Below are 50,374 nucleotides of genomic sequence, written 5' to 3'. Positions count from 1 at the left end.
ACAACTTCTCCAATTAATGATCCATTCTTTGTATTCCAACAAAGAAATTTTCTTGCGCGAGCTGATTTCCAATGCCTCCGATGCGGCGGATAAACTCCGTTTCAAAGCCCTTTCCAATCCCGATTTATATGCCGGCGATGGCGAATTACGCGTGCGTATCAGCGCAGATGCGGAAAAAGGCACCTTGACTATCAGCGATAACGGCATCGGGATGACTCGTGAACAAGTGATCGATCATTTGGGTACGATTGCCAAATCCGGAACAAAAGAATTTTTGACCGCACTTGGGCAAGATCAAGCAAAAGATAGCCAGCTTATCGGCCAGTTCGGCGTGGGCTTTTATTCTGCTTTTATCGTTGCCGATAAAGTGACGGTGAAAACCCGTGCAGCAGGCGAGCCGGCTGATAAAGGCGTGCTTTGGGAATCTGCCGGCGAAGGTGAGTATTCCGTGGCGGATATTGAGAAAAAATCCCGTGGCACCGATGTGATCTTGCATTTGCGCGAAGAGGAAAAAGAATTCTTAAACGATTGGCGTTTGCGTGAAATTATCGGTAAATATTCCGATCATATCGGTTTGCCGGTGGAAATGCTGACCAAAGAATATGATGACGAAGGTAAAGAAACCGGCGAAAAATGGGAAAAAATCAATAAATCCGATGCCCTTTGGACACGTTCTAAAAACGACATTTCCGACGAGGAATACAAAGAATTTTATAAACACATCAGCCACGATTTTGCCGATCCACTTTTATGGGCACATAACAAAGTAGAAGGTAATCAGGAATATACCAGCCTGCTTTATGTGCCAAGTAAAGCCCCTTGGGATCTATTCAATCGCGAGCACAAGCACGGTTTAAAACTTTATGTGCAGCGCGTGTTTATCATGGATGATGCGGAACAATTTATGCCGAATTATCTGCGTTTTATGCGTGGTTTAATCGACAGCAATGATTTGCCGTTAAATGTATCCCGTGAAATTTTGCAGGATAATAAAGTGACAGCAGCATTGCGCAAAGCTTTAACCAAACGTTCGTTACAAATGCTGGAAAAACTGGCGAAAGAGGATGCGGAAAAATACCAACAATTCTGGAAAGAGTTCGGTTTAGTCTTGAAAGAAGGGCCGGCAGAAGATTTTGCTAACAAAGAAGCGATTGCGAAATTGTTGCGTTTTGCTTCAACCCACAATGACGGAGCCGAACAAACCGTATCTCTGGAAGACTACGTTTCCCGTATGAAAGAAGGGCAAAAAGCCATTTATTACATTACGGCAGACAGCTATGTGGCAGCAAAAAATAGCCCGCACTTGGAATTGTTCAACAAAAAAGGCATTGAAGTGTTGCTGCTTTCCGACCGCATTGACGAATGGATGTTAAGCTACTTAACGGAATTTGACGGCAAACCGTTGCAAAGTATCACCAAAGCGAACTTGGATTTAGGCGATTTGGCGGATAAAGAATCCGACGCGCAAAAAGAACAAGATGAAGCCTTTGGTAGCGTGATTGAACGCGTGAAAACCTTGCTTGGCGATCGTGTAAAAGACGTGCGCGTGACCCATAATTTAACGGATACGCCTGCCGTGGTATCCACCGACAACGACCAAATGACCACGCAAATGGCCAAACTTTTTGCCGCCGCAGGTCAACCGGTGCCGGAAGTGAAATATACGTTTGAATTAAATCCGGAACATCACTTGGTGAAAAAAGTCGCCGACATTGCCGATGAAGCGGAATTTGCCGATTGGGTGGAATTGTTGTTGGAACAAGCTATGCTTGCGGAGCGCGGTTCATTAGAAAATCCGGCGGCGTTTATTAAGCGTATCAATAAGTTATTGGGTTAATGATGTAAAAAACGCCTTAGTGTCAAGCTAAGGCGTTTTTTTATATTAAAAATCCAGTTGTTCCGCTTTAATACCCAACGCCGTCGCGACTTTAGTTCGCATTGTTTGGGTTAACTGCTCCGCATTTTCATGTTGTGAGTAAGCGGATTGGCTGATTCCCATTCGAGCAGCCACTTCTGATTGCGTCAATCCCAAATATTCACGCCATGCTCGTGCTGCAGAATAGTTATGATCAAAACTGAGATCGACGACTTCAGCCGGCACACCATCATCAAGGCTTAAATGAGGTTGCTCAAATTTCAGTTGAAATTCGTGGTAAGGGACGAGGACATAAGCCGGCATGCCTTGTAAGTCATTGATAATCTGATAATTAGTATGTGTTTTCATCTCGTTTTTTCACCTCTTCAATATGAATAACATAAACCTCACCATCGGCACCTGTATTAAAAAAGACACGATAATTGCCTACTCGCAGACGGTATTGGTACGGGTGGTTAGTAAGCGATTTTATATTTTGGCAATTGGGGAAAGCGGATAACCCACGGCATTTCTCACGGACTTGTGTGGCCTGTTCCCGTTGAATTTTTTTGAGTTGTTTAATTGCCTTTGTTTTATAAATCACTTGATACATTTAAGCGTCCTTGCTTTAAGATTATAAGTATTTTATAAGTTATTTATAATTAAAGATAGTGTTTTCAAGTTAAGATTTCGCTTGATTTACGCTACAATTTCTCAGCGATTAATTATTATTGAGGAAATTTTATGATCACCGTTTACGGCATTAAAAACTGCGACACTGTGAAGAAAGCCTTGAAGTGGCTTGCGGATCACAATATTGAACACAAATTGCATGATTACCGCGTGGATGGCTTAGAAGCGAGTTTTTTAGAAAAAGCCGAAGCACAATTCGGTTGGGAAAATTTGGTGAATAAACGCAGCACAACTTGGCGCAATCTCAATGAAGACGTGAAAAAAACGTTGTCAAAATCCACCGCACTTTCCGTGCTTGTCGAGAATCCTACACTGATTAAACGCCCGATTATTTTGCAAGAAGGGAAGGCATTGATTGGTTTTGACGAAAAAGAATATCAAGCTGTTTTTGCCTAAAGTGCGGTGATTTTTTTAGGAGTTTTTATGCAAGAAAAAGTGGTTTCTCTGGCGCAAGATTTAATCCGCTGTCCCTCTATTAGCCCGAATGACGAAGGCTGTCAGCAACTCATTGCCGAACGTTTAGAAAAATTAGGCTTTCAAATTGAATGGATGCCGTTTAACGACACCTTAAACTTGTGGGCAAAGCATGGTTCGGGGGAACCGGTGATTGCTTTTGCCGGGCATACGGATGTGGTGCCGACGGGCGACGAAAGCCAATGGACGTATCCGCCCTTTGAGGCAAAAATTGTGGACGATGTGCTTTACGGGCGTGGCGCAGCGGATATGAAAGGATCGCTGGCAGCGATGATTGTAGCGGAGGAAGACTATGTGAAAGCCAACCCGAATCATGCCGGCACAATCGCTTTGTTGATTACATCCGATGAAGAAGCGGCTGCGAAAGATGGCACGGTGCGTGTGGTGGACACCTTAATGGCGCGCGGTGAGAAAATCACGTATTGCATGGTGGGCGAGCCGTCCAGTTCGAAAACCTTGGGCGATGTGGTCAAAAATGGTCGTCGCGGTTCGATTACAGGCAACCTCTATATTCAAGGCGTTCAAGGCCATGTGGCATATCCGCATTTAGCGGAAAATCCGATTCATAAAGCGGCTCCCTTCCTACAAGAACTGACAACCTATCAATGGGACAACGGCAATGAATTTTTCCCGCCAACCAGCTTGCAAATCGCCAATATTCATGCTGGTACGGGCAGTAATAATGTGATTCCGGGTGAGCTTTACGTGCAGTTTAATTTGCGTTATTGCACGGAAGTGACGGATGAAATGATCAAACAAAAAGTCGCCGAAATGTTGGAAAAACACGGTTTGAAATATCGTATTGAATGGAATCTTTCCGGCAAACCATTTTTAACCAAACCGGGTAAATTATTGGATTCCGTCACGTCTGCTATTGAACAAATTACGGGTGTGACACCGCAAGCAGAAACAGGCGGTGGTACGTCGGATGGACGTTTCATTGCGCTGATGGGCGCGGAAGTGGTGGAGTTCGGCCCACTCAATGCCACCATTCATAAAGTGAATGAATGTGTGAGTGTCTCCGATCTTGGCAAGTGCGGTCAGATTTATCATCAAATGTTCGTGAATTTATTGGATAGCTAAAATGAAATTAACTCCAGAAATGCTCACCGGTAAATCGCGCACGCATTTAATCCATTTACCGACACCGCATTCGCCAAACCATTTTTTACAGGCGGAAGCGGCAAAAGCCTTTCAAGGCTTACAACAAAGTGCGGTTAAAAATGGCTTTAATTTACAGCCGGCGAGTAGCTTTCGTGATTTTGCGCGCCAACAACTTATTTGGAACGGTAAATTCAGCGGTGAGCGTAAAGTGCATGATGATTTCGGCACCGCATTGGAGTTAGGTCAGTTGGACGATTGGCAAAAATGCCTGGCGATTTTGCGTTGGTCTGCCTTGCCGGGGGCGAGCCGTCATCATTGGGGCACGGAAATTGATATTTTCGATCCCGATTTATTGCCGCAAGGACAGACGTTGCAACTTGAGCCTTGGGAATATGAAAAAGGCGGTTATTTTTTTGAATTGAGTGAATTTCTCACGGAGAATCTACCGCACTTTGATTTCGCACTGCCGTTTATGCAGATGCCGAAAAATAAAAAAATCGGGCGCGAGCCTTGGCATATTAGCTATTTGCCGTTGGCGGAACAGGCGGCTAAACAATTTTCGTCAGAGATTTTAACCTTGTCTTGGCAAAATGAAGAGATTGGCGGGAAAACAGCACTGCTAGAAAATCTTGAGCAGATTTTTGCCGAATATATCGTTTAATAAAAAAACATCCGACAATATCTAAGGCTTCAATGCGGTGCTAATTCGCACCTTCGTTGCAGATTTCCAATTATTGGCTTTCCTAATGAGGTGGTGGAAACCGCATTAGGCTTTGTGGAAGAAGCTTAGTCGAAGTATAAGCGTGATGCCAAAATAGCACCGCATTGGAACTGGCTCCAATGCGGTGCTGATTTCACTCTTCGTTGTGAGTCTTCAGTGTCGCTTTTGCGGCGAAGGCAAGAATAAATTAATTTGTTGATTTATAAGGGATTTAGCCTATTTTTTATTTTAGGCTTGTGTCTTATTTTTTTGCCGTTCAAGAGATTTATGCTGAATCTGTACGTTTTTCCCTTTAGCTTGAAAATATTCGCCGATTTGTTGGGCGATATACACGGAGCGGTGTTTGCCTCCGGTGCAACCAATCGCGATGGTTAAATAGCTGCGGTTATTTTTTTCCAACATCGGCAACCATGTTTCAATGTAGTTTCGGGTGAGATAAATAAATTCGTTCACTTCCGTATGGCTGTTCAAAAAATCTGCGACCGGTGCATCTAAGCCGGTCATCGGGCGAAGTGCCGGATCCCAGTGCGGGTTAGGTAAAAAACGCACATCAAACACATAGTCCGCATCAAGCGGAATACCATATTTGAAACCGAAAGATTCTATGATAATTTTGAGCTCTTTATCCGTGTTGCCACGTAAAAATTCGCGCAAGCGCTCTGCCAAAGTGTGGGTAGAAATATGCGTGGTATCAATAATCAAATTTGCGTGTTGAACCAGCAGTTCGAGTTGTTGATATTCGGCATCAATTGCAGCTTCAAGGGAAAGATCTTTACTGGAAAGCGGATGCAAACGGCGCGAATCGCTGTAACGACGGATCAGTGTACTACGGTCGGAATCTAAGAAAATAATTTTAGTGGCGTACTGTTGCTGAATATCATTTAGGATTTGATTCAGCGAATGAGTCGAATCGGGCAAATTGCGAATATCCAGACTGATAGCCACCGCACTTTGAGTTTTAGCGAGAATATCGGCAAGTTGCGGCAGTAAGTCTAGAGGGAGATTATCCACGCAGTAATAGCCCATATCCTCTAATGCGCGTAATGCCACAGATTTTCCGGCGCCGGAGCGGCCGCTGATAATGATAATTTCCATAAAAACCTCTCAAGATATGCGATTAAGCGGTTTGTTTCTCGTCGGAAACTGTCGATTTTTCAGTTTGATCGGCAATTTCAAAAATTTGCCAAATTTCGTCCGTATTTTGAGCCGAACGTAATTGTTTCAGAAAGTTTTTGTCGGCGAGTTTTTCCGTTAAATCGGAAAGCACGGGAATATAATTTTGGCATTGTTCTTCCGGCACCAGTATGGCGAAGATCAAATCTACCGGTTTACCGTCCGGCGCATCATAATCAATCGGTTGTGCCAATTGCATAAAAACAGCGATGGAGGCATTGGTGGTGCCGCTCGGCATTTTTGCTTTCGGCATGGCAACACCGTTGCCAAGGCCAGAATTGCCGAGTTTTTCACGGTTAAATAAACATTCAAAACAAGCTTGTTCGCCTTTGTCACAATGCATTTTTTCCGTTACGAAATTTGCAATGGATTCGAAAAGTCGTTTTTTGCTGGAAAAGCAAACGCCCTGACGGATATTTTCAGGGCGAAAGAGTTCGGTTAATTTCATCTTTATAATTTAAATTGTTCACCGAGATATACGCGTTTCACGTGTTCGTCATTCATCACTTCTTGCGGTGTACCGGTGGCAATAATTTTGCCTTCGCCTACAATATAAGCGCGTTCGCACACGTCTAGGGTTTCACGCACATTGTGGTCGGTGATTAATACGCCCAAACCGCGACTGCGTAAATCAGTGATGATTTTCTTAATGTCGGTGACAGAAATCGGATCAACGCCGGCGAAGGGCTCGTCTAACAAAATGAATTTTGGGTTTGCCGCCAGTGCGCGCGCGATTTCCACACGACGCCGTTCCCCGCCGGAAAGCGCTTGCCCAAGGCTGTCACGAATGTGACCGATATTAAATTCTTCGATTAACTCATCCGCTCTTTCTCGGCGTTGCTCAGGCGTAAGATCTTTACGGATTTCTAATACCGCCATTAAGTTATCGTAAACGCTTAAGCGACGAAAAATAGAGGCTTCTTGAGGTAGATAACCGATCCCACGTTGCGCGCGACTATGCATCGGAAGGAAACTAATATCTTCACCGTCAATGACGATTTTGCCTTCGTCTTGACGAACCAATCCCACAACCATATAGAAAGTAGTGGTTTTGCCTGCACCGTTCGGTCCGAGTAAGCCGACGATTTCATTGGAATGTACGGTCAGGCTGACATCGGAAACCACTTTGCGGCTTTTATAACTTTTCGCGAGAAATTCCGCATGTAAAACAGACATCGATTATTTCGTCCCTTTTTGTTGTAATTGGGCTGGAATCAGCAGTGTTTGTACGCGAGATTTACCGCCGTTAGCCTTTAACTGCTGTTTTTTCACATCATAAGTAATGCGTTCGCCGTTAATTTTGCTATCAAGCTGTTTTAACTCCGCATTGCCGGTTAGTGTTAAGAACTCGCTACCAAGATCGTAGTGCACTTTGTTCGCTTTACCATCCACCGGTTTGCCATCGTCCATGAGTTGGTGGAAGGTCACCGGATTGCCGAATGCTTCCACGGTTTCTTTGTTGCCGGAATTTGTTGCCGGACGGGTGATCACCACTTTATTGGCGTTAATTAAAATTGAACCTTGAGTAATCACTACATTATCGGTGAATGTTACTACGCTGCTTTCCATGTCTAGGGATTGATTATCCGACACGATATTAATTGGTTGATTGGAATCCTCTCTTAAGGCGAAAGCAGAAAGGGAAGTCATCATCAAAGTGGAAATGAGAAGAAGTTTACGGTTTGCTAATTTCATAATATGTTTTTACTTGTTCCTTTAAGGTTGCCGCTTGCTGGCGTAAATTTCCGACCATTTTTAAACCGGTGGAATTAAAATTTTGTCCATTAATTTTAACGGCTTCGTCCGATGTAATATCTTGTGTTTTTAAATTTACCGTCGCCGATTCAGTTTCAATACGTTGCAGACGGGAAGCCGGCGTCAAACTTTCCACTACCACATCGCCTGTTAGATAAAGCATCTCGTCTCTCGTGAGCACCGCATTCAGCGCGCTTAATTTCCAACTTTGCGTTTCCGGTAATTTAACCGACTCATTTTTTGGCACGGAATTATCGGCGGGAAAATCGAACAGATAAACCAACGGCGCAGTAAAGTTAGTTTTACCGTTTTGGCCGAAATGTTCCACTTTCTCGGAAAAGGCTAAATATTGTTTCTTACCTTCCGGTGAAAAAACGGTGGTTTCCATCTTATTACCGATATAATCCGGGCTGTCCGGCGTTTTAACCAAGCTTTGCAAATCGCTGTCGTCTTGATTAAGCGAATAATACCAACCTAGTAAACACAGCGAGGCGAGAGCAAGAACGCTATTCCAACGAATATTCATAAAAAATGTTTAAATCCTGTTCAAAAGAGTGACAAACCATATTTTTTACGGTTAAACCCAAAGATGCCCGGTCGGTAGGGTTAATCTGTCAGCATCAACGTTTTTAATATTTGATAAATTTCACGATAAGCTTTGGAAGGCTTGTTTTGCGCTTGTTCCTTTTGCGCGGCACGTATTAAATTACGTAGTTGTTGGCGATCTGCTTTCGGATAATCGTTCAATAAGTTGGTGAGTGCTGCATCGCCTTTTTCCACCAATTCGTCGCGTACTTTTTCCAATTTATGCAACATCGCTTGTTGTTGATTATGTTTGTTTTCAATTTTGGCAAGGGCTTCACGAATTGGCTCCACATCCATACCGCGTAATAATTTACCGATATACTGCAACTGGCGGCGGCGCGCTTCTTTTTGCAAGCGTTGAGCAAGTTCCACTGCATCCAGTAAAGAATCGTCAAGCGACATTTTAGTCAGATTGGCTTTGGTTAGGTTCACCAGTTTTTCACCGAGTTGTTTGAGTTCTTCCGCATCACGTTTGATTTCGCTTTTACTAACCCAAATGATTTCTTCTTGTTCTTCATCTTCCCAATCAAAAACGTCTTTCTTTTTGCCTTTTGCCATGTCATTCCTTTTTTGAAATTTGGCGCGCATTTTAGCATAAACTTTGGAAATAAGATAAAATGCGGCAAATTTTTACCGGGGTAAACTTATGAAAACAGTTGAAAATCAGACCGCACTTTTGAAGGCGCAACAACAAGATTTACGCGATGCGGTGAGTTTTGCTCTTGAGACTGCGCAAAAAGCGGGCGCAACGGCAGAAGTGAGCGTTACTAAAGTGAGCGGTTTGTCCGTTTCTACCCGTTTGCAGGAAATCGAAAACGTCGAATTTACCAATGATGGCGCGCTAGGTATTTCCGTTTATCTAGGACAACAAAAAGGCAATGCATCAACTTCTGATTTAAGCGAGCGCGCAATTAAAAATGCAATTGAAGCTGCATTGGCGATTGCCAAATATACTTCTCCTGACGACTGTGCGGGCTTAGCCGAAAAAGAATTGATGGCATTTGAGGCGCCAGATTTAGCACTGTATCATGCTGCCGAAGTGAACGTGGAACATGCTGCGGAACTGGCGAGACTCGCCGAGAGCACCGCATTGGAAGCAGATGAACGCATTGTGAACAGTAATGGCGCGAGCTTCAATTCGCACTGTGGCGTGCGTGTGTACGGCAATACGCACGGGATGCTGCAAAGTTATTTGTCTAGCCGTTATTCATTGTCTTGTTCTGTCATCGGCGGCATGCAAGATGCCTTAGAAAACGATTATGAATATACGGTCTCGCGCGAATTCGACAAATTGTGTTCGCCGATTTGGGTGGGTAAAAATTGTGCGGAAAAAGTACTGGCACGCTTAAATCCGCAAAAACTCACCACGCGTGAAGTGCCGGTGATTTTCTTAAATGATGTGGCGACCGGCCTTATTTCGCACTTTGCCGCAGCAATTAGTGGCGGCAGTTTGTACCGTAATTCGAGTTTTCTGTTAGATCAATTGGGCGAACGATTATTACCGAGTTGGTTTAACCTTAGCGAACGTCCGCATTTATTACGTCGCTTGGCATCGACGCCATTTGATAGTGAAGGCGTGCGCACACAAAATATGGAAATCGTACAAGATGGCGTGCTGCAAACCTATTTATTGACCCATTACAGCGGTAAAAAACTTGGTATGCAAAGTAACGGGCACGCCGGCGGTATTCATAACTGGTTGGTACAACCTAATTTAACTGGCGGATTAAGTGCTCTTTTGCGCGAAATGGGCAGCGGTTTGTTAGTCACTGATGTGATGGGGCAGGGGGTGAATATCGTAACCGGCGATTATTCCCGTGGTGCCTCCGGTTTTTGGGTAGAAAACGGTGAAATTCAATATCCTGTAGCAGAAATCACCATCGCCGGACGATTGCAAGATATGTTGAAAAATATGCTTGCTGTTGCCGACGATATTGAGCATCGCTCAAACATTCAAACCGGTTCGATTTTATTGGATAAAATGAAGATTTCGGGAAATTAATTTAAGATTGAGAATAATTCTTATTGACAATAAGTTCTTTTCTGTTAGTATGGCCACATCTGTTCAGTAGCGATTGCAGATTGCTCCGACAGGTAGAGTAGAAAGTAAATTCGTTAGGGTTAAAAAGGCTGAAAGTTTAAACTTCAGCCTTTTTTTTGTAAAATGCCCACCAGATGATTGCTCTCATTACCTAAAAAGGAAATAAAATGAAAAAACATCATGTTGATGTGTTGATTTCGGAAGAGGACGTAAAGTCACGTATTGTTGCATTAGGCGAAGAAATTACGGCTTTTTATCAAGCAAAACAAATTAATAAACTCATCGTGGTAGGATTACTACGCGGTTCGTTCATGTTTATGGCGGATCTGGTACGCGAACTGAAATTGCCCATTGAAATTGAATTTATGACGACATCAAGTTACGGTAGCGGAATGACGACCAATCATGATGTAAGAATTAGCAAAGATTTGGAAGGTGATATTCGTGGCGAACACGTACTTATTGTGGAAGATATTATCGACACCGGCTATACGTTGGAAAAAGTACGTGAAATTTTGAATTTACGCGAGCCGGCAAGTTTGGCTATTTGTACTTTACTGGATAAACCGTCGCGCCGTGAAGTGCAGGTGGCGGTGGAATGGGTAGGTTTTGAGATTCCCGATGAATTTGTGGTGGGCTACGGTATTGATTATGCACAATGTCATCGTCATCTTGGCTATATCGGCAAAGTTATTTTAGAAGAATAATGTGAAAATGGAGAATAAAAAATGCGCTTAAAAATTAAGCGCATTTTTGTTATTCAAATATCCTCATTCAGCCGCTTTTTTTCTTAAATAAGCATAAAGTTCGTCTTTAATCCGTAATTTCTCTTTTTTCAAAATCTCAATTTCTGTATGAGTTGCAAGTTGAATGTTTTCTTCTTTGCTTTTAATTTCATGATCCAATTCGTTATGTTTTTCAAATAAACGATCAAAATAGGCATCGGTATTTTTAAGTTTAGTGATTAAATCTCTAAATTCGGGAAACATGGGCAAGCTCCTGTGATAGTTAAAACTGGCTTCACTTTACTCCTTTTACAAAAAATTAACAGAATGAAATCTTAAAAGTTTGAACCGGATCACAAAATAAAGTGGCTTGATGGGGACAAGCAAAAATGATTAACGCATGCCATATATTTTATAGAATCCTTGTTATTAAAAGGCTTTTAACTGGTTTATTTTACCAATTCACGATAGAATAACCGCATTTTTATTTCAACGAAATGTAAGGAAAAATATCATGATCGATCCGAATTTACTTCGCAATAATTTAGCGGAAACGGCAGAAAAATTAAAAATCAAACGTAATTTCATTTTGGATACAGAAAAACTCATCGCTTTGGAAGAGCAACGTAAAGCGCTTCAAGTACAAACCGAAACTTTGCAGGCGGAGCGCAATACCCGTTCGAAAGCGATTGGGGCTGCCAAAGGGCGCGGCGAAGATATCGCGCCATTACTCGCTGAAGTGGACGATATGGGGAATCGATTAAATGAGGCGAAAACGCAATTGGATGCGGTGCTGTTAGAGATCAACAAAATTGCGTTAAGTATTCCGAATCTTCCGGCAGAGGAAGTGCCACTCGGTAAAGATGACACGGAAAACTTTGAAATTTTACGTTGGGGCGTGCCGCGTACCTTTAATTTTGAAATTAAAGATCACGTCACCTTGGGCGAACTGGCGGAAGGCTTGGATTTCGCTGCTGGCGCCAAATTAGCCGGTGCGCGTTTTGCCGTGATGAAAGGACAAATCGCCAAAATGCATCGTGCATTGGCGCAATTTATGTTGGATTTGCATACTGAACAACACGGCTATTTAGAAACTTATGTACCTTATTTGGTGAATCACGCGACCCTTTACGGCACAGGGCAATTACCGAAATTCGGCGAAGATTTGTTTCACACCAATGCACTTGAAGGCGAACAACCTTACGCACTGATTCCAACTGCCGAAGTGCCTGTTACCAATTTAGTGCGCGATGTGATTATCGATGAAGCGGAATTGCCAATCAAAATGACTGCTCACACTCCGTGTTTCCGTTCTGAAGCGGGTTCTTACGGACGCGATACGCGTGGTTTAATTCGTATGCATCAATTTGACAAAGTAGAAATGGTACAAATCGTCGATCCGGATAAATCCATGGAAGCTTTGGAAGAGCTTACCAGCCATGCAGAAAAAGTGTTGCAATTGTTAAATCTTCCATATCGTAAAGTGCTACTTTGCACTGGTGACATGGGGTTCGGTTCTTGTAAAACCTATGATTTAGAAGTATGGGTGCCGGCACAAAATACATATCGTGAAATTTCTTCTTGCTCTAACATGTGGGACTTCCAAGCGCGTCGTATGCAAGCGCGTTGCAAAGCCAAAGGTGATAAGAAAACCCGTTTGGTACACACTTTAAACGGCTCGGGTTTGGCGGTCGGTCGTACGTTAGTCGCTGTACTTGAAAATTATCAAAATGAAGACGGCTCAATTACCGTACCTGAAGTTCTGCGTCCGTATATGGGAGGCTTGGAAGTGATTGGCAAATAATTGCCGGTAAAATAAAAATGCGGTGAATTCTGATCTGCACTCCAAAAGTTGGATTCAACAACCAACAATTGAGGTGCAGATTTTTTATGGGTAAATATCACAGAACAGAATTTAAATTACAGGCTCTCCAACCTATTTTGAATGGAAAAATGAGTATCAGAGAAGCCACAGGTTTTTACAATATTCCTTCTAACACATATGTGGCAATGGAGCATTTGGAGGCAACTAAAGACGGAATGTTTATGGCAAGGAATTTAAAACAAAAGAGAAAATAGTAGAAGCAGTGAAGGATTATTTGGATTACTATAACCACCGACGAATTCAACTGAAATTAAAAGGACTGAGTCTGATACAATATCGTTGTCAGTCCTTGAATTAATCGTCCGGGTTTTTGAGGTCAGATCAAATTTGACCGCACTTTTGTATTTCTTACAGTTAATAAAAAACGGAGCACATTATTCTTACTTATATCAAAAATTTGTTCGGCAAAAAGAAAAAAGCCCAATCTCAACAAGCTCAAAAACAACCTAGCCAAACAAAAATGTCTTCTAGACGAGCCGAGCAAACATCAAAAGCACCATATGTCGATAAAAAATCGCCCAAACCAACTGCTCGTTTTGACAAGCACGTTATTAACGCCTCACATTTCAATATTCACCCGCAACGTTTTAGTCGCAATGCGCTGACCGTAGTGGATAAATTACAACGCCAAGGTTTTGAAGCCTATATTGTCGGCGGCTGTATTCGTGACATATTGCTCGGCAAACATCCGAAAGATTTCGACGTAGCGACCAACGCGCGTCCCGAACAAATTCAACAAATTTTCCAACGCAAATGTCGGTTGATAGGACGCCGTTTCCGCTTAGCGCATATTATGTTCGGCCGCGATATTATCGAAGTCGCGACCTTCCGCGCCAGTCACAGTGATGCACTAGGCGAACATCAAGCCAAACGAAATGATGACGGTATGTTGCTGCGCGATAACGTGTACGGCAACATCGAACAAGATGCCGAACGGCGCGATTTCACCGTCAACGCCCTTTATTATGACCCACAAAATAATACGCTGCGCGACTATTTCAACGGTATTGAAGATCTGAAAGCCGGCAAATTGCGCTTAATTGGTGATCCGGTAACCCGTTATCAAGAAGATCCTGTGCGAATGTTGCGTTCCATACGTTTTATGGCGAAACTCGATATGTTCCTTGAAAAACCAAGCGAACAACCGATTCGTGAACTGGCTTATTTACTGAAAAATATTCCGCCGGCGCGTTTATTTGATGAAAGTTTAAAATTATTACAAGCCGGTCAAGGTCTGAAAACCTATCGTTTATTGCGTCAATACGGATTGTTCGAACAACTCTTTCCGGCTCTCGTGCCTTATTTTACGGAAAAAGAAGACAGCTTCGCCGAACGTCTGATCAGCACCGCATTGACTTCCACTGACGAGCGCATTGCCGATAAATTACGCATTAATCCGGCATTTTTATTCGCCGCATTTTTCTGGTATCCACTACGCGAAAAAGTAGAAGTATTAAAAAATGAAGGGGGGCTAAACAATCACGACGCGCACGCACTAGCCGGTACAGAAACTTTAAATTTATTCTGTCGCACCCTTGCCGCACCGCGTCGCCACACCGCAACAATTCGTGAGATTTGGTTCTTACAATTGCAGTTGCAAAAACGCACCGGCGCCGCGCCAATGCGCACGATGGAAAATCCAAAATTCCGCGCGGCATTCGATTTACTTATGATGCGCGCCGATATTGAAGGCGGCGATACGGTGGAGCTGGCGAAATGGTGGCACGAATTTCAGCTCAGCAACGGCGAGCAACGTACTCAACTGGTCAAAGAACAACAACGTTTGCACCCACAGCCAAAGAAAAAATACTTTCGCCCGCGTAAACGCCCTAAACAGAAACCGACGGAATAACCTATGGCCATAGCTTATATCGCTCTCGGCAGCAATTTACATACGCCGCGTGAACAACTTAAACGCGCGCTCAACGCGCTGGCGCAATTGCCGCAAACCCAATTGATGGCGGTCAGTTCGTTCTATCGAAGTAAGCCGCTCGGCCCACAAGATCAACCCGATTATCTCAATGCGACAGTTGAAATCAGCACCGCATTGAGCCCGCTTGCCTTGCTGGACGAACTGCAACGAATTGAGAATGAACAAGGCCGCGTACGCTTACGGCGGTGGGGCGAACGCACGTTGGATTTGGATATTTTGCTTTACGGCGATGAAATCATTCAAACCGAACGACTCACCGTGCCGCATTATGATATGCATAATCGGGAATTTGTGATCGTACCATTGGCGGAAATTGCACCGAATCTGATTTTGCCTAACGGGCAAAAACTCGCCGAATTGGCCGATCGTTTCACTGTTCATCAAATGGAAAAATGCTAACTAAAAAAAACGACCGCATTGAAGCCCCGTTCCGCGGGGCTTCAATGTGAAGGTTGCAATGCCAAGACTTTAATGGAATGTTGTTTGCGCTCGCCACCTAAACTGCTTTCCCAAACTTAATCCAATTCCACCTCAACCCACAGTGGCGCATGATCAGACGAGTGCACTTTTTCAGTTTTAGCGGAAATCACCTTCAATCCTCGCACAAAAACATAATCTAACGGATGAGCTAAAAATCGCACCCGTTCATCGGGAGAAAACCTTACTTCTTGCAATCCCGCCGCCATTGCAAATTCATCGATAATCTGTTTTCGCTGCGCATTCCAGGCATTAAAATCACCCGCCAAAATAACGGTGCCTTGATGTTTTCGAATCAGCGTAAAAACTTGTTCCAACTGTCTCCGATAGTTCGTCGGGCGCCATTCAAAATTAATTAAATGCACATTAATCACTAATAATTCGCTGCCGTTTTTAAGCGGAAACGTCATCGCACCGACCGCTTTCGGAACACGGATCCACGGCTCGCGTTGGACAAAACCGCAGTAAGTTTGCGGTACAAAACGCGCAAAAGTTTTCACGCCGAAAAGCTGATCTTGATAAGTAAAACCCGACACCAAAAGTGTGGCGGGAAATCCCGCAATCACTTGCTCATGCGCAGCCTCTTGTAATAAAACGAGATCCTGCTCTTGCGAAAAGCGGGCTAAATCCGGTTGCCAACCTGCATCAGCGCCTTTATGAATATTCCAAGTCAGCATTCGGAAACGTTTCTGATCTAAAAATGGCACCGCATTGGAGCCGGTAAAACATTCCGTACCGTTCGCTTTAAATACATTTTGCAGCGGCATTTCCGTTTGAATTCGAGCGGGTACAAAAATCTGTAACTGGCTGAACGCATAAACGCCATAGGCAATGCCTGCCGTTAGCAAAATCGCCAAAATTTTATTGCGCTTTTTCATCACTTTATTGTTCTTAAATTTAATTTCTAAAATTTACTCTTTGTTCGGCGATAAAAAAGGCGGCCGAAAAACCCTTGTCTTCCGGCCGCGCAGTTATGTTATTTTGCCGCTACTTCTTCTCATCGCCCATTTGATATAAGCGATTTTTATATAAATAGCTGCCTAACAAAGCATACGCCAACGCTTCTTTTTTCATCGCGACCGGCACGTCTTTTTCAGTAAGATTTTCGCTCGCTTTGTCGTAATGATAGCCTTTGGCACCACCGCCTGCGGTTTGAATAACAACATCATAGTTGCCTTTCATTAACGCTTGTGTTTGGTCAAACTGCATTAACGCGCGATCCGGGTTGACATTTTGAGTCAAATCAAATCCCATCATCGGATAATTGCCGCTCACGCCCGCCAAAGAAAGTAAGGTGGTCGGCATATCAATTTGGCTGACCAAGCGATTGTCGCGACGTGGTTCGATACCACCGCCTAAAATTAAGGACGGAATATGAAAATGCTTAATCGGCATTAAAGAGGCACCCGCTACGCGTGAGTCATGGTCGGCAATCACCAAGAAAATGGTATCGTTCCAGTAATTAGATTTTTTCGCCAATTCAAAGAAATGCCCCACGGCGTAATCGGCATATTTTGCACTGTTGTTGCGGGTTGCTTTCGGTTGTTCGTACAGTTCGATTTTGCCGTCCGGAAATTCAAACGGATCGTGGTTGCTGGAACTGAATACCAAACTGAAAAACGGTTTGCCTTCATCATGTAATTTGTTGAAGGTTTCGTTGGCTTTGTCAAATAAATCCTCATCACTCACTCCCCAAGTGGCGGTGAATTTCGGATTTTGGTAGTCCTGTTGATCAATAATGGTTTGAAAACCGTTGCCGTAGAAGAAACTCGCCATATTGTCAAAATGCTTTTCGCCGCCGTAAATAAAAGACGTGTCGTAGCCTTGTTTAGCTAACAATTCCGCGATGGTAAAAAAGTTGCGTTGCGCGTTATTAAGCTTCACCACGGCACGTGCCGGCGTCGGCGTGAAACCTGCGGTTACGGCTTCAATACCGCGTACAGAGCGCGTTCCGGTCGCATAAAGGTTCTCAAATAACCAGCCTTCTTCAGCCAATTTATCAATATTCGGTGAAAGTGGTTTGCCGCCTAAAGTGCCGATAAATTGCGCACCGAGACTTTCTTGCAACAAAATTACGATATTTTTTGGCTTGCCTTGATAGGTCGCGTGATTTTTCGTTAAGGTTGGAAATTTGTCGGAAATGTAATCGCTTTGCGGACGGCCACGGCTTTCCTTCAGGATACGCAACATTTCGTCGTGATCCATTTTGCCGTACATTTCGGAGGATTTTTCTTCGTCTTTAAATTGTTGTGCGGCGTAAAGTACCGAATAACCGGAATTCAACACCAACGAATTGACCAATGCATCAGAGGAAAAAGCCACCATCGCCGGGTTAATGCCGCGATGTTGGAAACTGGAACGCGCACCGATAAACGCCACGGCGATTACCAATAAAGCAATAAACGGACGAACTTTCCAGCTCATCGTACGTAAATTTTTTACAGCCCAAGCGGATAATTTCCAATAAATTAGCGCCGCGATAACAGTACTGAGTAGGCTAAACAGCACCGCATTGAAGTGCCCTTCCATCAGCATATTGAACACTTCTTTCGGATAAATTAAGTATTCGATGAACAGACGATTTGGACGAAAATCGTAAGTTTCAATAAAAGCCGGCGTAGCAATTTCCATAAAAAGAATAAATACGCTGCCGGCGGTTAACCACACCCGAAGGATTTTTGTCCAAAGGCGGCTAGGATGAAACAGCACGCTAAACAATGCCGGTACGCCGAATAAATAGCAAAGCGCCACAATATCGATACGCAGGCCTTGCAGAAAAAGTTCCGCCCAGCCGTTGACGGCGGATACACGATCCGCTTGCCAAAGGGATAATCCGAGGCGGGATAAGGTAAAAATCAGTAAGTTGATCAACACGAAAATGAAGATCGGGAATAATGGGGAACGATTGCTTTTCATAGAGTTTGTTTCTTGTTAAAAATGGCGTCCTTTCGGTCGCCGACGACTTCCGCACGCATTAACGAAGACGGAATAAACGTTGCCGCGCAGTGGCTTTAATGCCTTCCGGCACATCTGCGGACACTAAAATTTCACGGTAAATCAACGAGGCGAGACGTTTATTGGCGGTCGTGCCAATCCCCTCGTCGTAGTAAATCGCCAAACGAAGCTTCCCTTCCGGATTATTTAAATCGGCGGCTTTTTTCACCCATTCGAAAGATTTGGCTTTGTCTTGTTGATTAAAATAAATTTCCGCCAACATCAACATCGCGTCTAAATCTTTCGCTTTGGCGCTGGTTTCGAATAATTTGATTGCTTGCGAAACATTTTTTTTCACATAACCACCGTTGTAATACATCACCGCCAAATTATTAATCGCACGAATGCTGCCGTGTTCGGCCGCCTCACTAAACCACCAATAGGCTTTTTCCTGATCTTTCGGCACACCGCGACCAAGATTGTAAAGCATACCGAGATTGCCTTGCGCCAACACGTTACCTTCTAAAGCGAGAGGTTGAATAATGTCAAACACGGATTTCCAATCTTGCTTGTTAGCAAAATCCTGCGCCAAACTCATGCGCTGTTGCTCCGTTAATTCCAATGCGGTGCTGTTTGAGCCGTTCAATGATGGCGTCTGCGCTGCAAGGGAAAGGCCGGAAACACTTAAAAGTACGCTACAAATAAAAGAAATTTTTTTCATATTTATAAGGTTTCGAGTAAAAGAAAAATAAAGAATACGGCGCTAACAGCAAATTCTGTGAGACCGACTTGCTTAACGGAAAGTTTCTTGCGCGGTAAATAAACGGCGCGTAACCAAGCGACAAAAAATGCCGCGGCCAGATAATATTGTGCGGTTGCTGCAAAATATGCGACGAGAAACGAATGAAAAACGATGGAGGCACGCAAATATTTCGGATTTTTACGTTCGCGCATCACAGATTTTACATAAAGCGTGGTACCAATAAAAAAGAGTGCGGGATAAACCGCAACCCACCAAATTTTGGTATCCAAAGCGCGCTCGGAAAAGTAATAAGCGCCCATGCCGGCAAGGGCAAAAATAACGATCCCCGCTAAATCATTTAATAAATTGCGTTCGTCTTTTTGTTTGGTGTAATAAATATTTACTGCGACAAACGGCAACATGGCAAACATAAAATACAAAATGCGCCAATTATAAAATAATGCGGGTAAAGCGAATATCAGCGTGGCAACGGCGTAGATTAACGTCCATTTACGATATTCCGCCAAATTTTTGCCTTTGAACAAACTTAAGAAAGGATAGGTCATCAAATAAAGGGAAAACCATGCCAGAAGCAGAAAGAAATGCGCCCAAACAGGGGTTGTTAAAAGCATACCGTAAAGAAAGGGTAACAATGCCATTACTATGGCGCCGTGTTGATTGGAAATAAGTAACTTCATATTAGCATTTGTTGAGAATAATTATCGCGCATTCTACTCTAGTAAAGTAAGATTTACAAAGACTTCACCGACTCTTAAAATGCGCTAAATTAACACTTGAAGGAGAAAATGATGTCAATTCGACATATTCGAGCAAGCGCCCGTTTTTGTGAAGTATCCGTTCATAACGGCGTCGCCTATTTTGCCGGACAAGTGCCGGAAACGACGGTCGAGCAAAATGCTTACGCGCAAACGAAAGAAGTACTTGAACTGATTGATAGCTTGTTAGCAGAAATTGGCTCGCATAAAAGTCGCATTTTAAATGCGCAAATTTTTTTGGCGAATATGCAGGATTATGCCGAACTGAATCAGGCTTGGGACGAATGGGTCGATTGCGCAAATCCGCCGAGTCGCGCCACAGTAGAAGCGAAACTTGCCGATCCGCGCTGGAAAGTGGAAATTGTGATTAGTGCTGCGGTTTAAATGTGAAATTTGTGATCCGCGGCAAAGAAAGAAATATTGAGTTGGCGTAAAATTCACCCGTACAAACAACCATAAGGAGTAAATTATGCAACTTTGGACAACCGAAATGTGGCAAGCAGCAAGTATCGGTTTAATCATCGGTATGCTTATCGGCTATTTAATCGTGCGCTTCACTAAAGGCTCGATTAAACATCAAATGCAAACCAAAACAGAGCTCAAAAACGTGAAAGCGCAACTTGAAGCGCAAAATGTACAACTTGAAAAACACTTCGCCGAAAGCGCCGAATTGTTCAAAACGCTCATCGGCGATTATCAAAAACTCTATCGCCACTACGCTCATTCTTCTGACACCCTGCTCGGCAAAAATCCAAAAGGCTTGTTTACCCAACAATTAGTTACGGCTGCCGATAAACCGCAAGAAGAACCGCCTCGCGATTATTCCGAAGGCTCTTCAGGCTTATTTAAACCGAACGAAGAAAAAGCATAACTTTTCACATAAAATTTAATCAGAGTGCGGTCGGGAAAAATGATTTCAATTCTGACCGTATTTTTTTATTGTTTCACTATTGTTTACGCCAAGTCGTTCCGTTCGGGCCATCCTCCAACACGATTCCCATTGCGCTAAGTGCATTCCGTGCGGCGTCTGCGGTTGCCCAATCTTTTGCAGTGCGGGCTTCATTACGCTGTTTAATTAAAGCTTCAATTTGGATGATTTCGACGTCGTTAGAACCAGCTTGTAAAAAGGTTTCCGGATCGCTTTCGAGCAAGCCTAAAATCTTGCCAAGTTGACATAAACGTGCAGCCAAACCGTTGGCTTTCGTTGCATCTTCAGTTTTTAGTTTGTTCAACTCACGTGCCATTTCAAATAACACAGAAAGCGCATTTGGCGTGTTGAAATCGTCATCCATCGCTTCACGGAAGTTCGCCACAAAATTTTCCCCGCCAAAAGGCAGCGCATTTTTATCGGTACCGCGCAATGCGGTGTATAAGCGTTCTAACGCTTGTTGTGCAAGATTTAAATTTTCTTCGCTGTAGTTGAGTTGGCTACGATAATGGGCGGTAAGCAAGAAATAACGCACGGTTTCTGCGTGATAATGACTTAACACATCACGAATAGTGAAGAAATTGCCAAGGGATTTTGACATTTTTTCCTTATTTACCATAATCATACCGGAGTGAATCCAATAGTTCACATATTTGCCGTCGTGCGCGCAACAAGATTGGGCGATTTCATTTTCGTGGTGCGGGAACATTAAATCCGAACCGCCACCGTGAATATCAAAATGATTGCCAAGCCATTTGCCATTCATCGCCGAACATTCAATGTGCCAACCCGGGCGGCCGGCTCCCCAAGGCGAAGGCCAACTCGGTTCATCCGGTTTGGACATTTTCCACAAAACGAAATCCATTGGATTTTTCTTGATTTCGTTGATTTCGATACGTGCGCCTGCTTGTAGTTGCTCTAAATCTTGGCGCGATAATTTGCCGTATTCTTTAAAGGATTCTACATCAAACATCACATCACCATTATCCGCCACATAAGCATGCCCACGTTTGATGAGTTGTTCTACGATATCAATAATTTCCGGAATATGATGCGTTGCGCGCGGTTCAAAATCCGGGCGAAGCATGTTCAATGCATCAAAATCTTTATGCATTTCAATTACCATGCGATTTACCAGTTCGTCGCAGGTTTCTTTATTTTCTAATGCGCGTTTAATAATTTTGTCATCTACGTCGGTAATGTTGCGTACGTAAGTCAGGTTATAGCCTAAATAGCGTAAATAACGGGCGATCACATCGAAAGACACGAAAGTACGTCCGTGGCCGATATGGCATAAATCGTAAACGGTGACGCCGCAGACATACATTCCAACGTGGTTTTCACAGATAGGTTTAAAAATTTCTTTTTCTCGGGTCAGGGTATTGAAAATTTTCAGCATGTTTAACTCGTTAGGAGATTGGAAAATGAACCGCGCTTTTATAGCACTTTTGGTGCGATTGTGGAATAATACGGCCCTTAATTTTTCAGAAGGAAAACAAAATGGTTACGTTACATACAAATTTTGGCGATATTAAAATTAAATTGGATTTTGACAATGCACCGATTACCGCAGAAAACTTTTTAAATTATTGTAAAGAAGGCTTTTATAATAACACGATTTTCCACCGCGTAATTGACGGCTTTATGATTCAAGGCGGCGGAATGGAGAGTGGAATGCGTGAAAAAGCCACCAAAGCGCCGATTAAAAACGAAGCGAATAATCGTTTAAGCAACAAGCGCGGTACCATTTCGATGGCGCGCACTTCTGATCCGCATTCGGCCAGTTCGCAATTCTTTATCAACGTGGCGGATAATAGTTTCTTGGATTACCGCTCAAAAGAAATGTTCGGTAAAGAAGTGGTGCAAGAATGGGGCTATGCGGTGTTCGGCGAAGTGGTTGATGGCATGGACGTGGTAGATAAAATCAAAGGCGTGAAAACCGGCAACCAAGGCTTTCATCAAGATGTGCCGAAAGATGATGTGGTGATTCAATCGGTTTCAGTTGAGTAATTTAGATTGCAAGGACGAATGACATTCGTCCTATATTTTTTTCAGTTTATAATTGATGGGCAAATGCGATTTGCTTTTACAATAAAAAATATTATGCCCTTTTTCGATACCCACACCCATCTTGATTATCTCCAACAATTCACCGGCGAACCGCTCGCTCAATTGGTTGAACACGCTAAACAAGCCGGCGTTGCGAAAATTCTCATTGTTGCGGTGCTTCAACGTGATTTCAAAATTATCCAGAAAATGACCGCACTTTTCCCGGAAAATTTGTATTATGGGCTGGGATTACATCCGCTTTACATTAAAGAACATACAGAAAATGATTTGGTTCTGTTGGAACAAGCCTTGGCAAACCGTGATAAAAATTGTACAGCAGTAGCGGAAATTGGCTTGGAGCATGCGATTCCTGAATTACTCACTGACAAGCTTTGGCAAAAACAATGCCACTTTTTTGAAAGCCAGCTTTATTTTGCGAAAAAATTTGATTTGCCGGTGAATATCCACAGCCGTAAAACCCATGATCAAATTTTTACTTTCTTAAAACGAATTTCTGTACCGAAACGTGGCGTGGTGCACGGTTTTGCCGGCAGTTATGATCAGGCAAAACGTTTTGTTGAACTCGGTTATAAAATCGGCGTGGGAGGAACGATCACTTATGAGCGTGCGAATAAGACCCGTCAAGCCATTGCTAAATTGCCATTGGATTCCCTCGTGCTGGAAACTGACAGCCCGGATATGCCGGTATTTGGTTTTCAAGGTCAGCTTAATCGACCTGAGCGTATTGCGGAAAGTTTTAAAGCGCTATGTTCGTTAAGAAACGAAACGCCGGAGTTGATCGAACGAATCACTTGGCAAAATGCTGTGGCATTATTTGCTTAAAGTTTAAATCGGTGAATCACCTGATTTGCTGAACCCCGCCAAACTAAACTCGGATCTGCTTGTTCCTGAATAAACTTGCCATCAATTAACACATCAATATAAGGCAACATTTTGCGTTGTTGTTCGTCAAGTTCGTCAAGTTTATAGCCTGTCCATACCCAAATATCTTTATCGGGGCATTCGCGCTTCACCCGTTGCACAAAAGGTAACAGGGTTTCTACATTGCGCGGGTGCAATGGATCACCGCCCGAAAGGGTTAAGCCTTGGCGTTTGATTCGCGTATCTTTCAAATCGTTGATAATTTGTTGTTCCATTGCCTGGTCAAATAATGCACCAGCGGAAAAAGACCAACTTTTTTGGTTATAGCAACCTTTACAACCATGAGTACAACCGCTGACAAAAAGCGTGCAGCGGGTGCCTTCGCCGTTAACGACATCGGTGGGATAGTATTGTAAATAATTCATTTCACTTTATTTAAAATAATCATATTGTGCAGAGGCCCCGCAGGGCGCGGCTCCAATGCGGTGCTAATTTTGAGGATTATTTTATTTCGTTGGACCTTTTCATTGTCGCTTTATAAACATTGTATGTGCAAGATAAAAATGATCGGTTTAAATTCTCGCCAAACCCATGGCATTTTACAATTAATCTTTGCAATGATGAGCCGATTCTTGCATAATAGCGCGCAATCGCATCAGCGATATCAATGGAAACCTTCTCGGTCTCTCGCAACGGTGTCCGGTTTACTCGGTCAGGTTCGGAAGAAAGCAGCCAAAGTCGGAATTGCTGTGTGCCGAGAATAAGCTGGGAAGGTTTCCGCCCAACCTCTTTTCTTTACAACCGTTCAATTAATCTTCTAAAAAATCCGTTTTCTTTCGTGATTAAACTTTCGTAATTGCCTTGCTCAATGAGTTTGCCTTCATCAATCACGCAAATTTTGTCGAATTGTTCAATGGCCGTTAAACGGTGTGTCACCATAATTAAGGTTTTATTTTCCGCGTGTTGCAAAATTAAGCGCAAAATTCGGCGTTCGGTTTCACGATCCAATCCTTCCGTTGGCTCGTCTAACAACAAAATTGGCGCATTATTAAGTAAAATACGCGCGAGTCCCAAGCGACGCTGTTCACCGCCGGAAAGCGGACGGCCGCCGTCACCAAGCCAAAGATTCAACCCTTGTTCTTGTTCGAGCAGTTTGCCTAAACCCACTTGATTTAGCACTTCCGTCATTTTTTCGTCAGAAATTTTTTCAAGGCGAGCAAATTGTAAGTTTTGACGAAGCGTGTCGCTAAACACGTGTACACGTTGAGTTAAAAAACACATTTGGTTGCGTAAGGTATTTTCTGAATAAGCGGAAATCGGTTTTTCGGCTAACAATAATTCGCCCTGATTCGTGTCGTAATTACGCACTAAAAGCTGAAGCAAAGTGGATTTCCCGCTGCCGGTTTTGCCAAGAATAGCGATTTTTTGTCCTTGATGTAAATCTAATGTGAGATTTTTTAAGACGGGATCTTCTTGCTCCGGGTAAGCAAAACTTAAATCTTTCGCTGAAATTAAGTTTACTTTTTCTTCAAATTTGGCATTGTCGTTAAATTCGACCAAGGGTTTTTGCTCAACAATCTCGGTTACACGATTTGCGGCCGCAATTACTTGACCGATATGCAAAAAAGCAGCGCCTAAAGGCATAATGATTTCAACGGCAGCTAATGCGGCGAAAGTGAAAAGGGCAATAAATGCCATGCGATATTCATCGTCACCAAAATCCGCTTGTGAACTAAACCACAGCATTCCACAGACCAATAAACCATTTAAGAACATCACAAGTGCGGTAGAAAACCCGCTTAGTTTTGCTTCTTTGTCTTGATCGGCCTGCCAATTTTTCTCTATTGTAACCATTTTTTCTTTTAACCGATCTTCTGCATTGAACAACAAAAGTTCAGCTTGTGTTTGGATAAATTCTAAAAATTGCGTGCGGTAAGCGGCGCGTGTCTGAATTAAACGTTCGCCGAATTGTTGTCCTAAACGATAAAAAATCGTTGGAATGGCAATAAGCAATAGCAATAAAAAGGTGCCCAAACCCAATGCGAGCGGAGCATTAATAAAACTTAAGCCGATGGTCATTGCCGTAATCACAAAAACAGCACTGAAGAAGGGCGCAAGTAAGCGTAAATAAAGGCTGTCTAGCGTGTCCACATCAGAAACCAAGCGGTTTAATAAATCGCTGTTGCGATAACGATTTAATACGGCCGGGCTAAGCGGAATGATTTTACTGAACACTTGCACGCGCAATTTGGCCAAAATGCGAAATGTCGCATCATGGGTAACCAGTTTTTCGAAATAACGCGCAACGGTGCGTCCGATTGCCAAACCGCGCACGCTGGCAGACGGATAGAAAAAGTTAAACAAAGTGCCGAGTCCGGCAATTGCAGTTGCCGCCAAGAACCAGCCTGAAACCGTGAGCAAAGCCATACTGGAGCCAAGCCCGAGTATCATCAGTAGCAATCCTAAAATCAGCGGTAATTTAGCGAATCTAAATAAACGTATAAAAGGCAGTAGGGCGCGCATTATTGAATATCCTGTTGTCGTTGTGCTAAAAGTTCGGCGAAAAAGCCTTCGTTTCGTAGGGTTGCAAAATAGCCTTGTTGCACGATTTCACCGTTTTGCATTACAAAAATTTGATCGCATTGTTTTAAATCTTCAATGCGGTGCGTAATCATGAGTGTAGTTTGACGACGACTCATTTCATTGAGCGCCTGAAGCACAAGATTTTCCGATTGTGCATCAAGGCTTGCTGTCGGTTCATCCAAAAGCAGCAGCTCCCCCTTGCGAAGTAACGCGCGTGCAATGGCAAGGCGTTGCGCTTGCCCTACGGAAACGCCCAATCCGCCGTCTTTAATTTTATACTCCAAGCCTAATTTATCGATGAAATCTTTAGCTTGCGAACGGGCTAAAGCGCGCTCAATTTCTTCATCGTTCGCTTGAATATCGCCAAGCAAAAGATTTTCTTTAATTGTGCCTTGCAACAACAACGGATTTTGTCCTACCCAAGCAATGTGTTTGCGCCAGTCGGCGAGATTGCTTTCATGTAATTCTTGTCCATTGATTTTGAGTGAACCTTCGTAAGCTAAAAAGCCTAAAATTGCATTCATTAAAGAGCTTTTGCCGGCACCGCTTTGACCGACTAACGCTACATTCTGATTCGCAGCAATATGAAAGGTTAATGGTTTAGTCAATGCGGTGCCGTGCGAGGAAAGCACGACCAAATTTTCTGCTGAAATTTCTATTGTGCGTTCTGACGCGGTTTTGATAGGAATTGTTTTTTCACTTTGTCGAACGGTTAAATAATCCGCTTCCAAGAAATCCACGATAGCATCTGCCGCACCAATACCGGCTGCGCGGTCGTGATAATAAGTGCCGAGATCGCGCAGTGGCTGGTAAAACTCGGGCGCGAGAATTAAGCAGAAAAAACCGCTGAATAGGGTAAGTGGCGCACCGTAGCTGCCGAAATCCAACTGTCCCAAATAGCTAAAGCCAAAATACACCGCCATCAGAGCAATAGAAACGGATGTGAAAAATTCCAATACGGCGGAAGATAGAAAGGCCAGTTTTAGCACGTCCATGGTGGTTTTGCGGAAATCTTCCGTGCTGTTTTCGATATGTTGGGTTTGTTCGGCGGTGCGGTTAAAAAGACGCAAGGTTTCAAGCCCGCGTAAGCGATCTAAAAATTGCGCGCTCAACCGAGCTAATGTATCCATATTTTTTTGGCTGCTGTCCGCCGCTGCAATGCCTACCAGAATCATAAAAATAGGCACAAGCGGAGCAGTGATCATTAAAATCAAACCGGCCGCCCAGTTTAACGGAAATACCGCAATTAAAATGACTATCGGTACAATGGCGGAAAGGCTTTGTTGCGGTAGAAAACGGGCATAGAAATTATGCAGGTTTTCAACTTGTTCCAGCATGATACTTGCCCAACTGCCCGCCGGTTTTTGATTAATCGTCGCCGGGCCGACAAGGTGAATTTTGTCGAGAATTTTTTGCCGAATATGACTACGTAATTTACGACCGCATTGGAAGCCGATTTTTTCCCGCGCCCATAGAATCACTGCACGTAAAGCAAATCCGGCAATTAACCCGAGAAAATAAGGAATGAGTTCATTACGTGGCACATTTTGCATAATCAGCTTATCAAGTAGCGTAGCCAGAAAATAGGTTTGTGCTACTAAAATCAGCGCGGAAAGCGTGGCAAGGGCGATATTCGCGCCCATGAGTTTTTTGATGGGTTTTTGTTGAGCACGAAGCCATTTTTGTAAGTATTTTTGGCGAAGTTTGTTCATGGGTTTTACTATTATAGGATTGGCGAGTATGTGAATTTGAAAAATCTACACACAAGAAATGGATAACAGGTGCATGAAACGTTGTTTCATACACCCTAAATTTTAATTACGCTTGAGCATCCAAAAATTTTTCTGCATCCAACGCCGCCATACAGCCCGTTCCGGCTGAAGTGATGGCTTGACGATAGTTATGATCCATCACATCACCGGCGGCGAATACGCCTTTCACGGAAGTGGCGGTGGCATTGCCGTTAAGGCCTGATTTCACCACGATATAACCATTGTTCAATTCCAATTGGCCTTGGAAAATTTCCGTATTCGGTGAATGACCGATTGCCACGAATAAACCATCCAGACTAAGTTCTTCTTTTTCACCGGTTTTAGTGTTTTCTAAACGCAAGCCGGTTACTCCCATATTGTCGCCCAACACTTCATCCAAAGTGCGCTCGGTGTGCAGCACGATTTTGCCTTCTTCCACTTTTTTGTATAAGCGGTCGATGAGAATTTTTTCTGCACGGAAGCTATCGCGACGGTGGATCAAATGTACGCAACTTGCGATGTTGGCTAAATAAAGCGCTTCTTCAACGGCCGTGTTACCGCCACCGATCACGGCGACCGGTTTGTTGCGATAAAAGAAACCGTCACAGGTCGCACAAGCGGAAACGCCGCGGCCTTTATAGTTCTCTTCGGAGGGAAGGCCAATATAACGCGCAGAAGCACCGGTTGCGATGATTAAAGCATCACAGGTGAAATTTTGTACATCGCCATAAAGTTTGAATGGACGGGAAGACAAATCCACACGATTAATGTGATCGAACAGGATTTCGGTGCCGAATTTTTCTGCATGTTGCAACATTCGTTGCATTAAGCTTGAGCCGGTTGTCATTTCAAAATCACCCGGCCAGTTTTCGATTTCGTCGGTGGTGGTAAGTTGACCGCCTTGTTGAAGGCCGGTAACGAGAACCGGTTTTAAATTAGCGCGCGCTGCATAAATCGCCGCCGTATAACCGGCAGGGCCGGAGCCCAAAATTAATAGTTTGGCGTGTTTGATATCTGACATAAAGTATCCTTGTTTATGATTTGATGATTAAATCTTCGGGCTCTTCATTGTGGTATGTCGAGCGCGTCTCAAAAAGGCGAATATAACGAAGTGCTGAATTAGCACCGCATTGAAACCGTTTGAAAATTGAAATCGTTTGGCGGCGCGTTTGATTGCTATTTTGCGCTTGACTAAAATGATATCGCGAATCAGCACCGCATTGAATTCCCGCCCTTTGTTTTTTGATACTCTCGGCACAAACGGAGCGAAAGCGAGGGGCGGATTATAAGCTTTTCTATTAATACAACAGTGAATAAAGCAATCGACGAAATTTATTCGTCAGCGGATCGCTGTTTCCCATGGCGCTTAAAATGGCTAAAAATTGTTGTTTCACTTCGCCGTTCAGGATATTTAAATCGGTTTTTAAAATACTGAACAGTAGCGTCAACGCTTCTTCATTTCTGCCTGCTTGGTGCAATTGTACGGCAAGTTTAACGGCGATTTCGGGTGTCGGATTGTTGGCGTAATCCGTTTGCAATTGTTGAATTTCGGGCGTATCGGCTGCTTGAATCAGTAATTCAATTTGCGCCTGCAAACCTTGCCAGCGACTGTCGCGATCTTGTAATGGAATTTGGTTCAAAATTTCTTGTGCCGGCTCGGTTTTCTTCATGGCGATATAGGTTTCGGCATAGAGCAGCGCCGCATCGCTATTTTTTTTATTGGACAATTCCCAAGCGTCTTTTAACAGTGGCAATGCCGCATCGTAGTTTTCTACCTGTAAGAAATCCAAGGCTTGTTGGAATTTTAACTCTTCTTCTTTTGGCAAAATTGTGCTTAAACGCTGAATTAATGTTGCTTCATCAAGCGTTCCCGGAAAGGCGTCTAAGGCTTGCGCTTCTTTGAATAAATAGGTGGTTGGTAACGCTTGAATACGGAATTGCGCGGCAAGCATTGGTTCTGTTTCACAGTTTACTTTACCCAAAATAAATTGGCCTTGATATTGCTCAGCCAGCCGTTCCAACAGACTTAAAAATTCTGTTGAAGACTGATGGCTCGGCGCATAGAAGTTGAGCACTAGCGCTTTTTCAAGGGATTGTTGCAGAATTTCGGTGAGATTTTGTTCGTTAATATCAACGATAAAAGAAAAATCAGCCATGTTTTATCCTTACGGCAAAAATAATGGCTGATTTTAGCAAAGTGTGGTCGATTTTAGAAATGGTTTAAGGTCGACAGCACTTCAAGGATTAAAGAATCACACTACCGATTAACGCGATAATAAAGCCCACCACACCGATAGAGGTTTCAAGAACGGTCCAAGTTTTTAATGTGGTTTTAGTGTCCATTTCAAGAAAGCGACTCATTAACCAGAAACCTGAGTCATTTACGTGAGAAAGCACGGTAGCACCTGATGCAATCGCAATGACGATAAAGCAAAGGTCAAATTGGCTTAAATCGGTCGCTGCGGCAACGGTCGGTGAAATTAAGGCGGCGGCAGTTGTTAATGCAACGGTGGCAGAGCCTTGCGCTACACGCATCACCATGGCAATAACAAAGGCGGCAACAATAATTGGCATTCCGGTATCAGACAGCATGGTAGAGAGTACGTCGCCGATACCGCTGGCGCGTAATACACCGCCGAACATTCCGCCGGCACCGGTCACTAACACGATGGAGCAAATTGGACCTAAGGCGTTATCGCAGATTTTTTCGATTTGTTCGTAGCTACGTTGATCTTTTAATAACAAAATCGCTACGATTAAGGTAATTAATAGTGCAATTGGCGTTTTACCGATTAAACGTAAGACTTCCACCCAAGTTTGTGAACCATCAATCACTTTCGCCACGCTTAATGTGTTTAAGCCGGTGTCGAATAAAATTAAGATAATTGGTAACAACAAAACGGTGATTACGCGCGCGAAACTCGGCGGATTCTGTACGGAGGTTTCGCTAATGGCAACCGCATTCAAGAAGGCTTTCGGTAAATCGACATGGATTTTCTTACTGATGTATGTACTAAATAAATAGGTACCGATATACCAAGTAGGAATTGCGCAAATTAAACCGACCACGACCAACAATCCCATATTTACACCAAGCAAATCGCCGGACGCCACCGGGCCAGGATGCGGTGGTAAAAAGGCATGCATCACGGCAAATGCACCGGCCACCGGGAAGGCATAACGTAATACAGAACCGCCGAAGCGTTTCGCTACGCTGAACACGATCGGTAACATCACCACAAGACCGGCATCAAAGAAAATCGGGAAACCAAAAAGTAACGCCGCCACGCCTAATGCGAAGGGGGCTTTTTGTTCGCCGAATTTGTTGATTAAGGTATCCGCCAGCACTTTAGCGCCACCGGTGATTTCCAGCAAACGCCCGATCATCGCACCTAAGCCCACTAATAAGGCGACAGCGGCCAATGTATTACCAAAACCGCCGAGCAATGTCGGCAGAATTTTTTCTACCGGAATGCCGGCGGCAAGCGCCGTGAGTAAGCTCACGATAATTAATGCCACAAAAGCGTGGACTTTGAATTTAATGATAAGTAAAAGCAGCAATAAAATTGCGGCAATCATAATAGCAATAAGCATAGGAAATCCCCTTGTTGAATTGTTACGGGTAACATACTCTTAATTCTTAGCTTGGTAAACGATTGCTTATTAAAATTGTGAGCTTGTTCACATTATTTTTACTCTCAAAAGTCGATTGATTTTTATAGAAAATTTATTTTGTGAGTATGATCACAAAATAAAATGTTACTGGTAACATTTTGATGTGAATTCCGGTATGGTAACGAAAACAATGAAGGAGTATCCGATGAGTGAACATGAGCAACAAGGCAAAAGTTTTATTTTAATGGGCGTTTCCAGTACCGGGAAAACTTCGGTAGGAACGGAAGTCGCGCATCGTTTGGGGATAAAATTAATCGACGGCGACGATTTGCATCCGCGCGCCAATATTATCAAAATGGGCGAAGGGCATCCGCTTAATGACGATGATCGCGCGCCTTGGTTAGAGCGTATTCGCGATGCGGCCTTTAGTTTGGAACGTAAAAGCGAAGTGGGGATTATCGTGTGTTCGGCGTTAAAGAAAAAGTATCGCGATTTGATTCGCGACGGCAATGAAAGCGTCAAGTTTTTGTTTTTGGAAGGTTCTTTTGATTTGGTGCTTGAGCGTATGAAACGACGCAAAGGGCATTATATGAAAACGGAAATGCTGAAAAGTCAATTCGATACTTTAGAAGTGCCGGGTGCAGACGAACCTGATGTGATTCATATTGATATTGATGGCAGTTTTGACGAAGTCGTGGAACGTTGCATTAATGCCTTGAAGCCGTTGATTTAATTTTGACTGCTGATTCGGCAGTTCAATGCGGTGCTAATTCGGCACTTCAATGCGGTGCTGATTCGGCAGTTCAATGCGGTGCTAGTTTGGCACTTCAATATAATTTTCATTAGTCGTTGCTCAGCATAAAAAGCCTGTGCAATATTACAGGCTTTCTCCTAAATGAATTTTAAATCCTAAATCAATCATTTCTTCTTTTAACGGTTCGCCGTTTAAGCGCGCGATTAATTCTTGTGCGGCCCGTTTGCCGATGTCCAAACGTGGTGTAATCACCGTGCCGAGCTTTGGCGTGACAGAAAAACCGACATCGTGTCCGTGGAACCCGGCAATGGCGATTTGCGTCGGCACCGCAATGCCGAGGCGCTGACATTCAAATAGCGCGCCGATGGCCAGATCGTCGTTGGTGCAAAAAATGCCGTCGGTTTGTGGCCGTTTGGTTAAAATTTCACGCAATTGTTTGCCGCCCAAGGTGAATGACGAGGCTTCTTCGGTAATTAGGCTATAAGGTTCCAGTCCGTATTTTTTCATGGCTTGTTCGTAGCCTTGCATTTTGAGTTGGGTGCGTTTATCCATGCGCGCAGTGAAATACACGATATTTTTATGTCCGCGCGAAATCATCGTTTCCACTATTGATTGCGCCGCCGCCACATTATCGAAACCGATCACTTGTTGAATGCCCGCTTGGCTACTGTCCATAATTTCGATCACCGGAATGTTTGCCACTTCAATCATTTTTAGCGTGCGCAACGAATGGTAATTTTCCGACAAGATCAGCCCGTCCACATTATAGGAAAGCAGGCTTTCGATGCGGTCCTCTTCCTTTTTGACGCTATAACCGTAGTGCGCCAGCATGGTCTGATAGCCCGCTTCGTCGGCGATCAGTTCAATGCCTTTCAACACGTCGGCAAAAACGTGATTGGTGAGCGATGGCAACAGTACGCCGATGGCTTTGCTTTTCGCGTTGGATAATATTTCCGGTGCACGATTGGGTATATAACCGAAGCGCTCGATAGCCGCAGCAATGCGGTGCCGGGTTTCTTGTGCGACGGCGTTCGGATTGCGCAAATAGCGGCTGACTGTCATTTTGGTGATGCCGAGATGTTCGGCGATGTCTTGCAGAGTCGGGCGTTTGTGTTTCATTGTTACAATAAGCAAAAATCGGTAAATTAAAATTTTCGCGGCAGTATAGCAAAAACGTTTGATTTTTTGACCGCACTTTCATCGCAAAAAAGGTATAATTCGCCATCCATTTATCACAAGGAATGCAGTATGACGGACGAAATTCGTTTAACTCAGTACAGCCATGGCGCGGGTTGAGGCTGTAAAATTTCGCCTAAGGTGTTAGGGACTATTTTACAAACGCAACTTGAAAATTTTGTCGATCCGAATTTATTGGTCGGTAATGACACAGCGGATGACGCGGCGGTTTACGATTTGGGCAACGGTAGCGCGATTATTAGTACTACGGATTTCTTTATGCCGATTGTGGACGACCCTTTTGATTTCGGACGCATCGCGGCAACCAATGCCATCAGCGATATTTTTGCCATGGGCGGTAAGCCGATTATGGCAATTGCGATTTTAGGTTTTCCGATTAATCAATTACCGGCGGAAATCGCACAAAAAATCGTCGATGGCGGACGTTTTGCTTGTCATCAAGCGGGCATTTCTCTTGCCGGAGGGCATTCTATTGATGCGCCGGAACCAATTTTTGGCTTGGCAGTAACGGGCGTGATCAATACGGAAAAAGTCAAACGTAATGCGTCGGCGCAAGTCGGTTGTAAGCTTTATTTAACCAAACCGCTTGGTATCGGCGTGCTGACTACCGCGGAGAAAAAAGGCAAGCTAAAAGCCGAACACCAAGGCTTAGCAACAAAAATGATGTGCCGGATGAATAGCATCGGTAGCCGATTTTCTGAAGTGGACGGCGTGACAGCAATGACGGATGTGACGGGGTTCGGTTTACTTGGACATTTGATTGAAGTCTGCGAAGGTGCGAATCTCAATGCGGTGCTATTTTTCGATCGCATTCATACGCTGGATGGCGTGCCGGAATATATTGCAGAAGGCTGCGTGCCGGGCGGTACGACGCGTAACTTTGACAGTTACGGAGATAAAGTCGGCGCTTTAACGGATTATCAAAAAGCGGTGTTGTGCGATCCGCAAACCTCAGGCGGTTTGCTGGTGGCGGTGAAACCGGAAAGTGAGCGACAACTTCTTGATATTGCACAGCAAGAGGGAATTGAGATTTATGAAATCGGCAAGCTGATCGCGCGTAAGCCGGAAGCGCGAATCTTGGTGGAAATTCGTTAAAACAATGAGAACGTAAAAAGCGCGGCATTGAACCCGCGCTTTTTTATGCGATTTTTATATGATTTTTTCTAAAATTAATTTTCCCATCATTGCAATGTGCGCGGGCACCGCATTCAAGGCCGGAATATATTGATAAGACTCGCCGCCATGCGTTAAGAAATACTCGCGGTTTTCTTCATCAATTTCTTCAATGGTTTCCAAGCAATCTGCAGCAAAACCGGGACAAATTACCGCAATTTTGTTAATCCCTTGCGCACTTGCATTTTGCAAAAACTTATCGGTGTAAGGCTGTAACCATTCTTCGCGACCAAAACGCGATTGGAAGCTCATCGCCCATTGGTTTTTCGTTAAACCAAGCTTTTCCGCCACTGCGATAGTGGTTTGTTTGCAATGTTCGCGATAATAATCGCCCATATTTTCATAACGCAGCGGGATGCCATGATAAGAGAATAACAAAAACTCGTCAGCTTTTAAGCGCGCTTGAACGGATTGTGCCAAGGCATTAATGTAGTTTTCATTTAAATGATAGGAATGGATAAAATCAAAAGGCACAAAACCGCGTTCTTGTTTCAGCGCATTGGCAAAAGCATCAAGCAAAGCGCCCGTAGTGGTACTGGAATATTGCGGATAAAGCGGCAAAACGATAATTTTTTCCACCTGACTTTTAAGCAAATTTTTGACCGCACTTCGCATTGACGGATTGCCGTAAGTCATGGCGATTTCAACTTGCACATCAATTCCTTGTGCGCTCAAATAAGTTTGCAATGCCTGTTGTTGCTGTTTGGTAATGGCGAATAAAGGCGACCCTTGTGTTGTCCAAATGGCTTGATAATTTTTCGCGATGCGTTTGGAACGTAGCGGTAAAATAATCGCTTTTAGTAACGGAAACCACTTCCAGCGCGGTAAATCCACCACGCGCGGATCCGTTAAAAACTCCCATAAATAGCGGGAAATGGCGGAAGATGTCGGTTCGTCAGGCGTGCCTAAATTGGCTAAAATGACTCCAAATTTTTTTGTTATTGTCATAGCGTGATAATAGAAAGCGTTAATCGTGCAAGGCAGCAAAGTTTATCTTCTTCCGTGCGGATGTCAATTTGCCAAACATGGGTATTGGGGCTTAAATTAATTGGCGTCGCTTTGGCCGTGACTTTGCCTTGTCTCACCGGGCGAAGATGATTAGCGCTGATCTCTGCTCCGAGCACCGCATTGCCTTCCTCCACAGCAAGAAAACCTGCCAGCGATCCGACGGTTTCCGCCAGCGCTACCGAAACGCCGCCGTGCAGTAAACCGAAAGGCTGTGTCGTGCGATGATCTACCGGCATGCTTGCTTCCAACCAATTGTCGCCGAATGCTGAGATTTCGATGCCGAGATGTCCCACTGCACAGTTTTTTCCCATTTCGTTAAGTTGCGGCAGTGTAAATGTTTTTTTCCAGATCATTAATTTTCCTAGATGATTTATTTTCAACATTATTCGTTATTAACGAAGTTGATTTTAGTTAAACATACTGAATTGGTTTAGGATAACCAATTTCAATGTCTAACGAACGATCCGAGCTTATCAGATTTTCTCTTTCTGCGATAAAGAAGCGTGACGTCATCGATTTCTCACCGTTATTTATGAAAATCTCCACAATTGAGCGATCAAAGAAAATTTCTACCAAATGCAATTCTTCCACTTCGCAATAACGCTGCGTTCCGAATTTTTTCATTAACTCGGTTTGCTCGGATTGACTACGATCCAAACAAATCAAACTATTTTCGTAAGATAAGCTTAAATACTCGCCTTTTTCATTGGCAAAGAAATTCAATTTAAATGGTTTATTGCCCGCATCAAATTTTAAATAAGCACGATCTAAATCGGCGACGTGCATTTTCCCTTGCAAGGTGAAGGTTGAAACTGCGGTCAGATTTTCATAGATTTTTGCAATCGGATGTTGATATAACCGATTGTTTTCTAAATGAATTTCGCGAGGTAATGTGAGGGCAGAATGCCATTTGAATTTATCTGTTGGATAAGTGAGATCCGGTAAGCCGATCCAACCGAACATCAGGGTGCTTTCTTTATTTTCTAAGCCACTGAAAGTTTGTGGTGCGTAAAAGTCGAAACCTTGGTCGAGTTCGGCGATATGTTTGGCTTCCAGCGTATTACCGTTCAAGTGCCCGATAGCATAAGTGGCGTGGTAGTTATTTTGAAATTGATGCGGTGCTCGATCTTTGCCTTGTGGCGACCAAATAAAAATGTCTTTATCACTTAATTTAAACAAATCCGGGCATTCCCACATAAATACCTTGTGATTGTTAAATGCCGGCACGGCAAGTTCGCCGAGCAAACGCGGCTTGTCGTTTAAGTTATCCATTTCAAAAATAATTGCGGTGCCGCTAAGGTTTTCTCGTTGCGCACCGCAGATGAAGCGAATTTTGCCGTCTTGGGCGAAATAAGGTTTCGGATCGCGCACATGCTCGGTGTAGCCGGCTGGTGCATTTTCGATTAATGGACGCTTGTCGATGAGTTTACCGTCTAAATCGAAAATCGCTAGATTTTGGTACGGTACGCGTTGATTATCGCTCGGTCGGCGAGTGTTGCCGGTATAGAACATTGCCAATTTGTCGCCCACTTTCAATGCGCCGCCAGAATAGCAACCGTGCGATTCGAATAATTTGCAAGGAATTAAATCGTCGGCCGCTTGATAAGTGTGAAAATCATGTGTGACGAAATGTTTCCAATGTTTCATACCGTGCAATGCATCAAACGGAAACCATTGATAAAAAAGATGATATTTTTCGCCATCAAACACCAATCCATTTGGGTCGTTTAATAAGCCGGTTGGCGGCGCAAGGTGGTAAGTCGGATAAAAATCTTTGTCGCCGGCTACTGTTTTCAGCACCGCATTGAGCTCGCCCGGTGCGGCAGCAAGGAGGCTTTTGTATTTGCCGTTATTGAAAATAATCATTTGAATCTTCTGTCAGAAATGGAAATGGTACAGATTAAAATTTATGTACGTAAATAAAATCAAGGTGCGTGAATATCGTTATTCACGCACCTTATGATTAATCGGCTAAAAATTCAGTGAGTTGCGCTTTATTAGGCAAGGCCGACATCGCGCCTTTGGCCGTTGTGGCAAGTGCACCACAGGCATTGGCTTGGCGGATAACTTGCTGCAACACATCATCTTCTTGCCAGTTTGGATGTTGAGCGAGTCCCGCAAGTAATCCCCCTACGAAAGCGTCGCCTGCACCGGTGGTATCGACCGGTTTTAACGCTTTGCCGACCACCACGTCTTTTTTACCGGCAAAATGATATAACGCGCCCTCTTTGCCAAGGGTCACGATAATTAATTTTTCCGGATAAAGCGTGGTGATGCGTTCGAACGCTTTTTCCAAACTATCGGTGTTAGTAAGCAGGGTGAGTTCTTCCTCGGAGAATTTCAATACGTCTGCCAGTGCCACCGCTTCCATCACCACGGTTTTCATTTCATCTAAATTAGCCCAAAGGGATTCACGCAAATTCGGATCGAACGAGAAGAAGCCGCCCGCCACTTTAATGCGTCGAATCGCTTCAAAGGTTGCTTCGCGCGACGGGTTATTGATCAGCGCGATGGAGCAGCAGTGCAACCACTCGCCCGCTTGGAACGGCGGTAAATCGGTAGTTTGCAGGAATTGATCGGCACTCGGATTCACCATAAAGGTGAAACTGCGTTCGCCGTTATCTAAACCGACCACAACCGTTGAAGTGCGATGTTGTGGATCGAGAATCATATGTGTGATATCCACGTTTCCCGCATTTAGCGTTTCTTGCATAAATTGACCGAGTGGATCGTTGCCCACGCGTCCGATAAAGGCACTCTGACAACCTAAGCGCGCCACGCCCACTGCCACGTTAGCCGGCGCCCCACCCGCACAACGTAAATAATGATTTTCACCGTCGGGAATCAAATCCACCACGGCATCGCCGGTTACCCAAATTTTTTGGCTCATAGTATTTTCCTTTTGTTGATAACAGCGTATTTATAAATATTGCTATTGAGCTTCTTCGTGTTTTCCATTTATGGCACGTAATGACCGCGAAAATAAAGGCTTCAATGCGGTGCTAATTTCAACTTTCATTGCGACTTCATAGCCATTTCTTTGTGTTATGTTGATTCTTTAATTAAAAAATAACCGCACTTTAAAAGCGCGGTTAATTTCCATTTTTATTTCACCGTTACGCGTGCAAACTTGCGTTTGCCTACTTGGTAAATATTTGTGCCTTTTGGCGCGTTGACTTTTACATCTCCCACTTTTTCGCCGTTGATTTTCACGCCGCCTTGTTGCGCGGAACGAATTGCCTCAGAAGTGGAAGGAACGAGGCCGGCTTCTTTTAATAAAGTCGCTAAACCGATTTCGTCCGTGAAAGTGAATTCTGGCATTTCATCCGGTATGGCACCTTTTTGGAAACGATTGATAAATTCTTGTTCGGCGGCATCAGCCGCGGCTTCATTATGGAAACGCGCGATAATTTCTTTAGCCAGTAAAATTTTTACGTCACGCGGATTTTTGCCGTTTTCTACATCCGCTTTTAGTTGTGCGATTTCGCTTAATGGGCGGAATGAAAGTAAGTTATACCAATCCCACATTAAATCGTCCGAAATCGACATGATTTTACCGAACATGTCATTTGGTGCATCAGTCACGCCAATATAGTTACCTAGCGATTTAGACATTTTTTTCTCGCCGTCTAAACCGACGAGCAATGGCATAGTGATGGCGACCTGCGGTTTTTTGCCGGCGGATTTTTGTAATTCGCGACCGACTAATAAATTGAATTTTTGGTCGGTTCCACCCAGTTCGATGTCTGCACTTAATGCGACGGAATCGTGTCCCTGCAATAATGGATAGATAAATTCGTGGATGGCAATCGGTTGATTATTGTTGAAGCGTTTTTTGAAATCGTCACGTTCCAACATACGGGCAACGGTGTAGTTACTTGCCAAGCGAATCATGCCTTCGGTTCCGAGTTTGCCTAACCATTCGGAATTGAACACGATTTTAGTTTTTGCCGGATCTAAAATTTTGAAAATCTGTTCTTTGTAAGTTTCTGCATTGCGTAGCACGTCTTCGCGGCTAAGGGGAGGGCGGGTGGCGTTTTTGCCTGACGGGTCGCCTACCATACCGGTGAAATCACCGATTAAGAAATATACTTCGTGACCGAACTGTTGGAATTGACGTAATTTATTTAACACTACGGTATGTCCCAAATGAATATCCGGGGCAGTCGGGTCGGCGCCTAATTTTACTTTTAAAGGGCGATTTTCTTTCAATTTTTCGATTAAATCCGCTTCTGAAAGGATTTCATCCGTACCGCGCTTTAGTTCTGCGAGAACGGTATTAATATCAGTCATCGTTATTTCCTAATTGTGTTTTGTAAAGGGCTTTATTATAGGGATTATGAATGAATTGTGAATAAAAAAAAACGCCTATTTGTGGGGAAATAGGCGGGAATGTTGGAGTGATTATCTAATATTGTTGTTGGAATGGTTAGATGATAATTGTTCTCAATAATCTTGTCAATAACTAAATGCAAATAATTCTCAAATTTATTTATTTGATATAAGGAACGGCTTCCGTCAATGTGAGTGCAGTTGGAATTCCATCAGAAATCTTAAATTCTCCTGCATAGGCATAGGCCTCTACGCCTTGTTCGATTGCTTCTTTCAACAAGCGATCGTATTCAGGATCAATATATTCAGCAATTTTGAAATGCTTGAAACCATTGTGTAGCCCGGCAAATAGCACTACAGCGCGATAACCTTGTTTTTTCATTGTCAGTAATTCGCGCACGTGTTTTTGTCCGCGCGTAGTGACGGCATCGGGGAACATGCCTAGATCGTCTTTTACCAACGTAATAGATTTCACTTCCACATAACAATCCGGCAAGCCTTTGCCTTTTAAAAGGAAGTCTATGCGACTGTTTTCTTCGCCGTATTTAACTTCAGGATGAATTTCATCGTACATTGCCAGCGCTTTAATTTGCTTGTTTTGTAATGCTTCGAACACCAGTTGATTAGAGCGATGCGTATTGATACAGCAAAGTTGGCCGTTTGGCAGTTGGGTGAGTTCCCAAGAATGGGGATATTTACGGGTTTGGTTGTCAGAGCGAGAATACCAAACGATATCGCCTTTTTCACCGCAGCCGGTCATTGCACCGGTGTTGGCACAGTGAATAGTTATTACTTCGCCGTTTGGCAATTCAATATCGGCAAGGAAACGTTTATAACGTCGAATTAATTTTGCAGATTGCAGAGAGGGTAGTAGCATAATGTTTCTTAAAAAGGACGAATTATAGTGAATTTTTGTCGAAACATCACTACACATTGATGCTGACCTGTAGAAGATCAGATTTAATCTGACAGGCACGAGTTTTTAAATGGGAGACTGTCAGATTGGGTTTGATCTTCTACAGTTAAGGTTTCGAATAGCTGTGGTCAGGAGACGCGCTCTATCTAGGGGATTCCATCTCCCTTTAACCGATTGAAATCCCCCCATTTTTACTAAGCTATTCATTACATATCCCCTTATCCCATTTGGAATTTTTATAACCGCATTCTGCGGGCCAAAATTTTTTATATCCTTTTGTTTCCATACAACTATGAAATTTTTCATAATTATCACTATGAAGCTTTTTCAAATCATAATCACCATATTCAGCTCCGCACTTAACAGCATCTTTCCAACGCTGGTGTGAATTAGTTTTACCTATACTATAAGGCTTTTGATAATGTGCTATAGCTGGCCATGATTTGCCTTTATCAACACAATTAACCATTTGTGGAGTATAAAAACATCCGTTTGAGTACCAACATCCGTTTAATATAAAACAAAGAAGAAATAAGGAGTACCTCATTTTTATTTACCTCCTATTTTCATCAAAAGTTCAAACATATCTGATGACATTACATCGGATAAAGCAAATGGTACGGATACTGGTATTGCAATAGCAGTTGTTACTTAGTAGGCTATTCATTACATATCCCCTTGTTCAAGCTTTTAGGTTCTTTTACACCACATTCTGAGCTGTCAAATATATGATATCCTTTACTTTCCATACAAATACGAAATTCATTTCGGAAATTTTGGGGTTTAATAACACTCCATAAATTACTATCTCCATATTTAGCTCCACACAATTCAGCATCTCTCCAGCGCTGATTTATATCAGTATGTCCGATACTATCTATTTTTTGATAATAAGCGATAGAAGAAAATGGCACTTTATCCATATAGCAATTAACCATTTGCGCTGTATACAGACACCCATTATGCCAATAGCAACCATGAAGGAATAATAGAGATATCATCAAAAACTTTTTCATTTTTATTTCCCCCCTATTTTCATCAAAAGTTCAAATGTATCTGATGATAATACATCAGATAGCGCAAATGGCGCAGACACAGGTATTGCAACAACGGTGGTTATATCTGATACTACTCCAGTAAGCTTATTTTTAGGTACTGTATTTCCTTGTTTGTCATACCATCCCCACATTTGTCCACCCAATAGATCGTGAGTTCCAGCAAATGACTCTACCGCCATATCAGACAGACTACCTTTCTCATATGGAATTGTTATTCCATATGGCAAATACCATCCTCCTTTTTCTGGTTGATGGCCTCCAGTTGGACCATAAAAGTCACTAGCAAAATCATTATTTGGGGTAAATACTTTATCTAGAGTTGGGTATTTATCTCCCCCTTCAAAAGTTATTGTTCCATCATCATTATGAACACAATTGCCTACATTAGGATTACAAATAGCATTAATATCTAGTCTAACCCCACCTAACTTAACCCCATCAAAATACCCACTATCATAAGAATCATTTCGATATACTTGACCAGTCTTAGCATCTTTAATACCTTTAAATAATCTTGAATTGGCCAAAGTCTCCTCTCTCATCTTCGTTGCGGCTAATTGCAAAGTTCCTTGTGTTATTGCAACATCAGGCGAACCCGATACGATGCCTACCACGGTTTCAAGCAAACGTTTTTGATATTGCAATTTATAAATTGCTCCATAAAGTGCGGTCTTTTCCTCTTCCGTTTTGGCTTCCTTGATTTGTTTTCTCAATTCAGCCTGTTTTGGAAGCACATAGGCATCAATCATTGAGAAGGCATTTTTACGAAAATCTTGAGTAACTTTCACTTGAATGTTGAGCTCTTTCATCACCTTGTCTTTATCAAAATGATTTTCCAACTTGCCGGAATGCTGCTCTGCATTATCCGTAGTTACATCGGTTTTAATGCTATCTAGCGTCTGCTCAACCGTTTCACCGGTTTTCGCCAGTTGTTCCGCTTGGTCTATAATTTCAATATTCTTGGTATTAATACCACTTTTTGTCACGCTACTTTGACTTTCTTTATCTCGCCCAATGCCAAATCCTGTTGAGGTTTCTAAAGAATTCCAACCTGTAGCAAGTTGTTTTGCGTTGTCTTTACCCTGCGCATTTTTGGCTTCTGTGGTCATTTCTCCTCGGTCGTTTCTATAAATTAGATTGCCATTATCATCCACCGCCTGTTTACTACTTTGTACTTGACCATCTTTCCCAAACGGTGTCTCAAAATTCGCCGCCACACTGCCACTCAAACCAAAGCTTGAACCGCTGTAGTTTGAGTGGTTTTCAATATCGGCATGGGAGAGTGTAGCGGTGGAGATTTGGTTTTTACCGTCATCTTCTGCTTTCTGCGTAGATGTGATAAGCGCACCTTTTAAGTCCGTGTGTTTATTGACGTTGATGTCATAGCCATCATCACCTGCATAAATCCCTGCCTGCTCATTTACGCTGGCATGATCGGCGTTAATTTTAGATTGGCTGTAGCTGCCACCGGTAGAGAAACCGTAGCCCACTGTCACACTACCACTTACATTCATTTGCTTACCTTTATAAGTGGATTTGTCTTGCAAGCTTTCAATGTTGAGATTTTCAGTATTGACTTCAACACGCTTGCCTTTCACTTGGCTACCGATGAGGTTCGCATCACCGCCTGCATGAATTGTTGTCTGGCTGTTCATATCGCCTACATGGCTTGCCACATAAGTGGTTTCATCGCCGTTACCGTAGCCTTTACCATAGTTGCCACCAACCGTAACACCGGCTGCTACACCGCTGCCAACTTTAATCGCTACACCCACATTGAATCCGCTGGATTTGTTGGTACTGCGTTCTTTATGTGTTTGTTCGGCGGCTTTAATGTTTACTTGATTATCAGCGGCAAGATGCGTTCCTTGTTTGCCGGATACATCAGCGCCTTCTATATGGATGGTCGAGTCTTTGTTCGCCCCTGTTGCCGTGACATTGACTTTTCCGCCCGCATTGACTTCGCTTGTAGCAGCGGTTTTGCCCTCGGTATGGGTTTTCGATTCGCTTTTTTGTTGCCCATAGGTAATTTGAATACCGACCAAGCTGTCCACGCCGTCTTTGGTGATGTTGCCCGCATCAGCCACACTTTTTACCGCGTCTTTCGCCCCATTCACCGCCTGATAAGCACGATACGCACTCATCCCCGCATTGGCCGCGGCCATCGCGTTCACTCGGTCATTTTTACTCTGTCCGACTTTTTCTACGGATTGTACCGCGCCTTGCACTGCCTGAAGCGCCGAGAGTATTGGCGAAGTAATGGCGATGGTTAAGCCTTTTTGTTGGAAGGTTTGTTTGGTGTTGGTTTCGTATCTGTCATCGGCAGCTTGAATGCCGACTTTCTGGGCGAGGATATTCACATTGCCGTTTACACTACTCACCGTGCTGGCCGTTTGCGTGTAAGTTTTGTCAGCAACGATGTTCGTATTGCCGTTCAAACTTCCCGCCTGACTGCCTTGCGCATAGCGTTTGGTTTGGTCGCTTTCGACGGTTTGTTTTTGGGCGCCGAATGTAATGCCTATGCCTCCGCCGGTCAGTACGCCGGATTTTTTCTTCGCGTGAAAATCATCGGAATAAACGTTATTTTCAGCTTCTTTAATTGCAATGTTTTTTGCGCTAACCGTGAAGTCCTTTTCCGACACCGCATTGGAGCCTTGTAGCGTGACATCGCCATGAGTGGATTGAATGTTGATTTTATTCGCATCTAAATTTGATGCTTCCGCCAGATTGTAGTTGTGATTATGGCGACGAATTTCGGTTTTAGATTGGAACATCCCGCGTTTCGTCCACTTTGTCCCTTCGGCAAGGCTTTCTTTTTGACGGCTTTCTTGAATATTAATGTCACCATGGGAAAGCATATCTATTGTGCCGTTACTTGTGGCTGAAACACCGCGCATTTCAATTTCGGCGTCGCCGATAAAACGACCATCACCTTCAATGTTTAACCGATTTCCTACTTCATTTTGTTGATGAAGTTTGTAGTAGTTGTCGCCGTCTTTAATAAAGTGTTGTTTATTTTCCGTTTCAATCGTGCCAAGGTGAAGTTTGTTGCCGGCTTGGAAAGTCGCATTGCCTTTGATATCCATATTCGCCCCTTTTACTGTCAACTCTTCTGTTGCATAAAGGGCGATATTGGTATGATTATCTTTATCTCCGGCTTGAATCGTCGCGATGCGGTCAATATTTTTATGTTTAAAGTGTCCGTTATCCGAGGTTTCAGACAGGGTGCTTTCAATATCAATATTTTTTGCTTTTGCTGTAAGATTTTGTTCGGCAGAAAGTGCACCGCCTAAATTATGCAAACGATTTTTTGCAAATAAATACACATCTCGGCCTTGTAGTTTTCCTCCTTGGTTTTCAATATTGTTTGCGCTCAAGTGCGTAAGATTGCGCCCGGCAATAATACCGCCGTTTTGTACATTACCTTGCGTGTTAATTATTACCTCATTCGCAGAGATCAGTGCGCCACGGCTGTTTACATGCGTATTACGTCCGACAAGATAAACTTGCGGAGTTAGCACAGTCGTTTTTGTACCGTCTTGCAAGATAACTTCGCGGTTCACCATCCAAACCATATCTGATGTTAAAGCTTTCATTTGTTCGGCAGAAAGGGCTACGCCCGGAATCAGATTCAGTTTTTTTGCATACAGTACCCCGTTATCCATTAAGGCCTTGTATTGCTCATAATCGGATAAATAACCGTCTAAGAAACGTCTGCCTGTGAGCTGATTGATTTGTTCGTTAATTAAACGTTGTTCATAAAAACCGTCACCTAAGCGTTTTAGTTGATTTTGCGGATCGTTATTAAGTTGTTTAAACATATAATCACTACTTAACCATTTACTGCGATCGGTAAAACGCGGATCCGTTTCCACTAAAAACGAAGAGGTTGAACTCGGATTAATTTTATACAGGCTTCCCTGCGGTAGTGTAATCTCCGGCAAATGGGTTTTAATACCGAGCTCATCTCGGTTTTTTACCATACCCGAAGTAATACTCCCCGTATTTACAGGATTTCCCGTTAAATCGGTATTTAATGGCGTTTTTTGTGTAACGGAGACGCCTTGAAAATCCGATTTCTCATCAACGGTTGCACCGACTGAAACAATCGGTTCGCCAATTTTCAATAGTTCTAAACCGAAATTAAAGTGTTGCGTAGCATGTACATCGTTAAAGGCGCTATGGTGATGGTAATGATTATGCCCTTTGCGGCCTTTTTTCTTTCTCACCCGATATTCTTGCGCAAAATCGCCGTTATCAACAATATTTATCTCGCCGATGAGATCCTCGTTATTGAGTCTGGAAAGGGCGCTACTTAAGACTTTATCGCTGCTTTGAAGAAAGGCGTTGTCATCCAATAGTAATTTTTGTCCCACTAAGATTTGACTGTGTCGGTTATGAAGATTTTCACCGGAAAGATGAAGTTCGCCTCCCATTAAAATCTTACCCGGATCTTGATGTTCAATCGTACTGGTGACAGTTGTTCTTGTGAACTCCCAAATCTTCCAGCCGAAGCCTTCAATGCGGTGCCCGTTGGTTAATTGAAAATAGGAGTTCGGATTACGACTGCCGTTATTTAAATTAAAATAGCCGTCTTTGCCGTCACGATAACGATGTGTATTACTGCCTAAAGACACTTCTTTAATTCTTTCATGTTTTATTTTGTCACCCAGTTTTAGATGTAAATCATGATTTAAGAGATGACGGGTTTGCACTCGACCGCTACCTAATGCTTCGATAGTTGCGCTGCCGTTATCAATATCATTAGCATAACCGAGCGTTTGATTATTTTTATCCAATTTTCCGCCGATATAGAGATTGCCCAAACTCATAATGAGGGAATGATTGCGATTGACGAGGTTAGCTACGCCTAAATCGAGACGTTCGCGTGCGGCAATCGTGGCGGCGTTGCCGTCGGCGTCTTCAAGGTTGTTAAGATTTTTCGCTTCTATGGCGAGCCGTCCGCCGTAAATACGTGCCTTACCGATATTATTGGCTTCACCGGCTTTAATCAAGGTGGTATTGCCGTCAATTAAACCGAAGTTATCTAGTGTTTGGCTTTGCAGACGAGTATCCGAAGAGGTAATTTCGGCCTGTGCTTCGTTTCGAATTGTCGCGCCTTCAATCAAAGCGCGATTCCCTACAATAAGATTCGTGTTATTGACAAAATCCCCTTGTGTACGAAACGTTAAATTATGGCCCACCCCGAAGCCTCGATTTAGTGTAAAACTATCCTTTAAATCAATGGCTAAATCACCTTGGGTATTGATTGAACCCTCGTCAACCAAGGATTTCGCCTGCAATGCGGTGCTGATGACTGAGTCCAGTTTGCCCAACGTATTATCCACTGCCAAAGTAAAACCGGGGTTAATGATATTAATATGACCGGTAGATAAAATTTCACCTTGTCGATTATTCAATAATTGATTAATGGCAAGATTTGCGGATTTCGCCACATAAATTCCACCGCCTTGGTTTTCAAGAACATCGCCATTCATGACTAAATCGGCTGCTTGAATTCCTTGTGTCGGCGTGGATTGTGTAGCGTTGGTGTGTTGATTATTGATGCGGGTGATGTTTAGCACTAATCGCTTGCTAGCACGAACAAGCGAGCCCGCATCACTTTGACCTTGATTATCTAGTACGCTGAAGTTGAGTATTGCATTGTCGGCTTCAATTACACCTTCTTTGTTATCGGCGGTGTCGCCGGACAGCGTCAAATCTTGCGCAGATATTTTTCCTTGCGCATTGTTAAGCTGTTGTGCGTTAAGGATCAACTCCCGCTCACTTTGAATGAGGCCTTGTTGATTATCTAAAGCGCTTGTTTCAACGGCAGTATGAATACGTGATGAAATAACCCCGTTTTGATTTTGCAGGGTTTGCGTGTTTAGCGTGGTGTTACCTTGGCTATAAATTAAGCCTTGGCGCTGATTATTGAGTGCCGTCACGTTGAGGTGAGCTTGTTTATCTGAAATCAGCTTGCCGCCATCGTTATCCATCTGTTGCGCAGTAGCGGCGATCTTCGCCCCGATAATTTCCCCCGCTTGGTTAGAAATTGTTTGCGTATTCAGTGTGATATTGCCTTGGCTATAGATTAAACCTTGGCGTTGATTATTTAGCGCCGTCACATTGAGATGAGTTTGTTCATTTGAAATCAGCTTACCGCCTTCATTGTTTATCTGCTGTGTCGTGATGGAAGCGTTAGCGCTTGAGATTTCGCCTTGTCGGTTATTAAGACTTATCGTATTCGCACTTAATTGATATTTGCCAAAAAGGTTACCGGCTTGATTGTCAATCCGTCCGCCTTGCGCATCCAGTTGCAAACGGTGGTTTGACCAAAGCACGCCTTGGCTGTTTTGAATCGATGGCGTTTGAAGGGATAACACACCCTCAGTTGCGATGCGGCCTCGGCTGTTATTTAATCTTGCGCTCAAGTTTAACGTAAGCGTTTCACGACCGCGCTGAATCCAGTTGCCTTGTTGATTATTCAGCTGCGCGCTATTCACCACAAAGTTTTGTGCATTGAGATTTGCCGCTTGCGTATCAATATGCTGCGGTGACGTTAAACCTGTTTGCCCTTCACTATATAACGTCGCCTGATTTAACACTAATGGCGATTGGCTTGAGCGAAGGTGAATGCCGTATGCGCTTACCCGGCTTTGCGCTAAATCCACCGAAACGGCATCGACGCGTAATTGCCCACCGGCTAAATGTTTGGCGCGGGAAGTCACCGTTTCGTTGGCATTGAGCGTAATATTCGCACCTTGCGCGTGTTGGGTTTCTAACCTACGCGTTTTGCCGTCAGTATTCACACCCGCAGCAATTAATGCGTCTTTTTCGGTGTGAATGTTTTGGGCTTGATACATAATATTGCCTTTTGCGATGCTTTCACCACGCTGAGAAATATTTTCTTTCGCTTGATAAGAAATCGCGCCTTGGCGAGTGAGGACGGCGCCATTTTGTTCAATGCGGTGCTGTGAGGCAAGTTTAATTCCGCCTTGTTGCGTTTCCATTTTACCGCTATTTTGAATATCGCCTTTGGCCCGAAGGTGGGCTTGTTGGGTTGCGCTGAGGGTGCCTTCGTTGACAATTCGTCCTTGGCTGTCAATTTGCACATTACCCGCCGAGGCGCCGATGTGGCCGGTATTACGTACGCCTAAGCCCGCGCCGTTATCCACCAGCGTAATTTTCTCGGCGTACATACCGCCGAGGCGGCTGACGTCCACGGTGTAAACCGGATTTTCGGCATCCTCTGCGTTCAATGCGGTGCTGTTTTGAGCGTTCAATGCGGTGCTATTTGGGGCGTTCGCGCGGTCGCCAACGTACACGACGCTTTGATTATTCTTGTCGACTTTGTTTTGCCCGGTGGTGACTTTAATGCCTTTGTTCGCCCACAGGCCGCCGTCAATTTGCACCCGTTCGGCGATGATGTCGGTGTAATCCGCTTGGCGGTTGTCCAGCCCGTTGCCTCCGACGCTGAGCTTGCCGCCTTTGACTTCAAAGCCTTTTAATTCGCCGTTTTCCATTTGTGCGTGGCCTGTCGTCATTGTTGCTCTGCCGGCATTGATGATGCCACAGCCGTCGCACGCAATGCCGTTCGGGTTGGCAATCACCACATCGGCTTTTCGCCCCGCCACTTCCACGTAGCCTTTTAAGCGACTCGGATTTGCCGAATTGACTTCGTTTAAAATCACTTTCGCTTCGCCACGCGCCAAATTCGGGTTGCCCTGCACCCAGCCGGCCATTTGTGTTTGTGCGGTGTTGCGCGCATTGTTTAAAATCGCGCCTTTTTCGGCGACGTCAAATTGAGCATATTGATTACGCGACACGCCCGCCGCGCTCGGCGTTTGGATGTTCACTTGCGGCAAGCCGTTGGCGGTGTGCAGAATCGTCGCCTGTTGGTTGCTTGGCGCAGATTTATCGGCGCGAATGGCCATTTCCGCCACACCGTTTGGCACCGCATTGGCGGTCGGATTCGGTGCCGCCAAGGCGCTCTCAGACAAACTCACCCAACCCAAAGCCAACATCAGCCCGAAACAAAGCGGCTTTAAAGACAGCGTCAATGCGGTGCCATTTTGGAACTTCAATGCGGTGCTATTTTGAAGGTTCAATGCGGTGCTATTTTGACCTTCCGCCACCGCTTGATTGTTCTCATCTGCCGCTTTGCCTTGCGCTTTTGCCAATTCGGACACGACCACCAGTTGATTTAACACGCGGCTGAAAATGACTTTGTAGTGATGTTTGTTCATTATTTT

The 50,374-nt window shown here is 43.8% G+C and carries 47 protein-coding genes and 1 other RNA gene; 18 read left to right on the top strand and 30 right to left on the bottom strand.

Going from position 1 to position 50,374, the window contains the following annotated elements:
- The coding region (gene htpG, locus ACO59Y_RS06935) for a molecular chaperone HtpG (protein ID WP_486131847.1) at positions 1–1,837 on the top strand (1,837 nt) is incomplete at its 5' end.
- 45 nt (positions 1,838–1,882) lie between these two features.
- Here the strand turns inward: htpG and ACO59Y_RS06930 are convergent.
- Together ACO59Y_RS06930 and ACO59Y_RS06925 are read right to left on the bottom strand one after the other, a co-directional pair.
- Positions 1,883–2,224 (bottom strand): helix-turn-helix domain-containing protein, encoded by a 342-nt coding sequence (locus ACO59Y_RS06930; protein ID WP_486131845.1) that lies wholly within the window; start codon positions 2,222–2,224, stop codon positions 1,883–1,885.
- On the bottom strand, positions 2,208–2,468 hold the full coding sequence (locus tag ACO59Y_RS06925; RefSeq protein ID WP_486131843.1) for a type II toxin-antitoxin system RelE family toxin: 261 nt from the start codon (positions 2,466–2,468) through the stop codon (positions 2,208–2,210). The genes ACO59Y_RS06930 and ACO59Y_RS06925 overlap by 17 nt, the downstream gene beginning before the upstream one ends.
- 131 nt (positions 2,469–2,599) lie before the next feature.
- On the opposite strand from ACO59Y_RS06925, the gene ACO59Y_RS06920 reads away from it, so the two are divergent.
- Genes ACO59Y_RS06920 through ACO59Y_RS06910 form a run of 3 tightly spaced genes read left to right on the top strand, consistent with a single transcriptional unit; the run spans position 2,600 to position 4,787 of the window.
- Positions 2,600–2,944, top strand: coding sequence for an ArsC family reductase (locus ACO59Y_RS06920; protein WP_486131841.1), 345 nt, complete (start codon positions 2,600–2,602; stop codon positions 2,942–2,944).
- Positions 2,945–2,971: 27 nt separating this feature from the next.
- Positions 2,972–4,105: a succinyl-diaminopimelate desuccinylase gene (gene dapE, locus ACO59Y_RS06915; protein WP_486131839.1), complete on the top strand. Its 1,134-nt coding sequence runs from the start codon at positions 2,972–2,974 to the stop codon at positions 4,103–4,105.
- Between the two features lies 1 nt (position 4,106).
- Entirely contained in the window at positions 4,107–4,787 is a 681-nt protein-coding gene (locus ACO59Y_RS06910) for a M15 family metallopeptidase (protein ID WP_486131837.1), read from the top strand.
- 288 nt (positions 4,788–5,075) lie between these two features.
- Here the strand turns inward: ACO59Y_RS06910 and rapZ are convergent, their stop codons facing one another.
- The 6 genes from rapZ to yjgA all read right to left on the bottom strand — a co-directional run bounded on the left by rapZ (position 5,076) and on the right by yjgA (position 8,918).
- Positions 5,076–5,942 carry an RNase adapter RapZ gene (rapZ, locus tag ACO59Y_RS06905; protein WP_486131835.1) on the bottom strand — a complete coding sequence of 289 codons (867 nt, stop codon included), beginning with the start codon at positions 5,940–5,942 and terminating at the stop codon, positions 5,076–5,078.
- Positions 5,943–5,964: 22 nt separating this feature from the next.
- The gene (ptsN, locus tag ACO59Y_RS06900; protein WP_486131833.1) at positions 5,965–6,468 is read right to left on the bottom strand and encodes a PTS IIA-like nitrogen regulatory protein PtsN; all 504 of its coding nucleotides are present in this window, start codon (positions 6,466–6,468) and stop codon (positions 5,965–5,967) included.
- Between the two features lie 2 nt (positions 6,469–6,470).
- Positions 6,471–7,196: an LPS export ABC transporter ATP-binding protein gene (gene lptB, locus ACO59Y_RS06895; protein ID WP_486131831.1), complete on the bottom strand. Its 726-nt coding sequence runs from the start codon at positions 7,194–7,196 to the stop codon at positions 6,471–6,473.
- 3 nt (positions 7,197–7,199) lie between these two features.
- A complete protein-coding gene (lptA, locus tag ACO59Y_RS06890) occupies positions 7,200–7,715 on the bottom strand; it encodes a lipopolysaccharide transport periplasmic protein LptA (protein WP_486131829.1) in 516 nt (171 codons plus the stop codon).
- Positions 7,696–8,301 (bottom strand): LPS export ABC transporter periplasmic protein LptC, encoded by a 606-nt coding sequence (lptC, locus tag ACO59Y_RS06885; RefSeq protein ID WP_486131827.1) that lies wholly within the window; start codon positions 8,299–8,301, stop codon positions 7,696–7,698. The genes lptA and lptC overlap by 20 nt, the downstream gene beginning before the upstream one ends.
- 80 nt (positions 8,302–8,381) lie before the next feature.
- Positions 8,382–8,918: a ribosome biogenesis factor YjgA gene (gene yjgA / locus ACO59Y_RS06880; RefSeq protein WP_486131825.1), complete on the bottom strand. Its 537-nt coding sequence runs from the start codon at positions 8,916–8,918 to the stop codon at positions 8,382–8,384.
- An 88-nt stretch (positions 8,919–9,006) separates the two neighbouring features.
- Between yjgA and pmbA the strand changes: the two genes are divergently transcribed.
- Positions 9,007–10,362, top strand: a complete 1,356-nt coding sequence (gene pmbA / locus ACO59Y_RS06875; protein WP_486131823.1) for a metalloprotease PmbA — start codon at positions 9,007–9,009, stop codon at positions 10,360–10,362.
- A 206-nt stretch (positions 10,363–10,568) separates the two neighbouring features.
- Positions 10,569–11,108, top strand: a complete 540-nt coding sequence (hpt, locus tag ACO59Y_RS06870) for a hypoxanthine phosphoribosyltransferase (protein ID WP_486131821.1) — start codon at positions 10,569–10,571, stop codon at positions 11,106–11,108.
- Between the two features lie 63 nt (positions 11,109–11,171).
- Here the strand turns inward: hpt and ACO59Y_RS06865 are convergent, their stop codons facing one another.
- Positions 11,172–11,390 (bottom strand): HP1242/YdcH family protein, encoded by a 219-nt coding sequence (locus tag ACO59Y_RS06865; RefSeq protein ID WP_373602865.1) that lies wholly within the window; start codon positions 11,388–11,390, stop codon positions 11,172–11,174.
- Positions 11,391–11,640: 250 nt separating this feature from the next.
- Between ACO59Y_RS06865 and serS the strand changes: the two genes are divergently transcribed.
- The 5 genes from serS to folK all read left to right on the top strand — a co-directional run bounded on the left by serS (position 11,641) and on the right by folK (position 15,343).
- Positions 11,641–12,930: a serine--tRNA ligase gene (serS, locus tag ACO59Y_RS06860; RefSeq protein ID WP_486131818.1), complete on the top strand. Its 1,290-nt coding sequence runs from the start codon at positions 11,641–11,643 to the stop codon at positions 12,928–12,930.
- 86 nt (positions 12,931–13,016) lie between these two features.
- A complete protein-coding gene (locus ACO59Y_RS06855) occupies positions 13,017–13,205 on the top strand; it encodes a helix-turn-helix domain-containing protein (RefSeq protein ID WP_486131816.1) in 189 nt (62 codons plus the stop codon).
- Positions 13,206–13,213: 8 nt separating this feature from the next.
- A complete protein-coding gene (locus ACO59Y_RS06850; protein ID WP_486131814.1) occupies positions 13,214–13,309 on the top strand; it encodes an IS3 family transposase in 96 nt (31 codons plus the stop codon).
- A gap of 252 nt (positions 13,310–13,561) precedes the next feature.
- The gene (gene pcnB, locus ACO59Y_RS06845; protein ID WP_486131851.1) at positions 13,562–14,863 is read left to right on the top strand and encodes a polynucleotide adenylyltransferase PcnB; all 1,302 of its coding nucleotides are present in this window, start codon (positions 13,562–13,564) and stop codon (positions 14,861–14,863) included.
- A 3-nt stretch (positions 14,864–14,866) separates the two neighbouring features.
- Positions 14,867–15,343, top strand: coding sequence for a 2-amino-4-hydroxy-6-hydroxymethyldihydropteridine diphosphokinase (gene folK, locus ACO59Y_RS06840; RefSeq protein WP_486131812.1), 477 nt, complete (start codon positions 14,867–14,869; stop codon positions 15,341–15,343).
- Between the two features lie 116 nt (positions 15,344–15,459).
- On the opposite strand, the gene ACO59Y_RS06835 is transcribed toward folK, so the two are convergent.
- The 4 genes from ACO59Y_RS06835 to ACO59Y_RS06820 form a co-directional block, all read right to left on the bottom strand.
- Positions 15,460–16,299 (bottom strand): endonuclease/exonuclease/phosphatase family protein, encoded by an 840-nt coding sequence (locus ACO59Y_RS06835; RefSeq protein WP_486131810.1) that lies wholly within the window; start codon positions 16,297–16,299, stop codon positions 15,460–15,462.
- 109 nt (positions 16,300–16,408) lie between these two features.
- Positions 16,409–18,337 carry an LTA synthase family protein gene (locus tag ACO59Y_RS06830; protein ID WP_486131808.1) on the bottom strand — a complete coding sequence of 643 codons (1,929 nt, stop codon included), beginning with the start codon at positions 18,335–18,337 and terminating at the stop codon, positions 16,409–16,411.
- 58 nt (positions 18,338–18,395) lie between these two features.
- Positions 18,396–19,076, bottom strand: a complete 681-nt coding sequence (locus tag ACO59Y_RS06825) for a tetratricopeptide repeat protein (RefSeq protein ID WP_486131806.1) — start codon at positions 19,074–19,076, stop codon at positions 18,396–18,398.
- Positions 19,077–19,078: 2 nt separating this feature from the next.
- Positions 19,079–19,795, bottom strand: a complete 717-nt coding sequence (locus ACO59Y_RS06820) for a YwiC-like family protein (protein WP_486131804.1) — start codon at positions 19,793–19,795, stop codon at positions 19,079–19,081.
- Positions 19,796–19,906: 111 nt separating this feature from the next.
- On the opposite strand from ACO59Y_RS06820, the gene ACO59Y_RS06815 reads away from it, so the two are divergent.
- Complete coding sequence (locus ACO59Y_RS06815; protein WP_486131802.1) at positions 19,907–20,257, top strand: RidA family protein; 351 nt, start codon at positions 19,907–19,909, stop codon at positions 20,255–20,257.
- 85 nt (positions 20,258–20,342) lie between these two features.
- Positions 20,343–20,744: a Z-ring associated ZapG family protein gene (locus tag ACO59Y_RS06810; RefSeq protein ID WP_486131800.1), complete on the top strand. Its 402-nt coding sequence runs from the start codon at positions 20,343–20,345 to the stop codon at positions 20,742–20,744.
- 76 nt (positions 20,745–20,820) lie between these two features.
- Here ACO59Y_RS06810 and cysS read toward each other — a convergent pair whose 3' ends face one another.
- Complete coding sequence (gene cysS / locus ACO59Y_RS06805) at positions 20,821–22,200, bottom strand: cysteine--tRNA ligase (RefSeq protein ID WP_486131798.1); 1,380 nt, start codon at positions 22,198–22,200, stop codon at positions 20,821–20,823.
- Positions 22,201–22,301: 101 nt separating this feature from the next.
- Here cysS and ACO59Y_RS06800 point away from each other — a divergent pair, with 101 nt between their 5' ends.
- Positions 22,302–22,811: a peptidylprolyl isomerase gene (locus ACO59Y_RS06800; RefSeq protein WP_373602853.1), complete on the top strand. Its 510-nt coding sequence runs from the start codon at positions 22,302–22,304 to the stop codon at positions 22,809–22,811.
- A gap of 93 nt (positions 22,812–22,904) precedes the next feature.
- Positions 22,905–23,693, top strand: a complete 789-nt coding sequence (locus ACO59Y_RS06795; protein ID WP_486131849.1) for a TatD family hydrolase — start codon at positions 22,905–22,907, stop codon at positions 23,691–23,693.
- Here the strand turns inward: ACO59Y_RS06795 and nrdG are convergent.
- A complete protein-coding gene (nrdG, locus tag ACO59Y_RS06790) occupies positions 23,690–24,157 on the bottom strand; it encodes an anaerobic ribonucleoside-triphosphate reductase-activating protein (RefSeq protein ID WP_373602852.1) in 468 nt (155 codons plus the stop codon). The two genes, ACO59Y_RS06795 and nrdG, sit on opposite strands and share 4 nt — an antisense overlap.
- A 251-nt stretch (positions 24,158–24,408) precedes the next feature.
- On the opposite strand from nrdG, the gene ffs reads away from it, so the two are divergent.
- Positions 24,409–24,507: signal recognition particle sRNA small type (gene ffs, locus ACO59Y_RS06785), an RNA gene on the top strand.
- A gap of 20 nt (positions 24,508–24,527) precedes the next feature.
- Here the strand turns inward: ffs and cydC are convergent.
- The 5 genes from cydC to ACO59Y_RS06760 form a co-directional block, all read right to left on the bottom strand.
- Positions 24,528–26,255, bottom strand: coding sequence for a heme ABC transporter ATP-binding protein/permease CydC (cydC, locus tag ACO59Y_RS06780; RefSeq protein ID WP_486131795.1), 1,728 nt, complete (start codon positions 26,253–26,255; stop codon positions 24,528–24,530).
- Positions 26,255–28,027: a heme ABC transporter permease/ATP-binding protein CydD gene (gene cydD / locus ACO59Y_RS06775; protein ID WP_486131793.1), complete on the bottom strand. Its 1,773-nt coding sequence runs from the start codon at positions 28,025–28,027 to the stop codon at positions 26,255–26,257. Before cydD ends, cydC begins: the two co-directional genes overlap by 1 nt.
- Positions 28,028–28,133: 106 nt before the next feature.
- A complete protein-coding gene (gene trxB / locus ACO59Y_RS06770; protein WP_486131792.1) occupies positions 28,134–29,087 on the bottom strand; it encodes a thioredoxin-disulfide reductase in 954 nt (317 codons plus the stop codon).
- Between the two features lie 277 nt (positions 29,088–29,364).
- Positions 29,365–30,222, bottom strand: a complete 858-nt coding sequence (locus tag ACO59Y_RS06765) for a co-chaperone YbbN (protein ID WP_486131790.1) — start codon at positions 30,220–30,222, stop codon at positions 29,365–29,367.
- A gap of 88 nt (positions 30,223–30,310) precedes the next feature.
- Positions 30,311–31,660, bottom strand: coding sequence for a GntP family permease (locus tag ACO59Y_RS06760; RefSeq protein ID WP_486131789.1), 1,350 nt, complete (start codon positions 31,658–31,660; stop codon positions 30,311–30,313).
- Between the two features lie 226 nt (positions 31,661–31,886).
- Here ACO59Y_RS06760 and ACO59Y_RS06755 point away from each other — a divergent pair, with 226 nt between their 5' ends.
- Positions 31,887–32,414, top strand: a complete 528-nt coding sequence (locus ACO59Y_RS06755) for a gluconokinase (protein WP_373602846.1) — start codon at positions 31,887–31,889, stop codon at positions 32,412–32,414.
- 144 nt (positions 32,415–32,558) lie between these two features.
- On the opposite strand, the gene gntR is transcribed toward ACO59Y_RS06755, so the two are convergent.
- On the bottom strand, positions 32,559–33,554 hold the full coding sequence (gene gntR / locus ACO59Y_RS06750) for a gluconate operon transcriptional repressor GntR (RefSeq protein ID WP_486131787.1): 996 nt from the start codon (positions 33,552–33,554) through the stop codon (positions 32,559–32,561).
- Between the two features lie 129 nt (positions 33,555–33,683).
- On the opposite strand from gntR, the gene selD reads away from it, so the two are divergent.
- The gene (selD, locus tag ACO59Y_RS06745; protein ID WP_486131786.1) at positions 33,684–34,727 is read left to right on the top strand and encodes a selenide, water dikinase SelD; all 1,044 of its coding nucleotides are present in this window, start codon (positions 33,684–33,686) and stop codon (positions 34,725–34,727) included.
- A 54-nt stretch (positions 34,728–34,781) separates the two neighbouring features.
- Here the strand turns inward: selD and hemH are convergent, their stop codons facing one another.
- The 9 genes from hemH to ACO59Y_RS06700 form a co-directional block, all read right to left on the bottom strand.
- Positions 34,782–35,753 (bottom strand): ferrochelatase, encoded by a 972-nt coding sequence (gene hemH / locus ACO59Y_RS06740; protein WP_486131784.1) that lies wholly within the window; start codon positions 35,751–35,753, stop codon positions 34,782–34,784.
- Positions 35,750–36,166: a hotdog fold thioesterase gene (locus ACO59Y_RS06735; RefSeq protein ID WP_373602842.1), complete on the bottom strand. Its 417-nt coding sequence runs from the start codon at positions 36,164–36,166 to the stop codon at positions 35,750–35,752. The genes hemH and ACO59Y_RS06735 overlap by 4 nt, the downstream gene beginning before the upstream one ends.
- A gap of 58 nt (positions 36,167–36,224) precedes the next feature.
- Positions 36,225–37,679 carry a glycoside hydrolase family 32 protein gene (locus ACO59Y_RS06730; protein WP_486131782.1) on the bottom strand — a complete coding sequence of 485 codons (1,455 nt, stop codon included), beginning with the start codon at positions 37,677–37,679 and terminating at the stop codon, positions 36,225–36,227.
- A 97-nt stretch (positions 37,680–37,776) separates the two neighbouring features.
- Complete coding sequence (locus ACO59Y_RS06725) at positions 37,777–38,703, bottom strand: aminoimidazole riboside kinase (RefSeq protein WP_486131780.1); 927 nt, start codon at positions 38,701–38,703, stop codon at positions 37,777–37,779.
- 215 nt (positions 38,704–38,918) lie between these two features.
- Positions 38,919–40,106 (bottom strand): tyrosine--tRNA ligase, encoded by a 1,188-nt coding sequence (gene tyrS / locus ACO59Y_RS06720; protein WP_486131778.1) that lies wholly within the window; start codon positions 40,104–40,106, stop codon positions 38,919–38,921.
- Positions 40,107–40,305: 199 nt separating this feature from the next.
- On the bottom strand, positions 40,306–41,022 hold the full coding sequence (gene sfsA / locus ACO59Y_RS06715) for a DNA/RNA nuclease SfsA (RefSeq protein WP_486131776.1): 717 nt from the start codon (positions 41,020–41,022) through the stop codon (positions 40,306–40,308).
- A 238-nt stretch (positions 41,023–41,260) separates the two neighbouring features.
- Positions 41,261–41,530 (bottom strand): hypothetical protein, encoded by a 270-nt coding sequence (locus ACO59Y_RS06710; protein ID WP_486131774.1) that lies wholly within the window; start codon positions 41,528–41,530, stop codon positions 41,261–41,263.
- Between the two features lie 190 nt (positions 41,531–41,720).
- Complete coding sequence (locus tag ACO59Y_RS06705) at positions 41,721–42,077, bottom strand: hypothetical protein (RefSeq protein WP_212510223.1); 357 nt, start codon at positions 42,075–42,077, stop codon at positions 41,721–41,723.
- Between the two features lie 2 nt (positions 42,078–42,079).
- A complete protein-coding gene (locus ACO59Y_RS06700; RefSeq protein ID WP_486131772.1) occupies positions 42,080–50,368 on the bottom strand; it encodes a two-partner secretion domain-containing protein in 8,289 nt (2,762 codons plus the stop codon).
- Positions 50,369–50,374: the final 6 nt, after the last annotated feature.

The organism is Rodentibacter sp. (assembly GCF_057314195.1).
The sequence above is the reverse complement of the archived record's forward strand: the minus strand, read 5'-3'. Positions and strand labels throughout refer to the sequence as shown.

What these genes read in the sequence shown, in the direction of transcription:
- ACO59Y_RS06705 (WP_212510223.1), bottom strand. Translation starts at nt 42,077, where the DNA reads ATGAAAAAGTTTTTGATGATATCTCTATTATTCCTTCATGGTTGCTAT.
- ACO59Y_RS06810 (WP_486131800.1), top strand. Translation starts at nt 20,343, where the DNA reads ATGCAACTTTGGACAACCGAAATGTGGCAAGCAGCAAGTATCGGTTTA.
- dapE (WP_486131839.1), top strand. Translation starts at nt 2,972, where the DNA reads ATGCAAGAAAAAGTGGTTTCTCTGGCGCAAGATTTAATCCGCTGTCCC.
- ACO59Y_RS06795 (WP_486131849.1), top strand. Translation starts at nt 22,905, where the DNA reads ATGCCCTTTTTCGATACCCACACCCATCTTGATTATCTCCAACAATTC.
- ACO59Y_RS06820 (WP_486131804.1), bottom strand. Translation starts at nt 19,795, where the DNA reads ATGAAGTTACTTATTTCCAATCAACACGGCGCCATAGTAATGGCATTG.
- lptB (WP_486131831.1), bottom strand. Translation starts at nt 7,196, where the DNA reads ATGTCTGTTTTACATGCGGAATTTCTCGCGAAAAGTTATAAAAGCCGC.
- ACO59Y_RS06735 (WP_373602842.1), bottom strand. Translation starts at nt 36,166, where the DNA reads ATGATCTGGAAAAAAACATTTACACTGCCGCAACTTAACGAAATGGGA.
- ACO59Y_RS06830 (WP_486131808.1), bottom strand. Translation starts at nt 18,337, where the DNA reads ATGAAAAGCAATCGTTCCCCATTATTCCCGATCTTCATTTTCGTGTTG.
- ACO59Y_RS06825 (WP_486131806.1), bottom strand. Translation starts at nt 19,076, where the DNA reads ATGAAAAAAATTTCTTTTATTTGTAGCGTACTTTTAAGTGTTTCCGGC.
- lptC (WP_486131827.1), bottom strand. Translation starts at nt 8,301, where the DNA reads ATGAATATTCGTTGGAATAGCGTTCTTGCTCTCGCCTCGCTGTGTTTA.
- ACO59Y_RS06925 (WP_486131843.1), bottom strand. Translation starts at nt 2,468, where the DNA reads ATGTATCAAGTGATTTATAAAACAAAGGCAATTAAACAACTCAAAAAA.
- ACO59Y_RS06760 (WP_486131789.1), bottom strand. Translation starts at nt 31,660, where the DNA reads ATGCTTATTGCTATTATGATTGCCGCAATTTTATTGCTGCTTTTACTT.
- hpt (WP_486131821.1), top strand. Translation starts at nt 10,569, where the DNA reads ATGAAAAAACATCATGTTGATGTGTTGATTTCGGAAGAGGACGTAAAG.
- ACO59Y_RS06930 (WP_486131845.1), bottom strand. Translation starts at nt 2,224, where the DNA reads ATGAAAACACATACTAATTATCAGATTATCAATGACTTACAAGGCATG.
- cydD (WP_486131793.1), bottom strand. Translation starts at nt 28,027, where the DNA reads ATGAACAAACTTCGCCAAAAATACTTACAAAAATGGCTTCGTGCTCAA.
- ACO59Y_RS06855 (WP_486131816.1), top strand. Translation starts at nt 13,017, where the DNA reads ATGGGTAAATATCACAGAACAGAATTTAAATTACAGGCTCTCCAACCT.
- pmbA (WP_486131823.1), top strand. Translation starts at nt 9,007, where the DNA reads ATGAAAACAGTTGAAAATCAGACCGCACTTTTGAAGGCGCAACAACAA.
- rapZ (WP_486131835.1), bottom strand. Translation starts at nt 5,942, where the DNA reads ATGGAAATTATCATTATCAGCGGCCGCTCCGGCGCCGGAAAATCTGTG.
- ACO59Y_RS06730 (WP_486131782.1), bottom strand. Translation starts at nt 37,679, where the DNA reads ATGATTATTTTCAATAACGGCAAATACAAAAGCCTCCTTGCTGCCGCA.
- ACO59Y_RS06835 (WP_486131810.1), bottom strand. Translation starts at nt 16,299, where the DNA reads ATGAAAAAGCGCAATAAAATTTTGGCGATTTTGCTAACGGCAGGCATT.
- ptsN (WP_486131833.1), bottom strand. Translation starts at nt 6,468, where the DNA reads ATGAAATTAACCGAACTCTTTCGCCCTGAAAATATCCGTCAGGGCGTT.
- ACO59Y_RS06725 (WP_486131780.1), bottom strand. Translation starts at nt 38,703, where the DNA reads ATGAGCCAAAAAATTTGGGTAACCGGCGATGCCGTGGTGGATTTGATT.
- cysS (WP_486131798.1), bottom strand. Translation starts at nt 22,200, where the DNA reads ATGCTGAAAATTTTCAATACCCTGACCCGAGAAAAAGAAATTTTTAAA.
- ACO59Y_RS06800 (WP_373602853.1), top strand. Translation starts at nt 22,302, where the DNA reads ATGGTTACGTTACATACAAATTTTGGCGATATTAAAATTAAATTGGAT.
- sfsA (WP_486131776.1), bottom strand. Translation starts at nt 41,022, where the DNA reads ATGCTACTACCCTCTCTGCAATCTGCAAAATTAATTCGACGTTATAAA.
- nrdG (WP_373602852.1), bottom strand. Translation starts at nt 24,157, where the DNA reads ATGAATTATTTACAATACTATCCCACCGATGTCGTTAACGGCGAAGGC.
- yjgA (WP_486131825.1), bottom strand. Translation starts at nt 8,918, where the DNA reads ATGGCAAAAGGCAAAAAGAAAGACGTTTTTGATTGGGAAGATGAAGAA.
- serS (WP_486131818.1), top strand. Translation starts at nt 11,641, where the DNA reads ATGATCGATCCGAATTTACTTCGCAATAATTTAGCGGAAACGGCAGAA.
- ACO59Y_RS06700 (WP_486131772.1), bottom strand. Translation starts at nt 50,368, where the DNA reads ATGAACAAACATCACTACAAAGTCATTTTCAGCCGCGTGTTAAATCAA.
- tyrS (WP_486131778.1), bottom strand. Translation starts at nt 40,106, where the DNA reads ATGACTGATATTAATACCGTTCTCGCAGAACTAAAGCGCGGTACGGAT.
- ACO59Y_RS06765 (WP_486131790.1), bottom strand. Translation starts at nt 30,222, where the DNA reads ATGGCTGATTTTTCTTTTATCGTTGATATTAACGAACAAAATCTCACC.
- cydC (WP_486131795.1), bottom strand. Translation starts at nt 26,255, where the DNA reads ATGCGCGCCCTACTGCCTTTTATACGTTTATTTAGATTCGCTAAATTA.
- lptA (WP_486131829.1), bottom strand. Translation starts at nt 7,715, where the DNA reads ATGAAATTAGCAAACCGTAAACTTCTTCTCATTTCCACTTTGATGATG.
- ACO59Y_RS06920 (WP_486131841.1), top strand. Translation starts at nt 2,600, where the DNA reads ATGATCACCGTTTACGGCATTAAAAACTGCGACACTGTGAAGAAAGCC.
- folK (WP_486131812.1), top strand. Translation starts at nt 14,867, where the DNA reads ATGGCCATAGCTTATATCGCTCTCGGCAGCAATTTACATACGCCGCGT.
- hemH (WP_486131784.1), bottom strand. Translation starts at nt 35,753, where the DNA reads ATGACAATAACAAAAAAATTTGGAGTCATTTTAGCCAATTTAGGCACG.
- ACO59Y_RS06815 (WP_486131802.1), top strand. Translation starts at nt 19,907, where the DNA reads ATGTCAATTCGACATATTCGAGCAAGCGCCCGTTTTTGTGAAGTATCC.
- ACO59Y_RS06865 (WP_373602865.1), bottom strand. Translation starts at nt 11,390, where the DNA reads ATGTTTCCCGAATTTAGAGATTTAATCACTAAACTTAAAAATACCGAT.
- trxB (WP_486131792.1), bottom strand. Translation starts at nt 29,087, where the DNA reads ATGTCAGATATCAAACACGCCAAACTATTAATTTTGGGCTCCGGCCCT.
- ACO59Y_RS06755 (WP_373602846.1), top strand. Translation starts at nt 31,887, where the DNA reads ATGAGTGAACATGAGCAACAAGGCAAAAGTTTTATTTTAATGGGCGTT.
- ACO59Y_RS06910 (WP_486131837.1), top strand. Translation starts at nt 4,107, where the DNA reads ATGAAATTAACTCCAGAAATGCTCACCGGTAAATCGCGCACGCATTTA.
- ACO59Y_RS06710 (WP_486131774.1), bottom strand. Translation starts at nt 41,530, where the DNA reads ATGGTTAATTGTGTTGATAAAGGCAAATCATGGCCAGCTATAGCACAT.
- gntR (WP_486131787.1), bottom strand. Translation starts at nt 33,554, where the DNA reads ATGAAACACAAACGCCCGACTCTGCAAGACATCGCCGAACATCTCGGC.